53 protein-coding genes, 10 pseudogenes and 1 riboswitch (1 of these 64 only partly in view) are annotated in these 55,989 nt (G+C 58.8%); of the genes and pseudogenes, 34 read left to right on the forward strand and 29 right to left on the reverse strand.

The window, feature by feature from the left end; genetic code table 11:
- Positions 1–620, reverse strand: a pseudogene (locus tag B4968_RS00935) (enoyl-ACP reductase FabI); the annotation flags it as partial.
- 7 nt (positions 621–627) lie between these two features.
- Positions 628–1,858: pseudogene (gene fabB / locus B4968_RS00940) on the reverse strand (beta-ketoacyl-ACP synthase I).
- 50 nt (positions 1,859–1,908) lie between these two features.
- Here fabB and B4968_RS25030 point away from each other — a divergent pair.
- Positions 1,909–2,040, forward strand: a complete 132-nt coding sequence (locus B4968_RS25030) for a hypothetical protein (protein WP_277620901.1) — start codon at positions 1,909–1,911, stop codon at positions 2,038–2,040.
- 9 nt (positions 2,041–2,049) lie between these two features.
- Positions 2,050–2,619, forward strand: coding sequence for a hypothetical protein (locus B4968_RS00945; protein WP_083095864.1), 570 nt, complete (start codon positions 2,050–2,052; stop codon positions 2,617–2,619).
- 78 nt (positions 2,620–2,697) lie between these two features.
- On the opposite strand, the gene fabA is transcribed toward B4968_RS00945, so the two are convergent.
- Complete coding sequence (gene fabA / locus B4968_RS00950; RefSeq protein ID WP_083095866.1) at positions 2,698–3,207, reverse strand: bifunctional 3-hydroxydecanoyl-ACP dehydratase/trans-2-decenoyl-ACP isomerase; 510 nt, start codon at positions 3,205–3,207, stop codon at positions 2,698–2,700.
- A gap of 210 nt (positions 3,208–3,417) precedes the next feature.
- On the opposite strand from fabA, the gene irr reads away from it, so the two are divergent.
- Together irr and B4968_RS00960 are read left to right on the forward strand one after the other, a co-directional pair.
- Positions 3,418–3,834 carry a Fur family transcriptional regulator Irr gene (gene irr, locus B4968_RS00955; protein ID WP_083095918.1) on the forward strand — a complete coding sequence of 139 codons (417 nt, stop codon included), beginning with the start codon at positions 3,418–3,420 and terminating at the stop codon, positions 3,832–3,834.
- A 394-nt stretch (positions 3,835–4,228) separates the two neighbouring features.
- A complete protein-coding gene (locus B4968_RS00960; RefSeq protein WP_083095919.1) occupies positions 4,229–5,026 on the forward strand; it encodes a phytanoyl-CoA dioxygenase family protein in 798 nt (265 codons plus the stop codon).
- Positions 5,027–5,127: 101 nt separating this feature from the next.
- Here the strand turns inward: B4968_RS00960 and B4968_RS00965 are convergent, their stop codons facing one another.
- On the reverse strand, positions 5,128–5,997 hold the full coding sequence (locus B4968_RS00965; RefSeq protein WP_083095922.1) for a glycosyltransferase family protein: 870 nt from the start codon (positions 5,995–5,997) through the stop codon (positions 5,128–5,130).
- A gap of 136 nt (positions 5,998–6,133) precedes the next feature.
- Between B4968_RS00965 and miaB the strand changes: the two genes are divergently transcribed.
- The 19 genes and pseudogenes from miaB (at position 6,134) to trpB (ending at position 24,795) form a co-directional block, all read left to right on the forward strand.
- Positions 6,134–7,456 carry a tRNA (N6-isopentenyl adenosine(37)-C2)-methylthiotransferase MiaB gene (gene miaB, locus B4968_RS00970; RefSeq protein ID WP_083095921.1) on the forward strand — a complete coding sequence of 441 codons (1,323 nt, stop codon included), beginning with the start codon at positions 6,134–6,136 and terminating at the stop codon, positions 7,454–7,456.
- A gap of 381 nt (positions 7,457–7,837) precedes the next feature.
- A complete protein-coding gene (locus tag B4968_RS00975; protein WP_083095867.1) occupies positions 7,838–8,410 on the forward strand; it encodes an OmpA family protein in 573 nt (190 codons plus the stop codon).
- A 14-nt stretch (positions 8,411–8,424) separates the two neighbouring features.
- On the forward strand, positions 8,425–8,730 hold the full coding sequence (locus B4968_RS00980; protein ID WP_083095869.1) for a hypothetical protein: 306 nt from the start codon (positions 8,425–8,427) through the stop codon (positions 8,728–8,730).
- Positions 8,731–8,928: 198 nt separating this feature from the next.
- Positions 8,929–9,935 (forward strand): annotated as a pseudogene (locus tag B4968_RS00985) (PhoH family protein).
- Positions 9,936–9,995: 60 nt separating this feature from the next.
- Positions 9,996–10,508 carry an rRNA maturation RNase YbeY gene (ybeY, locus tag B4968_RS00990; RefSeq protein WP_083095870.1) on the forward strand — a complete coding sequence of 171 codons (513 nt, stop codon included), beginning with the start codon at positions 9,996–9,998 and terminating at the stop codon, positions 10,506–10,508.
- A 21-nt stretch (positions 10,509–10,529) separates the two neighbouring features.
- Entirely contained in the window at positions 10,530–11,429 is a 900-nt protein-coding gene (locus tag B4968_RS00995) for a transporter associated domain-containing protein (RefSeq protein WP_083095872.1), read from the forward strand.
- A 55-nt stretch (positions 11,430–11,484) separates the two neighbouring features.
- Positions 11,485–12,969 carry an apolipoprotein N-acyltransferase gene (lnt, locus tag B4968_RS01000; protein ID WP_338153180.1) on the forward strand — a complete coding sequence of 495 codons (1,485 nt, stop codon included), beginning with the start codon at positions 11,485–11,487 and terminating at the stop codon, positions 12,967–12,969.
- Between the two features lie 61 nt (positions 12,970–13,030).
- A riboswitch (SAM-SAH riboswitch) is annotated at positions 13,031–13,079 on the forward strand.
- A 5-nt stretch (positions 13,080–13,084) separates the two neighbouring features.
- A complete protein-coding gene (gene metK, locus B4968_RS01005; RefSeq protein ID WP_083095873.1) occupies positions 13,085–14,266 on the forward strand; it encodes a methionine adenosyltransferase in 1,182 nt (393 codons plus the stop codon).
- Positions 14,267–14,504: 238 nt separating this feature from the next.
- Positions 14,505–15,173: a COG3904 family protein gene (locus tag B4968_RS01010; protein ID WP_083095875.1), complete on the forward strand. Its 669-nt coding sequence runs from the start codon at positions 14,505–14,507 to the stop codon at positions 15,171–15,173.
- Positions 15,174–15,318: 145 nt separating this feature from the next.
- Complete coding sequence (trmB, locus tag B4968_RS01015) at positions 15,319–16,113, forward strand: tRNA (guanine(46)-N(7))-methyltransferase TrmB (protein WP_083095876.1); 795 nt, start codon at positions 15,319–15,321, stop codon at positions 16,111–16,113.
- A gap of 115 nt (positions 16,114–16,228) precedes the next feature.
- Positions 16,229–17,574, forward strand: a pseudogene (gene aroA, locus B4968_RS01020) (3-phosphoshikimate 1-carboxyvinyltransferase).
- Complete coding sequence (locus B4968_RS01025) at positions 17,574–18,083, forward strand: hypothetical protein (RefSeq protein ID WP_083095877.1); 510 nt, start codon at positions 17,574–17,576, stop codon at positions 18,081–18,083. The pseudogene aroA and the gene B4968_RS01025 overlap by 1 nt, the downstream one beginning before the upstream one ends.
- Positions 18,080–18,694: a (d)CMP kinase gene (gene cmk, locus B4968_RS01030; RefSeq protein ID WP_083095925.1), complete on the forward strand. Its 615-nt coding sequence runs from the start codon at positions 18,080–18,082 to the stop codon at positions 18,692–18,694. Before B4968_RS01025 ends, cmk begins: the two co-directional genes overlap by 4 nt.
- A gap of 245 nt (positions 18,695–18,939) precedes the next feature.
- Positions 18,940–19,572 (forward strand): NAD(P)H-dependent oxidoreductase, encoded by a 633-nt coding sequence (locus tag B4968_RS01035; protein WP_083095927.1) that lies wholly within the window; start codon positions 18,940–18,942, stop codon positions 19,570–19,572.
- Positions 19,573–19,886: 314 nt separating this feature from the next.
- Positions 19,887–21,563: a 30S ribosomal protein S1 gene (rpsA, locus tag B4968_RS01040; RefSeq protein ID WP_083095879.1), complete on the forward strand. Its 1,677-nt coding sequence runs from the start codon at positions 19,887–19,889 to the stop codon at positions 21,561–21,563.
- A 423-nt stretch (positions 21,564–21,986) separates the two neighbouring features.
- Entirely contained in the window at positions 21,987–22,271 is a 285-nt protein-coding gene (ihfB, locus tag B4968_RS01045) for an integration host factor subunit beta (protein ID WP_009811081.1), read from the forward strand.
- Positions 22,272–22,622, forward strand: a complete 351-nt coding sequence (locus B4968_RS01050) for a LapA family protein (RefSeq protein WP_083095880.1) — start codon at positions 22,272–22,274, stop codon at positions 22,620–22,622.
- An 8-nt stretch (positions 22,623–22,630) separates the two neighbouring features.
- Positions 22,631–23,277 (forward strand): annotated as a pseudogene (locus B4968_RS01055) (phosphoribosylanthranilate isomerase).
- Positions 23,278–23,535: 258 nt separating this feature from the next.
- Positions 23,536–24,795 (forward strand): tryptophan synthase subunit beta, encoded by a 1,260-nt coding sequence (trpB, locus tag B4968_RS01060; protein ID WP_083095928.1) that lies wholly within the window; start codon positions 23,536–23,538, stop codon positions 24,793–24,795.
- A gap of 188 nt (positions 24,796–24,983) precedes the next feature.
- On the opposite strand, the gene hmuQ is transcribed toward trpB, so the two are convergent.
- The 5 genes from hmuQ to B4968_RS01085 form a co-directional block, all read right to left on the reverse strand.
- On the reverse strand, positions 24,984–25,304 hold the full coding sequence (hmuQ, locus tag B4968_RS01065) for a heme-degrading protein HmuQ (protein ID WP_083095882.1): 321 nt from the start codon (positions 25,302–25,304) through the stop codon (positions 24,984–24,986).
- A gap of 142 nt (positions 25,305–25,446) precedes the next feature.
- Positions 25,447–25,836: a DUF2237 family protein gene (locus B4968_RS01070; protein WP_083095883.1), complete on the reverse strand. Its 390-nt coding sequence runs from the start codon at positions 25,834–25,836 to the stop codon at positions 25,447–25,449.
- A 183-nt stretch (positions 25,837–26,019) separates the two neighbouring features.
- Positions 26,020–26,835 carry an aminoacyl-tRNA hydrolase gene (pth, locus tag B4968_RS01075; RefSeq protein WP_083095885.1) on the reverse strand — a complete coding sequence of 272 codons (816 nt, stop codon included), beginning with the start codon at positions 26,833–26,835 and terminating at the stop codon, positions 26,020–26,022.
- Positions 26,836–27,086: 251 nt separating this feature from the next.
- The gene (locus B4968_RS01080) at positions 27,087–27,296 is read right to left on the reverse strand and encodes a peptidyl-tRNA hydrolase (protein WP_083095930.1); all 210 of its coding nucleotides are present in this window, start codon (positions 27,294–27,296) and stop codon (positions 27,087–27,089) included.
- Between the two features lie 224 nt (positions 27,297–27,520).
- Positions 27,521–28,153 carry a 50S ribosomal protein L25/general stress protein Ctc gene (locus tag B4968_RS01085; protein ID WP_083095886.1) on the reverse strand — a complete coding sequence of 211 codons (633 nt, stop codon included), beginning with the start codon at positions 28,151–28,153 and terminating at the stop codon, positions 27,521–27,523.
- Between the two features lie 197 nt (positions 28,154–28,350).
- On the opposite strand from B4968_RS01085, the gene B4968_RS01090 reads away from it, so the two are divergent.
- Complete coding sequence (locus B4968_RS01090) at positions 28,351–28,776, forward strand: hypothetical protein (RefSeq protein WP_083095888.1); 426 nt, start codon at positions 28,351–28,353, stop codon at positions 28,774–28,776.
- Positions 28,773–29,486, forward strand: coding sequence for an HTTM domain-containing protein (locus tag B4968_RS01095; protein WP_241525487.1), 714 nt, complete (start codon positions 28,773–28,775; stop codon positions 29,484–29,486). The genes B4968_RS01090 and B4968_RS01095 overlap by 4 nt, the downstream gene beginning before the upstream one ends.
- Positions 29,487–29,576: 90 nt before the next feature.
- On the opposite strand, the gene B4968_RS01100 is transcribed toward B4968_RS01095, so the two are convergent.
- The 3 genes and pseudogenes from B4968_RS01100 to B4968_RS01110 form a co-directional block, all read right to left on the reverse strand.
- Positions 29,577–30,740 (reverse strand): alpha-hydroxy acid oxidase, encoded by a 1,164-nt coding sequence (locus tag B4968_RS01100; RefSeq protein WP_083095889.1) that lies wholly within the window; start codon positions 30,738–30,740, stop codon positions 29,577–29,579.
- A gap of 177 nt (positions 30,741–30,917) precedes the next feature.
- Positions 30,918–31,708, reverse strand: a pseudogene (gene trpA, locus B4968_RS01105) (tryptophan synthase subunit alpha).
- Between the two features lie 138 nt (positions 31,709–31,846).
- Positions 31,847–32,341, reverse strand: a complete 495-nt coding sequence (locus B4968_RS01110; protein WP_083095891.1) for an acyloxyacyl hydrolase — start codon at positions 32,339–32,341, stop codon at positions 31,847–31,849.
- Between the two features lie 267 nt (positions 32,342–32,608).
- Between B4968_RS01110 and ychF the strand changes: the two are divergent.
- Positions 32,609–33,705 (forward strand): annotated as a pseudogene (gene ychF / locus B4968_RS01115) (redox-regulated ATPase YchF).
- 295 nt (positions 33,706–34,000) lie between these two features.
- Positions 34,001–34,920: pseudogene (locus B4968_RS01120) on the forward strand (nucleoside hydrolase).
- A gap of 189 nt (positions 34,921–35,109) precedes the next feature.
- On the opposite strand, the gene B4968_RS01125 reads toward B4968_RS01120, so the two are convergent.
- The 3 genes from B4968_RS01125 to B4968_RS01135 all read right to left on the reverse strand — a co-directional run bounded on the left by B4968_RS01125 (position 35,110) and on the right by B4968_RS01135 (position 36,885).
- Complete coding sequence (locus tag B4968_RS01125; RefSeq protein ID WP_083095892.1) at positions 35,110–35,952, reverse strand: fumarylacetoacetate hydrolase family protein; 843 nt, start codon at positions 35,950–35,952, stop codon at positions 35,110–35,112.
- Between the two features lie 457 nt (positions 35,953–36,409).
- Positions 36,410–36,676, reverse strand: a complete 267-nt coding sequence (locus tag B4968_RS01130; RefSeq protein WP_083095894.1) for a DUF1127 domain-containing protein — start codon at positions 36,674–36,676, stop codon at positions 36,410–36,412.
- The gene (locus tag B4968_RS01135; protein WP_083095895.1) at positions 36,673–36,885 is read right to left on the reverse strand and encodes a YjiS-like domain-containing protein; all 213 of its coding nucleotides are present in this window, start codon (positions 36,883–36,885) and stop codon (positions 36,673–36,675) included. The genes B4968_RS01130 and B4968_RS01135 overlap by 4 nt, the downstream gene beginning before the upstream one ends.
- Before the next feature lie 154 nt (positions 36,886–37,039).
- Between B4968_RS01135 and B4968_RS01140 the strand changes: the two genes are divergently transcribed.
- Entirely contained in the window at positions 37,040–38,086 is a 1,047-nt protein-coding gene (locus tag B4968_RS01140; protein WP_241525488.1) for a LysR family transcriptional regulator, read from the forward strand.
- Here the strand turns inward: B4968_RS01140 and ureG are convergent.
- Genes ureG through B4968_RS26420 form a run of 9 tightly spaced genes read right to left on the reverse strand, consistent with a single transcriptional unit; the run spans position 38,025 to position 43,126 of the window.
- Positions 38,025–38,654 (reverse strand): urease accessory protein UreG, encoded by a 630-nt coding sequence (ureG, locus tag B4968_RS01145; protein WP_083095897.1) that lies wholly within the window; start codon positions 38,652–38,654, stop codon positions 38,025–38,027. The genes B4968_RS01140 and ureG overlap by 62 nt on opposite strands.
- The gene (locus tag B4968_RS01150; protein ID WP_338153181.1) at positions 38,651–39,373 is read right to left on the reverse strand and encodes an urease accessory protein UreF; all 723 of its coding nucleotides are present in this window, start codon (positions 39,371–39,373) and stop codon (positions 38,651–38,653) included. Before B4968_RS01150 ends, ureG begins: the two co-directional genes overlap by 4 nt.
- Positions 39,318–39,791: an urease accessory protein UreE gene (locus B4968_RS01155; RefSeq protein ID WP_083095899.1), complete on the reverse strand. Its 474-nt coding sequence runs from the start codon at positions 39,789–39,791 to the stop codon at positions 39,318–39,320. The genes B4968_RS01150 and B4968_RS01155 overlap by 56 nt, the downstream gene beginning before the upstream one ends.
- Before the next feature lie 9 nt (positions 39,792–39,800).
- The gene (ureC, locus tag B4968_RS01160) at positions 39,801–41,510 is read right to left on the reverse strand and encodes an urease subunit alpha (RefSeq protein WP_083095901.1); all 1,710 of its coding nucleotides are present in this window, start codon (positions 41,508–41,510) and stop codon (positions 39,801–39,803) included.
- 1 nt (position 41,511) lies between these two features.
- Entirely contained in the window at positions 41,512–41,817 is a 306-nt protein-coding gene (locus B4968_RS01165) for an urease subunit beta (protein WP_083095902.1), read from the reverse strand.
- On the reverse strand, positions 41,814–41,990 hold the full coding sequence (locus tag B4968_RS23420; RefSeq protein ID WP_161492542.1) for a hypothetical protein: 177 nt from the start codon (positions 41,988–41,990) through the stop codon (positions 41,814–41,816). Before B4968_RS23420 ends, B4968_RS01165 begins: the two co-directional genes overlap by 4 nt.
- Positions 41,991–42,041: 51 nt before the next feature.
- A complete protein-coding gene (locus tag B4968_RS01170; protein WP_083095904.1) occupies positions 42,042–42,344 on the reverse strand; it encodes an urease subunit gamma in 303 nt (100 codons plus the stop codon).
- Between the two features lie 3 nt (positions 42,345–42,347).
- Complete coding sequence (locus B4968_RS26415; protein WP_338153182.1) at positions 42,348–42,722, reverse strand: urease accessory protein UreD; 375 nt, start codon at positions 42,720–42,722, stop codon at positions 42,348–42,350.
- On the reverse strand, positions 42,698–43,126 hold the full coding sequence (locus B4968_RS26420) for an urease accessory protein UreD (protein ID WP_338153183.1): 429 nt from the start codon (positions 43,124–43,126) through the stop codon (positions 42,698–42,700). The genes B4968_RS26415 and B4968_RS26420 overlap by 25 nt, the downstream gene beginning before the upstream one ends.
- 488 nt (positions 43,127–43,614) lie before the next feature.
- On the opposite strand from B4968_RS26420, the gene urtA reads away from it, so the two are divergent.
- The 5 genes from urtA (at position 43,615) to urtE (ending at position 49,539) form a co-directional block, all read left to right on the forward strand.
- Positions 43,615–44,889 carry an urea ABC transporter substrate-binding protein gene (gene urtA / locus B4968_RS01180; RefSeq protein ID WP_083095905.1) on the forward strand — a complete coding sequence of 425 codons (1,275 nt, stop codon included), beginning with the start codon at positions 43,615–43,617 and terminating at the stop codon, positions 44,887–44,889.
- 66 nt (positions 44,890–44,955) lie between these two features.
- The gene (urtB, locus tag B4968_RS01185) at positions 44,956–46,923 is read left to right on the forward strand and encodes an urea ABC transporter permease subunit UrtB (RefSeq protein WP_083095907.1); all 1,968 of its coding nucleotides are present in this window, start codon (positions 44,956–44,958) and stop codon (positions 46,921–46,923) included.
- Positions 46,924–46,927: 4 nt separating this feature from the next.
- The gene (gene urtC / locus B4968_RS01190) at positions 46,928–48,103 is read left to right on the forward strand and encodes an urea ABC transporter permease subunit UrtC (protein ID WP_083095909.1); all 1,176 of its coding nucleotides are present in this window, start codon (positions 46,928–46,930) and stop codon (positions 48,101–48,103) included.
- Positions 48,100–48,840 carry an urea ABC transporter ATP-binding protein UrtD gene (urtD, locus tag B4968_RS01195; protein ID WP_083095910.1) on the forward strand — a complete coding sequence of 247 codons (741 nt, stop codon included), beginning with the start codon at positions 48,100–48,102 and terminating at the stop codon, positions 48,838–48,840. The genes urtC and urtD overlap by 4 nt, the downstream gene beginning before the upstream one ends.
- A 3-nt stretch (positions 48,841–48,843) precedes the next feature.
- Positions 48,844–49,539, forward strand: coding sequence for an urea ABC transporter ATP-binding subunit UrtE (gene urtE, locus B4968_RS01200; RefSeq protein WP_083095912.1), 696 nt, complete (start codon positions 48,844–48,846; stop codon positions 49,537–49,539).
- Between the two features lie 146 nt (positions 49,540–49,685).
- On the opposite strand, the pseudogene B4968_RS01205 reads toward urtE, so the two are convergent.
- From B4968_RS01205 to dctP, 5 genes and pseudogenes are all read right to left on the reverse strand, one after another.
- Positions 49,686–51,201, reverse strand: a pseudogene (locus B4968_RS01205) (malonate--CoA ligase).
- A gap of 4 nt (positions 51,202–51,205) precedes the next feature.
- Positions 51,206–52,465, reverse strand: coding sequence for a malonyl-CoA decarboxylase (locus B4968_RS01210; protein ID WP_083095913.1), 1,260 nt, complete (start codon positions 52,463–52,465; stop codon positions 51,206–51,208).
- A pseudogene (locus B4968_RS01215) lies at positions 52,462–53,778 on the reverse strand (TRAP transporter large permease). Before B4968_RS01215 ends, B4968_RS01210 begins: the two are co-directional and overlap by 4 nt.
- A gap of 5 nt (positions 53,779–53,783) precedes the next feature.
- A complete protein-coding gene (locus B4968_RS01220) occupies positions 53,784–54,326 on the reverse strand; it encodes a TRAP transporter small permease (RefSeq protein WP_083095931.1) in 543 nt (180 codons plus the stop codon).
- Between the two features lie 77 nt (positions 54,327–54,403).
- Positions 54,404–55,390 carry a TRAP transporter substrate-binding protein DctP gene (dctP, locus tag B4968_RS01225; RefSeq protein WP_083095915.1) on the reverse strand — a complete coding sequence of 329 codons (987 nt, stop codon included), beginning with the start codon at positions 55,388–55,390 and terminating at the stop codon, positions 54,404–54,406.
- A 138-nt stretch (positions 55,391–55,528) separates the two neighbouring features.
- Here dctP and B4968_RS01230 point away from each other — a divergent pair, with 138 nt between their 5' ends.
- Positions 55,529–55,989, forward strand: partial view of a GntR family transcriptional regulator gene (locus B4968_RS01230; RefSeq protein WP_083095916.1) — the 5' portion only. 196 nt of this gene lie beyond the right edge of the window; only the first 461 of its 657 coding nucleotides appear in the window; it begins with the start codon at positions 55,529–55,531; its stop codon lies beyond the right edge, outside the window.

A 55,989-nucleotide genomic window follows, 5' to 3' on the forward strand; every position in this document is an offset into this window, starting at 1 on the left:
TCTTGCGGGCACCGCCAATGGCGGCACCGGCCAGGGTCTTCATTGGTCCCGGTGAGATCGCATTGACCCGAATGCCTTCGGGGCCAAGATCATTGGCCAGATGGCGTGTGGCACTTTCCAGTGCGGCCTTGGCCACGCCCATGACGTTGTAGTTCGGGGTCACCCGGTTAGAGCCGCCATAGGTCAGGGTCAGCAGGGTGCCGCCATTGTCCTTCATGAAGGGATGCGCACGGCGCGCCACCTCAATGAAGGAATAGGCCGAGATATCCATCGAGTTCTTAAAGTTCGCCCGGCTGGTGTTCAGGATCCGGCCTGTCAGCTCGGATTTGTCCGAATAGGCGATGGCATGGACAACAAAATCGATGCTGTCCCAGCGGCTGCCCAATTGTTCAAAGGCGGCATCCAATGATGTGTCATCGGTGACGTCCACATCGACCATAAAATCACTGCCGACGCTCTGCGCCAATGGGGCCAGACGCTTACCAAAGGCCTCACCCTGGTAGGTGAAGGCCAGCTCGGCACCGGCCTCAGCCATGGCCTTTGGCAATGCCCCATGCGATGGAACGCTCATTGGCAACGCCCATGATCAATCCGCGTTTGCCCGTCAACAATCCTGACATTATGAGGTTATCCTTTGTATTTGCTCAAAACCATCGACCCATTGGTGCCGCCAAAGCCAAAGCTGTTGGTCATGACACAGTCGAGGCCTGCGTTTTCCACAAGATCGGTGGCAATCTCGCCGGGCAGAATGCCGTCGGCCAGAGTGTCCACATTGATCGAAGGGGTTGATAAAGTCGTTGTCCAGCATCAAGAGGCAGAAAATCGCCTCCAGGGCACCGGCCGCCCCCTGGGCATGACCTGTCATGGATTTGGTGGAGGAGACCGGTGCCGTCTGGCCTTCGCCAAAGACGCGGCGCACCGCCTCAACCTCACCAACATCGCCCACCGGGGTCGAGGTGCCATGGGCATTGATATAGCTGACCTTGCGGCCCTCGGGGAGGGTGGACAGGGCCAGACGCATGGCGCGCTCGCCGCCCTCACCAGAGGGGGCCACCATGTCGTGCCCATCCGAGGTTGCGGCGTAGCCCACCACTTCGGCGTAGATCTTGGCGCCACGCGCCAGCGCATGGTCGAGATCTTCCAGCACCACGATGCCGCCGCCACCAGAGATGACAAAGCCATCCCGGTTCTGGTCAAAGGCCCGGCTGGCTGCGGTTGGGTCGTCGTTTTTCTTTGAAGACATCGCGCCCATGGCGTCAAACAGGCAGGACAGGGTCCAGTCCAGCTCTTCGCCGCCACCGGCAAACATCACGTCCTGTTTGCCCATCATGATCTGCTCGGCCGCGTTGCCGATACAGTGCAGCGAGGGGGAGCAGGCCGAGGTGATGGAATAGTTGATGCCCTTGATCTTGAACGCCGTCGCGAGGTTGGCCGAGACCGTAGAGGACATGCATTTTGGCACCGCAAAAGGCCCGATGCGTTTGGTGGCGCCAGTCTTGGCAACCACCTGATGCGCCGCCAGCATGGCCGAGGTCGACGGCCCACCAGAGCCCGCCACCAGACCGGTGCGGGTGTTGACGATCTGATCCTCGGTCAGGCCGGCATCGGCAATCGCCTGGCTCATGGCGATATGGGCATAGGCGGCGCCATCGCCCATGAACCGCAGGGTGCGTTTGTCCACCAGTTCCTTGGTGTCCATCTTCAGAGTGCCCGCGACCTGGCTGCGAAAGCCGTGCTCTGTCATTTCGGGGCTCGCCTCGATACCGGATTTCCCGGCTTTCAGCGAGGTCAGAACCTCTTCAACATTGTTTCCGATGGAGGAGACGATCCCCAATCCAGTAACGACAACACGGCGCATCGGTGCACTCCCTTAATTGCTTATGCCTTAGTAGGCATTGCAGGGGAGAGGTGCAAGATAGCATGCTGGCGCGGCGCAGGCTGGATGCCGGTTTTGCGACGGACGGCAGCTGTGCGGACTTTAATGTCTTTCATAAAGATGGCTCGGAAGTCCGCTTTCCGTTTGATAGCTGGATCAGCTAAGATCACCGTATGGCGGATTTCAAATCACAAATCGCGCGTCACTGTAACACCTTGAACGAGTTGCATGAGCGCATCCACGCAACTCTTGAAGTGCGGGACCGTTCAGAAGCCAACAGGCGCGCTTGGAAAGACGCATGCAGCAAGTTTCAGGGCTTTCAGTCGGACGTTAACAAATACTTGGATAAAGTCAGCGCCGAAACAGTTTCGCAAGACAAGCAGATCAGACAATTTGTCTTCGATTTCCTATCCCTTGATCCCATTTTTTATCGATCAGGATACGAAAAAGAGCGCATACTGAGAGTGCTCAAAAAATTCGACTTAACGGATCATGAAAAGACGGTTCTGCGTCAGACAATCCTCCGTCGCATTCGCAACGGCGCCCTGCGGGAGTTTCGTCGGTTTTGTCAATTCATTCCACAGGTTCAGACTGAAAATTTTATAAATGAACTTCAAGCGGCTGCCCGATCTACCGACGAGAACATCAAGCGACGAGCAGTATTTGCGCTGGAGTATGTCGTCGCGCAGTCGTGTTGTCCAGCCGTTGAAACCGGTCGTTCGCTGCCAAGCATGAGCAAGTAGGTTTGGGCTAGGAACGGACCTTCGGTCAATAAAAAAGAGGCCCGAGGGCCTCTTTTACGTCTTGCGGGGTAAAGCTTCTTACGCCTCAGACAGAACGACCTTCATGTCCTTGACGTCATAGATCATCTCGCCATCTGCCTCGACGATGCCGTCCGCAACACCCATGGTCAGGCGGCGGGTCTGGATCGCTTTTTTGAAATCAATCTTGTAGGTCAGCATCTTGCGCTCTGGCCGCACCATACCGGTGAGTTTGACCTCGCCGACGCCCACGGCCATGCCGCGTCCCTGCCAGCCGCGCCAGCCCAGGTTAAACCCGGTCAGCTGCCACAGACCATCCAGACCCAGACAGCCGGGCATGATCGGGTTGCCGGGGAAGTGGCATTCAAAGAACCACAGATCCGGGTTGATATCGAATTCCGCAACAATATGGCCCTTGCCGTGGGCGCCGCCGTCGGCGCTGACTTCGGTGATGCGGTCCATCATCAGCATTGGCGGGGCCGGGAGCTGGGCATTGCCTGGCCCAAAAAGCTCTCCACGGGCACATTTCAGCAAGTCGTCTTTGTCAAAACTGCTAGGGTAATCGGCCATGCTGGCGCGTCTCCTGCCTGAGGTGTTTCATGGGTTTTTCTTCCTGTAGCACCCGGCTTAAGGGTCCTGCAAGGGGAGTGAGCCTTGTGGTGCGGGGAGAATGTGTCGCGGGGATAGGCCCTGATGTTAACGCGATTTGGGGATTCCGTTTGAAAACCGCAACTCATTCGCAGTATAAATGCCAATAGCAACGCGATGCAGGAACCGCTCATGACGCCAAACAGCGAAGATGTGGCCACAAATTGGTTGGTTGAGGCCGGGCTGCGCCCGACGCGGCAACGGCTTGCTCTGGCCGCGCTTTTGGTTGGCGACGGCAAGCATCGCCATGTCACAGCCGAAAGCCTTTTTGACGCCGCCAAGACCAAAGGCGACAGTGTGTCGTTGGCAACTGTCTACAATACGCTGCGGGCTTTTTGCGAGGCTGGCGTGTTGCAGGAGATCACGGTTGATGGATCAAAAAGCTATTTTGACACCAATACCCATGATCATCCGCATTATTTCTGGGAAGATAACAGTCTGGTGACCGATGCCCCGTCTGACCAATTGGTGATCCAGCGCCTGCCGGACGCGCCGGAGGGCATGGAGATTGCCTCGGTTGATGTGGTGATCCGCCTGCGCAAGATCTGAGTACCGCGCCCCAGCCTTTCTGCACCGTTTTTGCATCATGCGCCTGAGTGCCTGTTCTGACTAAAGCGATGACCGGCATCTGACGGGTGATTGAGGCCGCACTGCAAGTCGCTATCCAGTGGAGGCACCTGTGGCGAATCGGTTTTTGAGGTCGTTTGAGGCATCATCTGCCACAGAGACTGTCCGCCAGTGATTCATTCCGGGAAATCTACAGAGAAATCCATCCGTGCAGCGGCGTCAGGCAGAGCACGCCTTTCGGCCTGACCAGATTTTGGCCTGTCCAGATTTTACCCTGTCCAGATTTCGACCTGACCAGAGCATTTATGATTTGAAACCAATGCAGGATATGGGCAGGTTCGGCGCAACCAACCCTATATCGCCGACGGAGGCCATCATGGTGCACGCTCTTATCACTCAGGATCACATCGATCAGTTCCAGCGCGATGGCGTTGTCCTCATCAAAGGCCTGTTCAAATATCAGGTGGACCAGCTGCGGCAGGGGGTGGCCCAAAACATGGCGGATCCCGGCCCCTATGCCTCAAACAATGAAAAGCCAGGCCAGACCGGGCGCTTTTTTGATGACTATTGCAACTGGCCGCGCATCCCCGATTTTGAGCAGGCGATCAAAGCCTCGCCGGTGGCCGAAGTGGCGGCAGACCTGATGCAGTCAGACCGGGTGCAGATGTTTCATGATCATGTGCTGGTGAAAGAACCCGGGACCTCGATGGCCACCCCCTGGCATCAGGACGGGCCGTATTATTTTGTTGAGGGGACGCAGACTGTCAGTTTCTGGTCGCCGCTGGACCCGGTCAAAGACGCCACCCTGCGCTGCGTCGCAGGCTCGCACAAATGGGAAAAAGAAGTGCTGCCAACCCGCTGGGTGTCGCAGGATGGCTTTTTTGCTGATGAGGGCCAGTACATGGCGGTGCCCGACCCCGACGCCGAAGGCATGAGTATTCGTGAATGGGAGATGCAGCCGGGCGATGCGGTGGCCTTTAACTACAAAACTCTGCACGGGGCGCGCGCCAACACCAGCGACAGCCGCCGCCGGGCGTTCTCACTGCGTCTGGTGGGCGAGGATGTCCGCTATGTCGAGCGCCCCGGCCCAACCTCGCCGCCATATCCGGGCCACGAGATGCAGCCTGGCCAGCGCCTGCGCGAGGACTGGTTCCCGGTCTTGTTGCAGCGTTGAAGCTGCCGCCTCGTGTTCCGGCCTTTTGAGCGCTTAGCTTAAAGGGGCCTGGTCACGAGGCAAGCCCTCGCTGGGCAGCTCAAGGTGCAGGCGAAACGCGCTCAGAACCATTGCCCCGGCTCCATCAGGCCAAGATCCAGCAACTGCCGCGAGTGCCAGTCAAAGGGTGTCGAGTTGTGCCAGCGAAAGCTGTCGATGGCAAATTTCGACCCCGGATTGCGTTTCAGTGCCTTGGCGGTGCGGAAGGAGCAGATTGCGGCTGTCAGGTTGTGATGCCAGGGGCAGGCGTAGGTGTTGTATTCCTGATCGTTGAAGGTGTGATCCTCTTGCAGTTTCAGACCGCGTTTGGCCTGAAACAATGAGATCCGGTCAATTTTGCGGCTGGCCGGTGGAATGTGTCCCTCGTGGCGCCAGCGTCCCCCGCCAAAAAAGTCCAGCTGCCGCTCGCGTGGGGCCTTGGCCACCGTGTCATCGCGTGCCTGGGCGTAGTAGCCGGATTTGTCGAGAAAGGCCGTCTCAAGCGAGACCGCATTGGGGTGTTTCTCCAGGTCCCCCGCATAGATGTCGACCACATAGGTCAGGATGGCCGAACGCCGCTCTTCGGCGTGGAAGGTCAGCATTTCTGCCACCGAGCGGGTTTCGCAAAAGGGAAAGAACAGGAATTCGGCGTTGTAGCAATAATAGAGCCAGCAGCCCGGCTGTGCTGCGCCAATTACCCGGTTGATCGCCGCAAAGACCGTCTCGGGGGCGCTGCAGTCAAAAGGCACCCGGTGGATTTTGGCCTTGATATCGCGGGGCAGATCAAAGGCATCCGGCATCAGGGCAACAATGGTCTGAAAGCCTGATTGCAGATGATGGCGCAGGGTGGTGGCCACCTCAATATCGTCCTCGACAAAGATCAGCGCCACCGGCCCTTTGACCAGCAGGGCCTTCTGTTGTTGCAGAAAATCGTCCAGCGAGGAATACATCATGGTCTTGTGTCTCTGCTCATCAGCTGCCTTGCTGGCATTTGCTGCTAAAATCGGGTATCCCGCCTGCATTGCAAGCCGCGAGATTTGCCTTTATGGCAGGCCGTTGTTCCCACCCCTGCTGGAAGGCACCTCAGATATGACCGCCCCGAAGAAGCTGTTTATCAAGACCTATGGTTGTCAGATGAATGTCTATGACAGTGAACGCATGGCCGAAGCGCTGGGCGGGGAGGGCTATGTCGAGACCAAGACGGCGGATGACGCCGATATGATTTTGCTCAATACCTGCCACATTCGCGAAAAAGCGGCCGAGAAGGTCTATTCCGAACTGGGACGTCTGAAGCAGCTGAAGGTGGCAAAGCCGGATCTCAAGATTGGCGTTGCGGGCTGTGTGGCGCAGGCCGAGGGCAAAGAGATCATGCGCCGCCAGCCGGCAGTTGATCTGGTGGTCGGCCCGCAAAGCTATCACCGCCTGCCCGAAATGGAGCAAAAGGCGCGCGGTGGCGCGCAGGTGATCGACACCGATTTCCCTGAAGAAGACAAATTCGAGAAACTAAAGCGCCGCCCCAAGGCAAAACGCGGCCCCACGGCGTTCCTCACGGTGCAGGAAGGCTGCGACAAGTTCTGCGCCTTTTGCGTGGTGCCCTATACCCGGGGTGCCGAGGTGTCGCGCCCGGCGGACCGCATCCTCACCGAGGCCCGCGATCTGGTGGAACGCGGCGTGCGCGAAATCACCCTGCTGGGGCAAAACGTCAATGCCTATCACGGCGCCGGGGCCAATGGGGATCTGACGCTGGCGCAGCTGATCTGGGAGCTGGACAAGGTGGACGGGCTGGAACGCATCCGCTTTACCACCAGCCACCCGAACGACATGATGGATGATCTGATCGAGGCGCATGGCACCTGCAAAAAGCTGATGCCCTATCTGCATCTGCCGGTGCAGGCGGGCTCGGACAAGATCCTGAAGCGGATGAACCGCAGCCATACCGCAGACAGCTATCTGCGCCTGCTGGAGCGGATCCGTGCGGCGCGGCCTGATATTTTGATCTCCGGCGACTTTATCGTGGGCTTTCCCGAAGAGACCGAAGAAGACTTTCAGGCCACTCTGGATCTGGTGGAAGAAGTCAAATACGGCACCGCCTATTCCTTTAAATACTCCACCCGCCCCGGAACCCCGGCAGCGGAACGGCCGCAGGTTGACCCGGCTGCGGCCGATGACCGTTTGCAGCGCCTGCAGGCCCTGTTGACCCGCCAGCAGCGCGAGATCCAGGACAGTATGGTGGGGCGCGAAGTCAGCGTGTTGTTTGAGCGGCCCGGTCGCTTTGAGGGCCAGATGCTGGGCAAATCTGAGTATCTGCACGCGGTCCATGTGGGCAATTGCGGCCGTGCCGCTGGTGATCTGGCGCGGGTCCGTATTGTGGCATCGCGCACCAACTCCCTTGCTGGAGAGCTGATCGACTAGACGCGGGTCCTGACCCTGGCAGGGGATCCGCAGGCCTTGCGTTCTGAGGGGCGCGGGCGGTGTGCCATGCCGGGCTATGCCATGCAGGGTGGTTATTATGTGTGATTCGATACCCGGCGTTTGAAGTTTGATTTCAAGGGGAAAACTCGTAAGCTCTGTCCATGCGGATGCAGAGTGAGTCATTATTGCAGCGTTGCCGGATACAATTGAAGCAAAATTATATGAGTGTCGCGTGAAACCGCATAATCTGGTGTAAAAGGCCTCATATGTGGGGGTATTTTTACGAAAATGCCGTGTAGATTGTTGCTGATAACCTGAGTGTTAGGAATTTTAAGCGGCAAGCTCCCTGGGGGGGACTTAGGTGAAGGAAACCTGGTTGTGATGACTATTAAAGCAAAAAAAATGTTCACTCTGCTTGCCGCTGCCGTGGCTGCGGTTGGCCTGTCGACGGCGTCGGTGCAGGCGCAGAATACGACACGGACCGTCGTTGGTGAACGCTATATTCCAACGATCTGGGTTGACCCGGATGGCTGTGAGCATTGGGTGATGGATGATGGCGCCGAGGGCTATATGACGCCGCATGTGACGCCTGATGGCAAACCTGTCTGCCGTCGTGGTACCCTGTGCGGTGTGATGGAGACGGATCAGTTCTTTGCCACCGACAAACATTACATCAATGCTGCCGGTAAATCGCGTTTGCAGGAGTTTTTCAACTCTAACAAGGGCAATGTCCGGTCGTTTGTGATTGCGGGCCACACAGATAGCCGGGCCTCGGATGAGTACAATATCCGCCTGTCTCAGCGTCGGGCCAATGCGGTCGCAGGTGTCGCCAAATCGGTTGGCGCGCGCATTGCTGATATTCGTGCCTATGGTGAGCGGGACCCACGCGTGCCCAACACCAGCGCGTCAAACATGGCGCAGAACCGTCGCGTCGAAATCTACTGCCTGCGCTAAAGAAGGACATCAAGATGCATTTTTTCAAAGCAACAGCCCTGTCCCTTGCTCTGGCAGCTGTGACGGCCTGCGGACCAACCGCTGATAAAACCCGCGATCAACACATTGGTGACTCGTCCAATGCCGACCTGTCGCGCATGAAAGCCGGTATTTGGGTCGACCCCCAGGGCTGTGAGCACTGGATTATCGATGATGGCCTTGAGGGCTACGCCGATCTTCGCCGCACCCCGGATGGCAAACCGGTCTGTAACAGCCCGCTGCCGCGCAATGTCGCAACCGGCCCCTTCAAGTCAGGGTCGAGTTTCCCAGATTCCCTCTAGGGATCTGCTGCAGTTCTATCTCAAAATGGCCGTCCTTATTTCAGGGCGGCCATTTTTATTTGGGGTTTATTTGGGGCGACCGTTTTTGTTGCAGTGCGCCTTTTTTCGTCATTTGCCGAAATTTGCGCCCGGCGTGCTTGCACCTGCCGTGCGGCGGAGGCAGACTAAACGGAGAAACACCAAAAACAGGAGCCACCATTGGCCACAGGTGCCCGGATCGAGCCGACAAACAGTGACAGCGCGCATGATGTGCTGCTCGAATTCCCTGACAACCGCTTGTTGATCGATCTTTGCGGAGAATATGATCGCAACCTCGCGGAAATAGAGCAGAAAATTGGCGTCCAGATTATTCGCCGGGGCAATCAGCTTTCGGTTCTGGGGGAGGAGGCAAAGCGTGAGCAGGCCTCTGAAGTTCTCATTGCATTATATGACAGGCTGGAGACGGGGCGCAGTGTCGAGCGCAGCGATGTCGACCGCGAGTTGCGCATGGGGCAGGCGCCGGATGCGGGCGCCGATGACCAGCTTGAGATGTTCAAGGGAGGCCATGTCGAAATCAAGACCCGCAAAAAACTGGTCGAGCCGCGCACCGATGCACAAAAGGCCTATGTGCGCTCGCTGTTTGAGCATGAGCTGGCCTTTGGGATTGGACCCGCCGGTACGGGCAAGACCTATCTGGCGGTGGCCGTTGGAGTGAACCTTTTTATGACGGGACAGGTCGACAAGATCATCCTGGCGCGCCCGGCGGTTGAGGCGGGTGAAAAACTCGGCTACTGCCGGGGGATATGAAGGACAAGGTCGACCCCTTTATGCAGCCGCTTTATGACGCCCTGAATGATTTTCTGCCAGGAAAGCAGCTGGCCAAGCTGCTGGAGGAAAAGCAGATCGAAAGCGCGCCGCTGGCCTTTATGCGCGGACGGACGCTGTCGAACGCTTTTGTGGTGCTTGACGAGGCGCAAAATGCCACCTCGATGCAGATGAAGATGTTTTTGACCCGGCTGGGCGCAGGCTCACGCATGGTGGTCACCGGTGACCGCACCCAGGTAGACCTGCCACGTGGGGTGACCTCGGGTCTGGCGGATGCCGAGCGGCTGCTGGCGCCCATCTCGAAAATCAGCTTCAACTACTTTACGGCCCGCGATGTTGTGCGCCACCCACTTGTGGCGGCCATCATCGAAGCCTATGACGCCGACACACCACCCGCCTGACGCAGGCTGGTTTGGAAGGGGCCGCAATGGGGGGCTCTGCATTGAGGGCGAAGGCAGGTCATGGCGCTGGATATCACAGTTGAGGACAATCGCTGGCAGGACGCGGGGCTGGAAGCCCTGGCGCAGCAGGCGGCTGAGGCGACCCTGTCGCATTTCGATCTTGAAAGCGAAGACTGCGAGATTGCATTGCTCGCCTGCGATGATGCGCGCATTGCCGTTCTTAACGCAGAGTTTCGCGGCAAACCTGTTGCCACCAATGTGTTGAGCTGGCCGGCCGAGGATCTGGCTGCCGCGGATCCCGGAGGCCAGCCGCAGCTGCCGGAGGCGGATTTTACCGGCGAGATCCCGCTGGGGGATATCGCGATTGCCTATGACACCTGCGCGCGCGAAGCCACTGACGCAAATAAGCCGCTGTCAGATCATTTGCGTCATCTGGTTGTTCACGGAGTGTTGCATCTTTTGGGTTATGATCACATTCGCGACCTTGACGCCACAGTGATGGAGGCCTTGGAGGTCGAGATACTTGGCAATATGGGTCTAGATAACCCATATACAATCAATGGCAGCCTCTGAGAGGCATTTTGGATAGGACAAATGGGCGATATAGAAGGCAGTTCTAACGCGGCGCATGGCGCGCTGCAGAACACCACCAGCATTGAGGCAGAAGCCCGTGCTGCGGAACAACCAGGGTTCTGGGAACGGATTTTTGGCTCTTTTACGCCAGATGCCCCCAGGCAGGAACCGGTGGTCGTGCAGGAGCAAAAGCCGGAGATCCAGTCTCATGGCATGATCAACCTGCGCCGTATGCGGGTCGAGGATGTCGCCATCCCCTCTGCAGAAATCCTCTCAGTGCCTGTATCCATTGAGCGCGACGATCTGGTGCAGGTGTTTCGCGACAGCGGCTATACCCGAATTCCGGTCTATGAAGGCACCCTGGACACGCCGCTTGGCTTTGCTCACCTAAAGGATTTTGCCCTCACCCACGGGTTCAATGGCGGCGGCAAGCCCTTTGATCTGGCCAAGATGCTGCGGCCTTTGTTGTTTGTGCCGCCCTCGATGCCGATTGGGGTGTTGATGGCAAAGATGCAGGCAGAGCGCCGCCATATGGCGCTGGTGATCGACGAATACGGCGGGGTGGGCGGGCTTGTGACCATCGAAGATCTGATTGAACAGGTGATCGGTGAGATCGAGGACGAACATGATCCCGGCGAAGACCAGACCTGGTATCTGGAAAAGCCCGGCTGCTACATTGCGCTGGCCCGCACCCCTTTGGATGAGTTTGAGGCCGAGATCGGCCGCTCGCTCACCGGCCATGAGGATGTGGATGCCGAAGAAATAGATTCTCTCGGAGGCCTTGTTTTTATGCTCTCGGGCCGGGTTCCGGCGCGGGGCGAGGTTATAGTGCATCCCGATGGACCCGAATTTGAGGTCATGGATGCTGATCCCCGTCGCATCAAACGCCTGCGGGTGATGCTGCCGGACGCTGCCGCGTGACGAGGGCCCTGGGGGCCAGACTCGTCAGGGCGGCGGGGCGTCGGGCGCAAACTGGGTGGCCACGCTGTTGTCCTTTGGGCTTGGCGCCCTGCTGTCGGTGTCTCTTGCGCCGATGCATATCCTGCTGAGCCTGCCTGTGGCCGCTGGCGGCATTGGCATGATTGCCCTTTGGGCCCGCACGGCTTTGCAGGGCGCGGTGATCGGCTGGCTGATTGGCCTTGGCTATTTCAGTTTTGGCCTGTCCTGGATTGTTGAACCCTTTCAGATTGATGCGGAGCGCTATGCCTGGATGGCGCCCTTTGCGCTGGTTTTCCTCGCCGCAGGTCTGGCGCTGTTTTGGGGCCTGGCCTTTGGTCTGGCTGCGCGCTGGAGCCGGGGAGGGCCGCGCCTTCTGCTCCTGATTGCATTTTGGTCGCTGGCTGAATTTGGCCGCGCCTATCTGTTGACCGGCTTTCCCTGGGCGGGGTTTGGCCAGTTTTGGATAGAGACCCCCGCAGCGCAACTGCTGCCTTTGGTTGGGGCACAGGGCCTGTCCTTGCTGACGCTTGTGGTCCTGCTGCCGCTGGCTCTGGTGCGCCGCCGCCCGCTTCTGGCGATCGCGCCGTTGCTTTTGGTGGCGCTTGGGGGCTATGCCCTGTCGCCTCTGCCCGCGCTGGAAATGACCGACACACGGGTGCGACTGGTACAGCCCAATGCACCGCAGGCGGAAAAATGGCTGGCCGAGCGCCGATGGGATTTTGTCCGCCGCGCTATTGAGTTGAGCGAAACGCCCGCGAGCCCAGACCAGTCAAGCCCGGAGCAGCCCGCCCCGGATCTGATCATTTGGCCCGAGACCACAGTGCCGCAATTGCTGAACAACGCTGAGGACACCCTGTCCGCGATCCGCAGCCGCATTGGCCCTGTGCCCTTGCTGCTGGGTATCCAGCGGCGCGAGGAGGAGCGCTACTATAATTCTGCAATCCTGCTGGATGCGGCGGGTGGCGTGAGCCAGACCTATGACAAAACGCATCTGGGGCCGGTTGGAGAATACGTCCCCTTTGGGGATCTGATGGCCCGGTTTGGCATCTATGGCTTTGCGGCGCAGTCGGGGGCTGGGTACTCTGCGGGCTCTGGCCCGGGGCTGATGGATCTTGGCATTGGGCTTGCAATGCCGCTGATCTGCTACGAGGCGGTGTTTGCCCAGGACGTGAACGCGGTGCCGGTACGGCCCGATATGCTGGTCCAGATCACCAATGATGCCTGGTTCGGCACCCGCTCGGGGCCCTATCAGCATCTGGTGCAGGCCCGGCTGCGCGCCGCCGAGCAGGGTTTGCCGATGCTGCGCGCCGCCAATACAGGCATCACCGCAATGATCGACCCCTATGGCCGCATGCGCGAAAGCATCCCCCGCGGCCAGGCCGGGGCCGTGGACGCGGCTTTGCCAAAACCGCTGCCCGCAACGCTCTATAGTCGCACGGGCGACTGGCCTGTTTTTCTGCTCACCTTGATTTTGGCGCTGTTGGGGGCCAAATTGGCACAAAGACCGGTGCTGCGCTCATAGTTGGTTAACGTCTGCTGACTATTGATTGACCTCTAGTGCGACCCCGCGTAAATCAGTTTTATTCCTCTCACAACGGCTTCCTGGCGTGACGAGGTGAACTCAATGGAGCGTTTTCATGTCCCGCAAGAACTATACTTTCACCTCGGAATCCGTGTCCGAAGGCCACCCGGATAAGGTCTGCGACCAGATCTCCGATGCTGTTCTGGACGCCTTTTTGGCGGAAGAACCCGAAGCGCGCGTTGCCGCTGAAACCTTTGCCACCACCAATCGCGTTGTGATTGGCGGCGAGGTTGGCCTCTCCGATCAGGATAAGCTGCACGACTATATGGGGCGGATCGATGCGATCACCCGCGCCTGTATCAAAGACATCGGCTATGAGCAGGAGAAGTTTCACCACGAAACTGTGAAGGTGACAAACCTGTTGCACGAACAGTCCGCACATATCGCCCAGGGCGTTGATGCCTCCGGCGACAAGGACGAAGGTGCCGGTGATCAGGGCATCATGTTTGGCTATGCCACCACCGAGACGCCGCAATTGATGCCGGCGCCGATCCAGTACAGCCACGCCGTGCTGCGCCGCCTCGCCGAGGTGCGCAAAAATGGCACCGAGCCTGCGCTGGGTCCCGATGCCAAATCGCAGCTGTCTGTTGTCTATGAGAACGGCAAGCCGGTGCGTATCAGCTCGCTGGTGCTGTCGACCCAGCATCTGGACGAAAGCCTCACCTCCAGTGATATCCGCGCCATCGTGGCACCCTATTTCCATGAGGTGTTGCCCGAAGGCTGGCTGACAGACGAAACCGTCTGGCATGTGAACCCTACGGGTAAATTTGTCATCGGTGGCCCCGATGGCGATGCGGGTCTCACAGGGCGCAAAATTATCGTTGATACCTATGGCGGCGCAGCGCCCCATGGTGGTGGTGCCTTTTCGGGCAAAGACCCGACCAAGGTCGACCGCTCGGCGGCCTATGCGGCGCGCTATCTGGCTAAGAACGTTGTGGCGGCCGGCATGGCAGAACGCTGCACCATTCAGCTGTCGTATGCGATTGGTGTCTCAAAGCCCCTGTCGATCTATGCCGATACCCATGACACGGGTGAGGTTGACCCGGAGGCGATTGAACGGGCGATTGATCAGGCGATGGATCTGACACCGCGTGGCATTCGCCAGCACCTGGGCCTGAACAAGCCGATCTATCAGCGCACTGCGGCCTACGGTCACTTTGGCCGTGAGCCGGATGCGGATGGTGGCTTCAGCTGGGAGCGCACAGATCTGGTTGAGGCTTTGAAAAAGGCCGTTTGATCACCGGTTTGAATACGGGTGTAAATGTTTTTCACAAAGGCGGGCCAGGTGCCCGCCTTTTTTATGCCCGCCTTTTTTGTGCCCACCTATATTCGGCCCGCCTATATTCTGTCGGCCTCTTCTCGGGAAAGCGGCCAGGATCGCGCGCGGTGAACGGGAGGTTTTCTCTCTTGGTCTGAGGGGGCGTCCTGGTCCATTGTAGCGGATAGCCCCTGCCAAAGGACTGGACCCAGACCATATGACCCGCTTGCTTGCAGCCTGTGCGCTTACCCCTGTTCTCGCTTCAGTTCTAGCCTGTGCGCTCGCTATTACGCCTGCTTTTGCCAAAGAGCCGCTCTCTGATAAATTCGAGGTCGCGGGTGCGGTGTTGATATATGACACGGAAAAGACCGGCGATGAAATCCGGGATGAGGATGTCAGTCAGCTGAAGCGGGTTCTGAGCCGACACAGGCAGATCAGGGAGCTGCAGCTCAACAGCAGCGGCGGCAGTGTTTTTGCAGGCACTGAAATGGCCGGGGTCGTGCTGCACTATGCGCTTGATACCCATGTGGCGGGCGAATGCGTGAGTGCCTGCGTTGATGTGTTTCTCGCCGGAAACCGCCGCCGGATGGCGCGTGGATCCAAGATCGGCTTTCATCACCGCAGTTGGGGTCCGCAGGCGGTTCAAAGCTATTATCGCGACCAGCGCAAAGAGAAGGACTGGGCCACGCCTTTTGAATTCGGCTCCTGGATCTACGGTGACACCCAGAGCGAAATCTACGAACATCTGATCTATATGGTCTCGCGGGGGGTGGAACCGGGGTTTGCCGTGGAGACCCTGCAAGCCGTTGCCAGCGAAGAGTGGTATCCGTCGCGAACGCAACTGATCTCGGCTGGCGTGTTGCGCGAGGGGCGGGGGGCAGAGTGAGGCGCTGAAGGCCGCGGCGTGGGGCGCTGGATCCCGTCTCTCTTGACCTGAGGCCCGGCTTGCGGCAGATGGACGGCCAACCCGGCGCGGGCCTTGTTGCAAGACCCCGCTTTGAGCCCGCGTGAACAGAGGATGAGCCCAGCCGATGGCCGAAGATAAAACGCCCCGTGATGCAGGCCCCGTTGCCGATCCATCAGACACGTCGCGCCCTGAGGGCTCGGTGCAGGCCGAAGGGGCCCATGTGAGCGGCGCGCCCTGGCGCAATTTTTATGGCCGCTTCAGTGGCAAGACCCTGAAGGACAGCCAGCGCCGCTATCTCGCTGAGGACCTCGCGGATCTTAGCCCCGGTGCCGTGGGCTGGGACGAAAACCCCGACCGCACTCCGCTGGATCTTGAGGCGCTGTTTGGCGGCCGCGAGACCTGGCTTGAGGTTGGCTTTGGCGGTGGTGAACATCTGGTGCATCAGGCCAGCTCAAACCCGGATGTCGGCATCATCGGGGCTGAGCCCTTTATCAATGGCGTGGCCATGCTGCTGGGTAAGATCCGTAAGGCGGGCTGCGACAATATCGCGGTGCATCCGGGCGATGCCCGCGATCTGATGGATGTGATCCCGCCTCAGTCGATTGCCAAAGCGTTTTTGCTCTACCCCGACCCCTGGCCAAAGACCCGCCACCACCGCCGTCGCTTTGTGACGCAGGAGCATCTTGAGCCCCTGGCGCGCTGCCTCAAACCGGGTGCGATCTTTCGTGTGGCCACCGATATTCCCGACTATGTGCGCCAAACCCTCGAAGAGGTGCCAAAGGCGGGGTTTGAGTGGCTGGCAAGCGAGGCTGCCGACTGGCGTGAACCCTGGGAGGACTGGATCTCGACCCGCTATGAGCAAAAGGGGCTGCGCGAGGGGCGCACTCCAACCTATCTGACCTTCCGCCGCCTCGGCTAGGCGTAAAGGGCGGGCAGGGGATCGGCGCTGGACCCTTCCTGTGTAATTCGTTACCGATAGCGCAAACAGAACAGACTGCACCCTAGGCAGACACGACAAAGACAAAGGAAGCGCCATGTCCGGACACGGTACCCCCATCCCGATGACGTCACACCGTGCCGCGCCGCTCAACGGTGTCGCCGAGGTGCCCGGGGATAAATCGATCTCGCATCGCTCGCTGATTTTGGGCGCTATGGCGGTGGGTGAGACCAAAATCTCGGGCCTGCTGGAAGGCGATGATGTGTTGGACACGGCCAGGGCGATGCAGGCCTTTGGCGCTGAGGTGGTGAACCACGGCGGCGGCAACTGGTCGGTTTACGGCGTTGGCGTCGGTGGCTTTGCCGAGCCGGATCACGTGATTGACTGCGGCAATTCCGGCACCGGAGTGCGGCTGATCATGGGGACCATGGCGACATCACCTATCACCGTGACCTTTACGGGCGATGCCAGCCTCAATGGCCGTCCCATGGCGCGGGTGACCGATCCGCTGGCGCTGTTTGGTGCCAAAACCGTTGGCCGCAAGGGTGGCCGTTTGCCGATGACCATTGTGGGCGCGGCTGATCCGACACCGGTGCGCTACGTGGTGCCGGTGCCCTCGGGCAGGTGAAATCCGCCGTGCTGCTGGCAGGGCTGAACGCGCCCGGAAAAACCGTGGTGATCGAAAAAGAAGCCACCCGCGATCATTCCGAACGCATGTTGGCGGGCTTTGGCGCTGAGATCACTGTCGAGGACAGCGATGAGGGCCGGGTGATCACCCTCACGGGCCGCCCCGAGCTGAAACCGCAGGTGATTGCGGTGCCGCGCGATCCTTCCTCGGCGGCCTTTCCGGTCTGTGCTGCGCTGATCACGCCGGGCTCTGATGTGCTGGTGCCGGGCATTGGCCTGAACCCCACCCGAGCGGGCCTGTTTTACACGCTGCAGGACATGGGCGCTGATCTGACATTTGAGAACCCGCGCGAAGAAGGCGGTGAGCCGGTTGCCGATCTGCGCGCGCGCTACTCTCCCAACATGACGGGCATCGCGGTGCCGCCGGAACGGGCCGCCTCGATGATCGACGAATATCCTGTGCTGTCGGTGGTGGCCTGCTTTGCCAGCGGCAAGACCATGATGGCTGGGGTAAAAGAGCTGCGGGTGAAGGAAAGCGACCGAATCGACGCGATGGCACGCGGGCTGCGCGCCAATGGCATCACCGTGGACGAGGGCGAGGACTGGTGGTCGGTTGAGGGGCTGGGCCCGGATGCGGTTCCCGGTGGTGGCACCTGCGAGAGCTTCCTGGATCACCGCATTGCCATGTCCTTTATGGTCATGGGCATGGGGGCGCAAAATCCTGTGTCGGTGGATGACGGCACCCCGATCACCACGTCTTTTCCGATTTTTGAACCTCTGATGACTGGCCTTGGTGCCAAGTTGAGCAAAGGCTGATGACATTGCGGGCGGCATACTGGATTTGTTTTGCCGCCGCGCTGGCCGTCTACCTTTGCATGGTTCTTTGGACCTTGCCGACAATCAGTCTGGCTGCCGGGGGACTAGCTCCGTTTGATCTGCGCCCGACAGGCTATTCAGAGGTTGAGGCACGCGCCTTTCTGACTGCGCTGACCGAACAGGGCAGGGCGCTTTATAGCGGGCCGCAGCGTCTTTTGGATCTGGCCTATCCGGTGCTTTTGGCCCTTGTCTTGATCGGTGCGATTCGGGCCTGTTTTACCCGCCCCTGGGTACGAAGTGTGCTGATAGCTGCGGCTGTTTTGGGGATGTTGGCTGACTATTGGGAGAATAACCTGGTTGCGACCCTGCTTGCCGGAGAGGTGAGCGCGGCGCAGATTGCAGCCGCGAGCCAAGCCACCGTTGTGAAATCTATTGCCAGCGGTCTGGTGATGACAGCGGTGGTTCTGGCGCTGTTGCGGGGAGGTTTGAAGAGATGGAAGACGAGATGACAACCAGTTTCACAATTGCAATTGATGGGCCAGCTGCCGCGGGCAAGGGAACGATTTCCAAGGCGATTGCAGCGGAGTTGGGTCTGGCGCATCTGGACACTGGCCTCCTGTATCGGGCCGTGGGCGCCAGAACACTGGAAGGTGTGGCGCCGATTGAGGCGGCGCTGTCGCTCTCGGCTGCTGATCTTGAGCGCCCGGACCTGCGGGGGCCGGAGGTGGCACAGGCGGCGTCAAAGGTGGCGGTGATTGCAGAGGTGCGCGCCGCACTGGTTGATTTTCAGCGTGCCTTTGCCCGTCGCGCCGGGGGCGCCGTGTTGGATGGCCGCGACATCGGTACGGTGATCTGCCCCGAGGCTGAGGTGAAGCTTTTTATCACCGCCAGCGCCGAGGTCCGCGCCAGGCGCCGCTTTCTGGAGCAGGAGGCCAAGGGGCAGGCGATTGCGCTGGAGGAGGTTCTGGCCGATGTGAAGGCCCGGGATGAGCGGGACATGAATCGCGCCGAGGCGCCGCTGCGTGCGGCAGAGGATGCGGTACTGATTGATACCAGTGAGCTGGAAATCGATGAGGCCGTAGCAAGCGCGTTGCGCGTCATAGACGCCCGCCGCCGGTAAAAAAGACCCTCCTTTCTCACAGGTCATGCTCTCATCGGGGCCTGCTTTTATACGGCCTGTTCTCATCGGACCTGTCGCGATGAATCCGTTCTGGCCCCCGGTGTGGCGGGCCTGCCACCGTGCGTGTCCTGGCCGTCAGTCGAGATTTTTTTGGCGGGAGATGGTTTTTTTCGCGTTGCGGTATTGAACTGAACAGTTCAGTTCTAAATAAGGAAGGAGCAAACCTTCCAATGACGGGAAAGATTATGTTTCTAGAGAAACTGAACTGGCGCTACGCAACAAAAAAGATGGACCCCTCCAAAACGGTTCCCGAAGAGGACGTGGCCAAGATTGTTGAGGCGGTCCAGCTGGCTCCGACCTCCAGCGGCTTGCAGCCCTACGAGCTGTTGGTGATCCGCAACGCCGATGTGCGTGCCGCCATTCGCCCGGTTGCCTGGGATCAGGCCCAGATCACGGATGGCTCGCACCTGTTGGTTTTTGCCGCCTGGGACGACTACAGCGAAGCGCGCATTGACGCCGTTGTTGATCAGATGGCCGAAGAGCGCGGCGGCAGAAGCGACATGCTGCAGGGCTACTATGACCGCCTGAAGGCCATGTATCTGCCGCGCACGGATGAGGAAAACTACGCCCATGCGGCGCGCCAGGCCTATATCGGCCTTGGCTTTGCTCTGGCGGCTGCCGCAGAGCTGGGTGTGGACAGCACCCCGATGGAAGGCTTTGACCCGGCACAGGTCGATGAGATTTTGGGCCTGAAAGCAAAGGGTATGCGCTCGGTTCTGTGGCTGCCGCTTGGCTACCGCGACGAGAGCGGTGACTGGCTGGTGAACCTCAAGAAGGTACGTAAGCCATTGGGCACATTTGTGACCAATATCGACTGAGTAAGGCGAGGCCTGCAGAGATTACACAAGGCCACCGGGACTTAGCCGGTGGCCTCTTGTTTGAGCGGTGTGCAGGGACCGTTCAAAGTGCTGCGTGAAAGGGCAATAAAATATGGTTTTTCCTTGCGCGCCGGGGGGCAAAAGGCTATAGCCCGCAGCGTCTACAAGGTGAAAACACCGCAGAATAAAAGAGATTCGAGCAGGGTCGGTGCATCCGGCCCTCTTTCGTTTTGCACAAAACCTGTGACCAACCGCAAGACCGGTGGAGACAACCACCCGGCCAGAAAACCAATGTAAAGGACATCTGAGACCTCATGGCTCAAAACGTATCTATGGAGGATTTCGAAGCCCTCCTGAATGAAAGCTTCGAAATGGACACCCCGAATGAGGGGTCCGTTGTTAAAGGCAAGGTTATCGCGATCGAAGCGGGCCAGGCCCTGATCGACGTCGGCTACAAAATGGAAGGCCGCGTTGACCTGAAAGAATTTGCCAACCCTGGCGAAGCTCCCGAGATCGCAGTTGGTGACGAAGTTGAAGTCTTCCTGCGTTCCGCTGAGAATGCCCGTGGCGAAGCTGTTATCTCCCGTGAGATGGCGCGCCGCGAAGAAGCCTGGGACCGTCTGGAAAAAGCCTATGCCGACGACGAGCGCGTCGAAGGTGCGATCTTTGGTCGTGTCAAAGGTGGCTTTACCGTCGATCTGGGTGGCGCAGTTGCCTTCCTGCCCGGCAGCCAGGTTGACGTCCGCCCCGTGCGCGACGCAGGCCCGCTGATGGGTCTGAAGCAGCCGTTCCAGATCCTGAAAATGGACCGTCGTCGTGGCAACATCGTTGTCTCCCGTCGTGCGATCCTCGAAGAATCCCGCGCCGAGCAGCGCGCCGAAGTTATCGGCAAGCTCACTGAAGGTGATTCGGTTGACGGTGTGGTCAAGAACATCACCGAATACGGTGCCTTTGTTGACTTGGGCGGCGTAGACGGCCTGCTGCACGTCACCGATATGGCATGGCGTCGTGTGAACCACCCCTCCGAGATCCTGGCGATTGGCGAAACCGTCAAGGTTCAGGTCATCAAGATCAACAAAGAGACCCATCGTATCTCCCTCGGCATGAAACAGCTGCAGGAAGACCCATGGGATCTGGTTGGCGCCAAATATCCGCTCTCCTCGGTCCACAAAGGCCGTGTTACCAACATCACCGATTACGGTGCATTTGTTGAGCTGGAGCCCGGTGTTGAAGGTCTGGTCCACGTCTCTGAGATGTCCTGGACCAAGAAAAACGTCCACCCCGGCAAGATCGTTTCGACCAGCCAGGAAGTTGACGTCATGGTTCTGGAAATCGACGGCTCCAAGCGCCGCGTTTCCCTGGGTCTCAAGCAGACACAGCGCAACCCATGGGAAGTCTTCTCGGAAAGCAACCCCGAGGGCACCGAAGTCGAAGGCGAAGTCAAGAACATCACCGAATTCGGTCTGTTCATTGGTCTCGACGGCGACATCGACGGCATGGTCCACCTGTCCGACCTGTCCTGGGACGAGCGCGGCGAAGATGCGATCCAGAACTACCGCAAAGGCGACATGGTTTCGGCCGTTGTCTCCGAAGTGGATGTTGAAAAAGAGCGTATCTCTCTCTCGATCAAAGCCCTGGGCGGCGACAAGTTCGCAGAAGCCGTGGGCGGCGTGAAGCGTGGCTCTATCGTCACTGTGAACGTCACTGCCATCGAAGAAGGCGGCATCGAAGTCGAATACGAAGGCATGAAGAGCTTCATCCGTCGTTCCGACCTCAGCCGTGATCGTGCAGAGCAGCGCCCTGAGCGTTTCTCGGTTGGCGACAAGGTCGACGTGCGCGTCACCAATGTCGACAGCAAGACCCGTCGTCTGGGTCTGTCGATCAAAGCCCGCGAGATTGCAGAAGAAAAAGAAGCTGTTGAGCAGTATGGCTCCTCGGATTCCGGCGCATCGCTGGGCGATATCCTGGGTGCAGCTCTGAACAACGACTGATTTTCGAGCAGCATTTAGGTGCTAAGCTATTTGAGCGGCCCTGCCATTTTGGTGGGGCCGTTTCTTTTTGGGCGGTTTTCCACCGTCGTCTCCGATGCCACAGACGCCGCGGATATTTTCGGATTTGACCTGCGATTTTTCAGAGCCGCCGTTGGGCCCGACCGCGGCACGCTCTGAAATCGTGCTGATATTCAGTTGCGAATCAACTACTTCTATTCCCGCTACGCAGCGCCGCCTGCAGAGTGGAAAAATGACGTGACGGTACTGTGACGCGGTGAAATATCAGAATTTGTGCGCGTTTAACGAGGTTTACGGGGCAAATAGCAACAAGCCCCCGTCTGTTTTAGTTCCTAGAGCGCGCATTTGTACCTATAGTTGTCGTTAGCCGGCAAAGGCTTGCGTAGTTTTGGGAGGGCAGGAAGTATGATCCGTTCTGAATTGATTCAGAAGATTGCAGACGAAAACCCGCACCTGTATCAGCGGGATGTCGAAAGGATCGTGAACACGGTATTCGAGGAAGTGACTGACGCAATGTCCCGGGGTGACCGGGTGGAATTGCGCGGTTTTGGTGCTTTCTCGGTCAAGCAACGGGATTCGCGGGTAGGCCGCAATCCACGCACGGGTGAAACGGTCCAGGTAGAAGAAAAACATGTTCCGTTCTTCAAGACCGGTAAGCTCTTGAGGGACCGCCTGAACGGAAAGGCCTAAATGCGCTATATTCGCTACGCTATCCTGGGATCTCTGGGAATTGTGTTGGTCTCGGTTTGCCTGGCAAACCGTGCCATTGTTGAGCTGAAACTGCTGCCGTCGGTTTTAGAAGAGCTTATGGGGGTGAACCCCACGATCTCGCTGCCGCTGTTTGTGGTGGTGATCGGTGGCCTTGGCGCCGGCTTGGTGATCGGCTTTATCTGGGAATGGCTGCGCGAGCACAAACATCGCCGTGCTGCGGGCACTCAGACCCGCGAGGTCAAAAAGCTGTCTCGTGAAGTGCAGAAGCTGAAGCAGCAAAAACATAAGGGCAAAGATGACGTTCTGGCCCTTCTGGACGAGCACAACTGAGCGCCGCGATGAGTGCAATCCGGGTGAAAATCTGTGGGCTCAAAAGCCCGCAGGACGTACGGGCGGCTGCCGACTCTGGTGCTGCCTATGTCGGCTTTGTCTTTTTCCCAAAGTCCCCGCGCAATATCTCTGTTGAAGAGGCGGCCAGGATTGCGCTGGAGGTGCCTGTGGGCCTGTGCAAGGTGGCGCTGACTGTCAACGCAGATGACGCCATGCTGGATGCGCTGACCTCTGCCGTGCCGCTGGATATGCTGCAGCTGCATGGCAGCGAAAGCCCCGAGCGGGTGGCGGCGGTCAAGGCGCGATATGGGCTGCCGGTAATGAAAGCGATTGGCGTGGCGGATGCCGAGGATCTGGCACAGATCGACCTTTATGCGCAGGTCGCGGATCATCTTTTGATCGACGCCAAGCCACCAAAGGGCGCGGATCTGCCTGGCGGCAATGGGCTTGCCTTTGACTGGCGGCTGCTGGCCGGGCGCAAATACTGGCAATGCCCCTGGATGCTGGCGGGGGGGTTGACCCCCGACAATGTCGCCGAGGCGATTCGCATGACAGGCGCGCGTCAGGTCGATGTGTCTTCGGGTGTCGAAAGCGCTCCGGCCAGAAAGACGCGGATTTGGTTGCCCGCTTCACGGCGGCGGCATTGTCTGCCTGAACTGGTTGTCTGAACTGGCTGTCTGAACTGGCCGCCTTAACCTGGCCGTCCAGACTGGCCACCTAAAACTTGCCGCGTAGCTCTGACACGAAATTGTGAAACAGATAAAAAGACGGGCGCAGATGCAGGTTCTGTTTGAGTGAGGCGGGGCAGGGGGGGTGAAACCTGCAGGGGAGCGCGGAAAATCCTGCTTTGGCTCTCTTTACCCGCCTGCGCCTGCGCGATACTCATATCCAGCGCTGCACAAAGGGAAGAACCATGGCCAACGATCTTTTCAACAGCTTTATGAACGGACCCGACGAAAAGGGTCGCTTTGGTATCTTTGGAGGCCGGTTTGTCTCGGAAACCCTGATGCCTTTGATCCTGAGCCTGGAAGAGGAATACGACCGGGCCAAAGACGACCCGACCTTTTGGGCTGAAATGGATGATCTGTGGAAGCACTATGTGGGTCGCCCCAGCCCGCTCTATCATGCTGAGCGTCTGAGCGCCCATCTGGGCGGTGCCAAGGTCTATATGAAGCGCGACGAGCTGAACCATACCGGCGCCCATAAGATCAACAATGTGCTGGGGCAGATCCTGCTGGCGCGCCGCATGGGCAAGACACGGATCATCGCGGAAACCGGAGCCGGACAGCACGGTGTGGCAACGGCCACCGTCTGTGCCAAATTTGGCCTGAAATGCGTGGTCTACATGGGGGCGCATGATGTGAAGCGTCAGGCGCCCAACGTGTTCCGCATGCGTCTTTTGGGCGCCGAAGTGATCCCTGTCACCTCGGGTCGTGGCACCCTGAAGGATGCGATGAATGACGCGCTGCGGGACTGGGTGACCAACGTCAAAGACACGTTTTACTGCATCGGCACCGCTGCGGGTCCGCACCCCTATCCGGCATTGGTGCGTGATTTTCAGTCGATCCTCGGCAAAGAAGTCCGCTGGCAGCTGGCAGAGCAGGAAGGCGAAGGCCGTCTGCCTGACACTCTGATCGCGGCCATTGGCGGTGGCCCTAACGCGATTGGCCTGTTCCATCCCTTCCTCGACGACAAATCCGTCAATATCATCGGGGTTGAGGCCGGTGGCAAAGGGGTTGACGACCGCATGCAGCACTTTGCTTCGCTGACTGGTGGCCGCCCGGGCGTGCTGCACGGCAACCGGACCTACCTGTTGCAGGACGAGGATGGCCAGATCCAGGAGGGGTTCTCGATCTCTGCCGGGCTCGACTATCCGGGCATTGGCCCTGAGCATTCCTGGCTTCATGACACGGGGCGCGCGCAATATGTGTCGATCACCGACAAAGAAGCCCTGGAGGCGTTCCAGCTGTCCTGTGCGATGGAAGGCATCATCCCGGCGCTGGAGCCCAGCCATGCGCTGGCGCATGTGATGAAGATCGCACCCGAGCTGCCAAGCGACCATATCATTGTGATGAATATGTGCGGCCGTGGCGACAAGGATGTCTTTACCGTGGCCAAGCACCTCGGCTTTGACATGTCTGACACCGAAGAAGGCCGCAGCTTCGAGGATTAATCCTCGCGGCCGGGTTCTGTTGCCCAGCCGTGTCTTCCAGTCGTGGCATCCTTTGCCGTGGCTCCGGTGCCCCGGCAAAGGGCCAAAAATAATTGGCCGATCTGACGCAATTCAGGTCGGCCAATTCAATTTCTAGCCCGCTTTCAAGCCAGGTCAGCTCTCACGCCTGGATTAGGCTTTGTGACAGGTCAGCTTTCGTGGATGACGGTTTCAAAACCTTCAAAGCTGGGATGCCCCATGATCGGGCTTTCGCCTTCGCTTTTGCCGGCATTGCGGTGCGACGCCCGGAACTGCTCGGATTTGGTCCAGGCTTCAAAATCCTCGCGGCTGTCCCAGACAACATGGCTGGAATAGAGGCAGGAGTCTTCGCTCGCGGGGCCTTTCAGCAGGCGGAATTCGCGAAAGCCCTTAAGCTCGTTCAGGTGAGATTCACGGGATTTCCAGATCTGTTCAAAGTCGGCTTCACGTCCGGGGCGAATCTTGAAACGGTTCATAGCGATAAAGCTCATGCCGGTCTCCTTTGTTTGTATACAGAGGCTGGCGTTGGCGGCCGAGGGACCGCAGAAGCTGGCTACTGAGGTGGCATAGCTGCAAAACTGGTCGGGGGTCAATCTCCCAGACCACAGGTGCTGGTATTATCCCGGTAAAACCTTAGTCGCGCCGGCCATTCAGTCTGACGTCATGGCTTTGCAGCAGCGGCATTGGTACGATTTCGAGGGCCCGGAAATGGGTCGCGGCAAGAGAGACCAGCGGGGCACAGCCTTCGTCGGCGGCCTGCAGAAAGCGACTGGCGCAAAGGCACCAGGTGTCGCCTGGCTTCAGCCCGGCAAAGCCGTATTCTGGCCGCGCGGTTGAGAGATCGTTTCCGACATATTTGGAATAGGCCAGGAACTCTGCTGTCATCACCGCACAGACCGTATGACTGCCCTGGTCCTCGGCGCAGGTGTTGCAATGTCCATCGCGGAAAAATCCGGTGAGGGGGACCATCGAGCACGGCTCAAGCGGCCCGCCCAAAACATTTATGCTGGTGTCCTGTTTCATGCGGTCCACTCTACAATACTCGTACATTCTTTTGGAACATTTTGTCCGGGTCCTGTCCAGGCCCGGACCTATGGTGTGCTGTTTGACAAAAATGCCGGGGCGGTGCTTGCAAGCAGCTGATATTAATTCAGATTTTCTGCTCGTCACCGGGGTATTTTTCAGAATGCAGCCGCCAGCGTCTAGCTATTTGAATTTGTTCAGTAGTTTTTCCAGCGCAGAGCGCTCTCCGGTCTCGGGCTTTTGCTCCGGGACGCTGTTTTGGCGCGTGGCGGCCGCAGGCTGTTGCGCGTGCTCAGTTGGCGCGCTTTGGGCCGCAGGCTGCTGTGCGGGTTGCGGTGCTGCCGCCTGTTTTTGCGCCTGCGTTTTTTGCGCCTGTGTTTTTTTAGCCTGAGGTTTTTGAACCTGTGATTTGGTGCCGGTCGAGCTGCGCGGCGGGGCGGTCCTGAGGGAGACTGCATTCATGAACTTGCCACCGTCCCCTGCGGCCAGGGCCGCAGCGCCGTCAGAGATGCCCCGGATCAGGTCGTCCAGCCAGCCTTGATCCGCCTTTGGGAAATCCCGCAAGACGTAGCCTGCAACGGCGTCCTTATGGCCGGGGTGGCCGATCCCCAGACGGACGCGTGCGTAATCGGGGCCAATATGGGCGTGCAGCGAGCGCAGACCGTTGTGGCCGGCATGACCACCGCCCTGTTTGACCCGACATTTTCCCGGCGCCAGATCCAACTCGTCATGCAGTACGATCACATCCGAGCTGCTGAGCTTGTAAAACCGCATCGCTTCGCCAACGGCCTGGCCGGACAGGTTCATGAAGGTCTGAGGTTTCAGCAAGAGCACCTTGACGCCGCCCAATGTCCCCTCACAGATCATCGCCTGATATTTGGCCTTCCACGGCGAAAAGCCGTGCGTGGAGGCGATCTCATCAAGGGCCATGAAGCCGATATTGTGGCGGTTCTGCGCATATTTGGCGCCGGGGTTGCCGAGCCCAACAAAGAGTTTCATAGCCTGTCTCGTCTCAAAAATCTGGCGGCGATCACCTGGACATGTTGCCACCTCTCGCCTGTCTGGGGTGCTTCATGACCTGTTTTGTCGCAAATATCCAGTGTCGCTCCGATGTACGGCCCCACGGCACGCCTCCCCCTGTGACGAAAGAGGGCATAGGGGACGCAGGCGCGCTCCCTATGAGGCCTCCCAAAGGGGAGGGCACTGAAACGAAACAAATAGCGCGCGCAATCGGTGCGTCAGCACATGCTTCAGGACCGCAGAGGCTGCTGCGCGGACATGCGCCGAGAGAGCTCTTTGCGCAGGGCGTTGGCGGAGTCACGTTCCACCAGATGGCGTGGAATGGGCTCCGATATGGTCTCATGGCCAAACCGGGGGGCATCAAAATTGAACCCCCGCAACATTCTGAAAAGAAGCCGCCTGCGCAGCGCTGCCTCTTCCTGCTCTAATTGATTCATCATCTCACATCCACTCCCCACCACGGTAGTAGGTAGAGTTTGCCCGATCAATTGCAAAGGAGAGGTTTGCGCGCGGTAACATTCTCTTTAGATTTTTTGCCGTTTTTTCCCCAGTTTTTGTGCATTGCCGCAGCCGAAGGGCACAAGAAAGCGGCACAAAAAACCGGTACAAAAAAACGGGGCTCCGAAGGACCCCGTTTCATCACTCCCCAAAAAGGAGGGCGATATTATTCTTCAGCTGCGGCTTCTTCACCGGCGGCTTCTTCTTCGTCTTCGTCGGCAGCAGAGATGCCACCAGGTGCGGCAATGTTTGCCACAACGAAGTCACGGTCGATGGTTGGGCGTGCACCGCTGGGCAGCTCGATCGACGAGATGGTGATCACATCGCCAATAGCGCTGTTTGCCAGGTCAACGGTCAGCTTCTCAGGGATCTCACCTGCGATGACAACCAGTTCGACTTCGGGACGAACCACGGCGAGCATGCCGCCTTTTTTGATGCCGGGGCAGGTGTCTTCGTTGATGAATTCAACCGGGATGAACAGGTTGATTTCCGAATTCCGACGCAGGCGCATCAGGTCCAGGTGGGTTGGCAGATCTTTGACAACGTCACGCTGAACGTCGCGGCAGATCACGCGCACATCTTCCTGGCCTTCAACTTTCAGGTTCCACAGAGTGGACTTGAATTTGCCGGCTTTCAGCTTTTTCAACAGAACGTTGAAAGGGATCTGGATCGAAAGTGGATCAGTATCACCACCGTAAACAACACCAGGAACCATACCAGCACGACGTGCTGCGCGAGCGGCGCCCTTGCCCGTCCCCACACGTTCCTCGGCGACGAGATCAGGAATCTCTTTTGCCATTTGAATTCTCCAATATATCTATGCGGGGTGCCTCCAAGGCTGTCACCCCACGTGAAGGCCTGCGCTTACACCAGAATGTTGGCTTTGAAAAGTACCGATCGCTTTCACAGCTCACTGAGGCGAGTATCGCATGGGAACCCTCTGTTAAAGTCGAGGTTTTATGCTGCCGACAACCCGTTTTTAGCCGAGGCTCCCCCGTGCTGCGCCTGATTTCCCTCTTTTTGCCAACAGTGATTCCCTCCTGGCGGTTTTTCCAGACCGTGGCCCCGTCGCCGCGGATTGAATACCGCCTTATTTTGGGCGAGCAGCCAGGCGACTGGCATGAGGATCGCCCCCGGCCAGCGCATCTCAGCTTTGCTCAGATACTGCGGCGGATGCTGTGGAACCCGGACTGGAACGAGCAATTGTATCTGGTCAGCTGCGCTGAACGGCTGATCGAGGCGCCAAGCCAGCACAGTCTGGATGAAATCAACACGCGCGTGGCGCGGCTTTTGCCCAAGGGGCCGCAACTGCTGCAGTTCCGGCTGGTTTTTGTCTCGCGCGAGGGGGCGCGGATTGTGAAGCTGGTGGAATATGAAAGTACCCCGGTGCCGCTCGCCGGCCTGCAGGAGGAAGCGGCATGAACGGGGCAGCGGTTTTAGAGCAGGGGCTTGCGGCGGGGTTTACTGCGGGTTTAACGGAGGGATTTACGGCAGGCCAGGCGATGGGCTGGATGCAGCTTTTGCTAGCCTTTGCCATAGCGCAGCAAAGCCTTGAGCACCTGCTGCGCGGCGACCGCGCGATCTTTGGGGCGAGGCTGCTGCTCTGTCTGGTTATGGCGCTGGGGATTGGCGGAGCCTGGCCGGTTTGGGGGCTGTGGGTCATTAGCCTCGCGATGCTCTGGCGCTATCAGGGGCCGTATAATGGCGGCAGTGACAAGATGACCATGCTGATCCTCTCCTGTCTCAGTCTGGCGCATCTCTCCACGACGCCGTTTTGGCAGGAGATGGCGCTGTCCTATCTGGCGGTGCAGCTGGTGCTGTCCTATTTTGTCTCGGGCTGGATCAAGGTGATCAATCCGGAATGGCAAAGGGGCGAGGCGCTGCGCGATGTCTTCCGCTTTTCCGCCTATCCCGTCAGCGAGGCTCTGCGGAGCTGGGCTGACCATCCGCGCCTGCTGTTTGTGATGGGCTGGACCGTGATGCTGTTCGAGCTGCTGTTTCCGCTGGCGCTATTGCACCCGGTCGCGTTGAAACTGGCGCTGCTCTGTGCCGCCGGATTTCATTTCTCCAACGCCTGCTTTTTTGCCTCAACAGGTTTTTCTGGATCTGGCTCTGTGCCTATCCGGCCCTGATTTGGTTCCAGGGCCGGATTTTTTAACGCAGGGCAATCAGGATCAGTCCTGACCTTTGCCTTAAAGCCCGTTGCCTTAAAGCCAGTTGCCTTAAAGCCAGTTGCCTTCAAAACCCTTGGGGATCAGCAGATTGTGCCGTCCCAGATCTGCAACATTGCGCTCGCCGCACAGCGCCATAGTGGTGTCGAGCTCCTTTTGGATGACCTCCAGCGCGGTGGTCACGCCCTGTTGTCCCATAGCGCCAAGCCCGTAGATATAGGCCCGCCCGATCATGGTGCCGGTGGCCCCCATGGCCAGCGCTTTCAGGACGTCCTGACCAGAGCGAATACCGCTGTCCAGGATGCCTTCGACCTCGCCGCCGCCAGCATCCAGAATCTGTGGCAGCATCCGGATCGAGCTGAGCGCGCCATCCAGCTGACGGCCGCCGTGATTTGACACAATGATCGCATCCGCGCCGACCTTTACCGCCATTTTGGCGTCTTCCGCGTCGAGGATGCCCTTCAGGATCACCTTGCCGTCCCACATCTCTTTCAGCTTGGCGATCTTGCCCCAGTCCAGCGACAGATCAAACTGCTCCGAGGTCCAGGCCCCCAGGGAGGATGCGTCCGAGATGCCCTCAACATGGCCCACGATATTGCCAAATTCGCGCCGTTTGGCGCCCAGCATCTGCAGACCCCAAGTCCATTTTGTCATCAGATTGGCAATGGTTTTTGGCGTCAGCTTTGGCGGCGCGGACAGGCCGTTTTTCAGATCCTTGTGGCGCTGGCCCAGAATCTGCAGATCCAGCGTGATCACCAGAGCCGAGCATTTGGCATCCTTGGCGCGCTGAATCAGACGGCGGACATAGTCCTCGTCATTCATGGTGTAGAGCTGAAACCAAAAGGGTTTGGTGGTGGCCTCGGCGACATCCTCGATCGAGTTGATCGACATGGTCGACAGCGTATAAGGCACGCCAAATTCCTCTGCCGCCCGGGCTGCTTTGATCTCGCCGTCGGCATGCTGCATGCCGGTCAGACCAACTGGCGCCAAAGCCACCGGCATGGCGACCTCTTTGCCAATCATCTGGCCACGGGTGCTGCGCCCTGACATGTCGACCGCGACGCGCTGGCGCAGGCGGATTTGTTCAAAATCAGAGGTGTTCTCGCGAAAGGTCTGCTCGGTCCAGCTGCCGCTTTCGGCATAATCAAAAAACATCCGCGGCACACGGCGCTCATAGATGCGTTTCAGGTCCTGAATATTTGTGATTACCGGCACGGATCAGTCCTCGCTATTACCTGGTAAGGATTCCTTACCAATTCGGGGGCGAGGTTGCAATACTGTTCACAGGACCGCGCCGACGCAAAAACCGCACCTCCAAAGCCGAATTTGGGGCGCGGCTTTGCCGTTCTGCGTCTGCCTTGAGGGACCAGATGAGCCCCGATGAGCCCCGGTTCAGCCCCGGTGGGCGCCGTCTGCCAGCGTTTTGACAAAATCCAGAACGTCGCGGGTTGTCTTGCCGGCGCCACTCAGGCTCACGATGGCACTGCCGACCACGGCACCATCTGAAATTGAGGCGATATTCTCGCTTTTTCGGGTGTATTGATGCCAAAGCCCACAATGACGGGAATATCCGTGGCGGCCTTGATGCGGGCCACTTCGGGGGCGACAGTGTCGGCCTGGGCCTCAGCGGCGCCAGTGATGCCGGTCACCGACACGTAATAGACAAAGCCAGAGGTGTTTTGTAGCACCTTGGGAAGGCGCGCATCATCGGTGGTTGGTGTTGCCAGACGGATGAAGTTCAGGCCGGCCTTCTGGGCTGGAATGCAAAGCTCGTCATCTTCTTCGGGTGGCAGGTCCACCACGATCAAACCATCGATGCCGACCGCTTTTGCATCCACAAGGAACTTGTCGACGCCGCGATTATAGATCGGGTTGTAATAGCCCATCAGAACGATTGGTGTGGTGTTGTCCGTTTGGCGGAAATCGGCTGCCAGCTGCAGGGTTTTTTCCAGGGTCATGCCGACGTCCAGGGCGCGCTGACCTGCCAGCTGAATGGTCGGGCCATCTGCCATCGGGTCGGTAAAGGGCAGGCCCAGCTCGATAATATCAACCCCTGCCGCTGGCAGGCCTTTGACCAGCTCCAGCGAGCTTTCATAATCGGGGTCACCCGCCATGACATAGGACACAAAGGCCTTTTTGCCGGCAGCTTTGAGTTCGGCGAATTTAGCGTCAATACGGGTCATGGTCAGGCCTCTTGCAACATACTGCTCTGGTTTGCCCAAAGTTGTAGGGGAAATCAATCCCGCCCTCAATCCCGCCCACTTAACGGCCCACAGTTCGGTTCACAGTGCTGCTCTGTACCCGAACTGCGCCTTGTCGTGTCAGTTCAGCGGAACATGCCAGCGCAGCATCACCGCATTGACGCCGGGGTTGATCCGGCCTGTCGAGGCGTTGGATTTATGACCCAAAGCAAGCGACAGGGCTTTGCCATTGTTGAACCGCTTGCCAACGGCGATCTGGCTGCGCACCTCAAAGGTTGAGCCAAGATCGTTGAATGTAATGCCTTCAGAATAGGCACCCGGCAATACACTGGCCTCGATGAACCAGTTGTGCTGCAGATCCCAATTGCCGCTGACGCCACCGCCGATAAATGCATCTCCGGTTTCTGCGACCTCAATCACGCCTGCCAGGCGGGCAGAGAAGCGGCCCTTTTCGTAAAAGGGGCTGTGAAGATATTCGAGCGAGAAAATTGCGCCATCCTCGGCGCCATTGAGGGAATAGTCGGTATAGCCTGCGCCAAGAACAATTTCCTGGCTGGTTGCGGCTTGGGCAAAGCCTGCAATCAAGGCTGCACAGAATAGAATATTTCGTTTCATTTCGTCCCCGAAGCATGGTCAAATTTTGTCGGATATTCAAATTTTGTCGGATATAATGTCGCTAGTACCGAGTTAAACCTCTTCCACAGCAAAAACGAGATCTGCTGCGGCCAAATTTGCAGCTTTTCTCGGGATGGTGACTGGATGACGACAGGATGCAGACAGGGTGCAGACCGGATGCAGACAGGGCTCTGGACGACAGAGCTGCCTTGCGCCGGAAGCCAATGCTGCCTAGAAGCCATTCCCAAGTGGCATCAGGAGGCCGATATGGGCTTTAAAATGGGAATTGTGGGCCTGCCGAATGTCGGCAAGTCGACCTTGTTCAACGCGTTGACCAAAACAGCATCGGCGCAGGCGGCGAACTTTCCGTTCTGCACGATCGAGCCCAATGTGGGAGAGGTCGGCGTTCCGGACGCACGTCTGGACCAGCTGGCAGCGATTGCCGGCTCCAAACAGATCATCCCGACCCGGATGACCTTTGTTGACATCGAGGGCTGGTCAAAGGCGCGTCCAAGGGCGAAGGCCTGGGCAACCAGTTTCTGGCGAATATCCGCGAAACCGATGCAATTGCTCATGTTTTGCGCTGCTTTGAAGATGGTGACGTGACCCATGTCGACGGTCGCGTCGACCCGGTGGCGGATGCTGAAACCATCGAGACAGAGCTGATGCTGGCGGATCTTGAGAGCATCGAGAAGCGCCGCGCCGGTCTGGTGCGCAAGATTAAAGGCAACGACAAAGAGGCCGTGCAACAGGAACGTCTGCTGGCTGAGGCGCAGGCGATGCTGGAAGATGGCAAGCCCGCACGCCTCATTGAGGTCGACGAAGACGACGCCAAGGCCTGGCGGATGTTGCAACTGCTGACCACCAAACCGGTGCTCTATGTCTGCAACGTAGGTGAGTCGGAATCGGTCGATGGCAACGAACATTCTGCCAAAGTTGCCGCGATGGCTGCAGCGCAGGGCAATGCGCATGTAATTATTTCGGCCCAGATCGAAGAAGAAATCAGCCAGCTTGAGGCGGATGAGGCACAGATGTTCCTCGAAGAGATGGGCCTGCAGGAAGCGGGCCTCGACCGGCTTATCCGCGCGGGCTATGAGCTGTTGCATCTGGAAACCTATTTCACTGTTGGGCCGAAAGAGGCCCGTGCCTGGACCATTCGTGCGGGCACGTCAGGCCCCCAGGCGGCCGGTGTTATTCATGGCGACTTTGAAAAAGGCTTCATTCGGGCCGAAACCATCGCCTTTGAGGACTTCATTGCCTGCAATGGCGAACAGGGGGCCAAAGAAGCGGGCAAGATGCGCGCCGAGGGCAAATCCTACGTCGTCAAGGATGGCGATGTGATGCACTTCCTGTTCAGCAAATAGGATTTTGTCACTGTGCGGGCATTGTGCAGGCATGGTCGGCACGGAAACTGACACCACTCCAGACTGCCCATACGAGAGAGCCGACAGGCACCACACAGGCACCACACAGGCACCACACAGGCACGACCTACAGGCACCACCTAAAGACACAGCCCGTGCAGATGACCTGCGCGGGCGGTTTTCTGTGGGTCTGCTGAAAAACGATTGCCGCTACGGCCCTGTGGTTGGCTGGCTGGGCTTGCAGCAGCGCCGGGGCAAGTGCTAGGCGGACGCAAGAACCGAGATGGAAACTTTTATGGTCAAACTCATTATCGACACGGATCCCGGCATTGATGATGCCATGGCAATATTTTATGCCGCCGCCGCTCCGGATATCGAACTTTTGGGGCTCTCCACGATTTTTGGCAATGTCACAACCGAGGTCGCCACCCGTAACGCCCTGCGTCTGCTTGAGGCGGTGGAGCTGTCTGTGCCGGTGGCCCATGGCGCCGACAAGCCACTCTCACTGCCGCCATTTCGCCATCGGCGCGGGTGCATGGGGTTGAGGGCTTTGGCGACATCCCCTCTGAGACCCCCAAGGGGCTGCCTGTCGATGAAGAGGCTGCCGATTTCCTGATCCGCATGGCGCGCGAACACAAAGGAGAGCTGGTGCTCTGCCCGATTGGGCCGCTGACCAATATTGCCCTGGCCATGCAACGCGACCCGGAGTTTGTCAAAAACCTCAAACGCATTGTCATTATGGGGGGCTCGCTGGAGGAGGGGGGCAATGTCACGCCGCATGCGGAGGCCAATATCTATCATGACCCGCAGGCGGCAGATGTGGTTTTTGGCGCTGGTAACAAGGTGGTGATGGTGGGGCTGGATGTCACCCACCGTATTCTGTGCACCAAGGAAGATTTTGCCTCCATCGCGACGCAGTCGCCCACCTTGGGGGGCATGGTGCAGCGCATGTCCGAGTTTTACCTGTCCTTTTATGCCTCGGTCGGGAAGTTCGACGGCTGCTCTTTGCATGATCCGGCGGCGGTGATCGCCTGCAGCAATCCAGAGCTTTTTGAAACCCGCAAGACACCTGTCCGGGTGGTCTGCGGCGGCGAAGAGATCGGCGCCACTGTGGTGGCTGACAAGGGCAGCCGCGACGCGGTCTCTGTCTGCATGCAAGTTGACGCCGGGGCCGTAAAATCACTGTTTCTCGAACGCCTGGCGCTTTTGCCCTAGTCTGGCGCTTTTGCCCTAGTCTGGCCCTGTTGCGCCGGTCTGGCGCTGTTGCCTGATGCAGTTTCCTGATCGGGGCGCGGTAAAAGGGCACAGGCAAAAAGGGCACAGGCAAACTGGACGGCTAAATGGGGCTGGGCTGTGCCGTAGCCCCATTTGTTTTGACAGCCGGGTTTGAAGCGGCCTGGGGGATTAACCCTGCACGATCTTTTGCATCTGGACCCCCAGACCCTCGACGCCCAGTTCCATCTGATCCCCGGCTTTCAGGTAGACGGGATTGGGTTTCATCCCCATGCCCACGCCGGGCGGGGTGCCGGTAGAGATCACATCCCCCGGCTGCAGGCTCATAAAGCGCGACAGATAGGCGACAATATGGGCAACGCCGTAAACCATGGTGGCGGTAGAGCCAGTCTGCACCCGGATGCCATTCACGTCCAGATACATGCTGAGGTTCTGCGGATCCGGCACCTCGTCACGGGTCACCAGCCAGGGGCCGATGGGGCCAAAGGTATCGGCGGATTTCCCCTTGGTCCATTGCCCCTCATGTTTGATCTGGAAATCCCGCTCTGAGAGATCATTGATGACGCAATAGCCCGCGACATGCTCCAGAGCCTCGGCCTCAGTGATGTATTTTGCCTCCTTGCCGATCACCACGCCCAGTTCGACCTCCCAGTCGGTGGCGGATGAGCCACGCGGGATCTCGATGTCGTCATTGGCGCCGCAGATGGCCGAGGTGGCCTTGGCAAAGATCACCGGCTCAGCCGGCACAGTCATGCCAGCCTCGGCGGCATGATCAGAGTAGTTGAGGCCGATGCAGATGAATTTTCCGGTCTGCGCAACACAGGGGCCGTAGCGGTCCACCTGAACGGCGGGCAGGGTTTTTGGGTCAAGGGCTGCAATCTTTGCCAGAGCTGCATCGCTCAGGGTGTCGGCGGCAATATCGGCGACATGGGCGGACAGATCCCGCACCGTGCCGCTGCCATCCAACAGTCCGGGTTTCTCATGCCCTTTGGGGCCAAATCGTAGCAGCTTCAAATCAGTATTCTCCGTTCAGGTGATCCCGCGTCCATGCCAAAGCATGGGGCCAGGGGATGACAGCGGCAACGCGCATGGCGGGACTGCCCTGCTGTCGGCTTGGTGATTGGAGAGATCCTGCATAGTGGCCTGCAGGGCGCAACCAGAATGTTGCCAAAACCGCAGCGAGGGCTGCCCCATCAGCCCGCTGAAACCTGTAATCTGGCTGTGACGCAGCTGGCCGGAGGGGCAAGATTCAGCTCTGTTTCGCGAGGGGGAGAGAAGGTCGGGCCAACAGCTTCGGGAGGAGGAGAATCTGTTGGCCCTGGTTTTAACGGGCTCCGGGAGGAAGAACCGTTAAAGTGCGGTTTCAGGATGACTCTGGGAGGAGCGAGACCTGATACCTGTCACTGCCGACCATGCAGAGCGGCCATTGATTTCGTGAAGGGTCAGTGACGTTTCACCGCAAGCGTCGGGGTCACAGACCGTCGTATTCGTATGACAGCAGGAATTGCGCATGGCGCTTGATCCCACTGCGGGTGATTCCGATTTGCGCCAGTTCTTTGTCGGACATCTGGTTCAGAACCGATTCCATCTTGGCGGTCTGCACATTGGACAGAAATGTCGCCAATCCGCTCCGCGCTTTCGACAAAATGTCGAGTGAGGCACCGGATACCAAAGTCGCGACCTGTCCGAGATGCAGCCAAAGCTTTGCACCGGGGAGGGTGTTGCTAGGATACTTCATGTTTTGTCCTTTCGACTGGTCTCAAGAGCGATCCTGCGAATGTGAGCGCGAGGTATGCCAAGATCAGCAAGCTCCCGGTCTGAAAGACCGCGAAGCTCAGACAGGGTGGAGAGATACAGGTCGCGGCGCAGCTTTGCGGCTTTCACGGCAGACAGCATTTGCGCCAGGCGCCAACGCAGGGAACCCAAGATCAATTTTTGGGCGAACATTGGTGTGTATGAATGCCATTGACTTCAGGCCTCCTCATTTTGATTGCTGCGACGCAGTATTTGTGCCGCACTGCAGCAATACCGCTAACGAACAAGATCTCCAATCCTCTAAATATGCATAGGGGATGTTCCAAATTGGAAAGGGTACCGCCGCATGATGGATATTTCCTCGCAGATGCTGGCTTTTGTGAAGGTCGTGGAACTGGGCAGTATCTCAGCGGCCTCGCGGGCGAGTGGACAAACGCCCTCGGCCGTCAGTAAGCAAATTCGAAACCTGGAGGATCATGTCGGGTACAGGTTGCTGCATCGCTCAAAAACCGGGGTTTCCATGACCGATGAAGCCCGGGACTATTATGAAAAATGCCGGGCGGTGGCCGCTGCCATGCTGGAGGCGGAAGCCCATATTTCCAACCAGAAAGGCAAGCCCAACGGCGTGTTGCGGGTTGCCTCCAGCGTTGCCTTTGGCAAATACCAGCTCATCACCGCTTTGCCCGAATTCCTTGATCTTTATCCCGAAATTACAGTCTCACTAGAGCTGAGCGACCGACAGATTGCCCTGGAAGAAGAGAGCTTTGACGTCTCGATCAGCTTTGCTGAGCAGCTGACGAATCCGAATGTCGTGGCGCGCCGGATCCTGAAGAATGAGCGTGTGCTGTGTGCCTCCCCCAGCTTTCTTGCGAAGCACGGCACCCCCAAGAGCTTTGGCGATTTGGCACGGTTCAATTGCCTGCGGACCTCTAACTTTGTCGGCAGAAATGCCTGGGAGGCCGAGCTGGATCAGGTCAAACACCGGGTTGATGCTGCCGGAAATTTTGTCGGCAACAGCGCCGACGCGGTTTATCGCGCCGTTTTGGCCGGCCTGGGTATTGCCCGGCTGTCAAACTATATCGTTGCCGAAAAAATCGCCACCGGCGAGCTGGTCAGGTTGTTTCCGGCCTATACGCAAAAACATGCGGATGTGGCGGTGATCTTTGCGGATAAGAGCAAATGGCCCCCAAGATCCGTGTTTTTGTGGACTTTATGGCAGCGCATTTTAACCGATGACGCTGCCACAGCGCGCGGCCTGGCCACCCCGGGTGGAGGCAATACAGGCCGTGGCGACACAGGCGTGATAACACGGGCCGTGGCACGGGGGCAGGCTAGGCAGGCACCTCATAGCGCAGCCCGCCCATCTCGGCCACAAACCTCAGCACTTCATTGATGCCTTCGTCGTGGCGCAGAGAGCAGAAGGCGAACGGCAGCTTGCCGCGCATCCTTTCACTGTCGCGCTTCATCACGTCCAGGCTGGCGCCAACATGTGGTGCAAGGTCGGTTTTGTTGATCACCAGAAGATCGGATTTAGTGATGGCAGGGCCGCCCTTGCGCGGGATTTCCTCGCCTGCAGCCACATCAATCACATAGATCGTGAGGTCAGCCAGCTCGGGGCTGAAGGTCGCTGACAGATTGTCGCCACCACTCTCGATCAGCACGACCTCCAGATCCGCATGGCGTTTGCGCATCTCGGCGATGGCGGCCAGATTGATCGAGGCATCCTCGCGGATGGCGGTGTGGGGACAGCCGCCTGTTTCGACACCGATGACGCGATCCTGCGGCAGAATTTGCATCCGCATCAGGGCTTCGGCGTCTTCCTGGGTGTAGATGTCATTGGTGATGACACCGATAGAGATATTCGGATGCAAAGCCCGGGCGAGGGAGGCTGTCAGGGTGGTTTTACCGGCGCCAACAGGCCCCCCGATCCCAATGCGCAACGGGCCATTCAGACGTGTCATGAGCGAAATATCCTTGGTTGAAGAGTTTCATGGGTCATTGCCGCAATATCGGACAAAAAGGCGCTGCTCTGCAGGTCGTCCAATGTGCTGTGCTGCGTGTCCCGCGCGATTTTTGTGCAGTCAGGTGTCAGCGCGGCAAGAACGGCCTGCCCGGCGGTCTGGCCCAGTGGCACAAGGCGCACCGCCGCCGAGACAAGGTTGCTGGTAAAGGCCTGCAGATACAGCCCGGCTGTCAGGGTCAGATCGAGCTCCAGCCGCGCCGCGGCTGCCCCAACGGCGACCGGATAGGCAAGGCCTTTCAGCTCTCCTCCCCAAATAGCAGCGGTGGTCTGACAAAAGGCATCCCCCTGCAGCTCGGTCTCCATCCGGCGCTCAGCACTGGCACAAAAGGCGAGAGCTGTTGCGTTCACATGGGCCAAAGCAGCGGAATTGGCGCTGGCATAGGCCGCACGCAGCAGGATGCAGTCATTGCGCCCGCTGCCGTGGTGCAGCAGATCTGACAGCCAGAGCTGCAGATCCTCAGGCGTTGCAACCGTGCCGGACTGGATCGCGGTTTCCAACCCGTGTGAATAGGCAAAGGCCCCCACCGGAAAGGCGGGAGACAGCCACTGCGCCAGGGTCAGCAGGCCAGTCCCAGAACCAGTCCCAGTTCCTGTGGCAGTGCTAGTGTTCATGCGCAGTTGCGACATGTTCATGCGAATGGGTGCGGCCATGCCCATAGGCGCCGCCTTCGGGACTAAAGGCCTGTGTCACGTGATCAAGGCTGGCGCCAAGGTGCTCAAGCATGTGACCGATCACCGGGTCGGCCTGAATCAGCAGATGGTCGGCATTGATCTGGCAGGGCGTATGACGGTTGCCGATGTGCCAGGCCAGACGTACCAGATCGGGGCCGGTCACCTTCAGCAGCTCTTCGGGGGCGGCTTTGATCTCAACAAAGGTGCCGTCGTCCAGCTCCAGGCAGTCGCCGTGGTTCAGCGAGGTGGTTTGCTCAAGGTCGACCAGAAAGGGCCTGCCTGCGGTGGTGACCAGTTTTTTGCGCCGCAAGAACCGCTCGGTGTAATCAAGAGCGCAGCACTCTGACTGCGCGCTGTTGGCGGCGTGGCGATGGACGATCTGGGCCAGGGGAAGTGTGGTCATGGATGCCTCTCAAAACATAAAGTAGCGCTGGGCCATTGGCAGCACCTCTGCCGGCTGGCAGGTCAAAAGCTCGCCATCGGCGCGGACCTCATAGGTCTCTGGATGCACGTCGATTTTGGGGGTCGCAGCGTTCAGGATCATGTCCGCCTTGCCGATGTTGCGGGTGTTGCGCACGGCGATGGTTTGTTTGCTCAGGCCCAGGCTCTCGCGGATATTGGCCGATTGCGCCGCCTCAGACACAAAGCTGACAGAGCTGTGGCGCAGCGAGGTGCCCAGAGCGCCAAACATCTGGCGGCTGTAGACCGGCTGTGGTGTCGGGATAGAGGCATTGGGGTCGCCCATCTGTGCTACGACAATAGTGCCTGCCATCAGCACCATCTCAGGTTTCACCCCAAAGAAGGCCGGGTTCCACAACACAAGATCGGCGCGTTTTCCAACCGTGATATCGCCCAGAACATGGCTGACACCCTGCGCAATCGCCGGGTTGATGGTGTATTTTGCAATATAGCGGCGCACCCGCATGTTGTCATTGTCGCCAACTTCCTCAGAGAGAGGCCCGCGCTGTTTCTTCATCTTGTCAGCGGTTTGCCAGGTGCGGATCAGTACCTCGCCGACCCGGCCCATGGCCTGACTGTCAGAGGCGATGATGGAAAAGGCGCCGATGTCGTGCAGAATGTCCTCGGCCGCAATGGTTTCGCGGCGGATGCGGCTTTCGGCAAAGGCGATGTCCTCGGGGATGGATTTGTCGAGGTGATGGCACACCATCAGCATATCCAGATGTTCTTCCAGCGTGTTGACGGTGAAAGGCCGTGTCGGGTTGGTCGACGACGGCAGCACATGCGCCTCGCCGCAGATCTTGATGATGTCCGGCGCGTGGCCACCGCCTGCACCCTCTGTGTGGAAGGCATGGATCGTGCGCCCCTTCAGGGCGGCCACGGTATGTTCCACAAAACCGCTTTCGTTCAGCGTGTCGGTATGGATCATGACCTGCACGTCCATGTCATCGGCAACCGAAAGGCAGCAGTCAATCGCGGCCGGGGTGGTGCCCCAGTCCTCATGCAGTTTCAGCGCACAGGCGCCGCCTTTGACCATCTCAACCAGAGCCTCGGGCTGGCTGGCATTGCCCTTGCCCGAGAGGCCGATGTTCATGGGAATGCCATCAAAGGACTGCAGCATGCGGCCAATATGCCAGGGGCCGGGGGTGCAGGTGGTGGCCAGGGTGCCATGGGCCGGCCCGGTGCCGCCGCCAAAGCAGGTGGTGACGCCGGAATGCAGCGAATCCTCCATCTGTTGCGGGCAGATAAAGTGAATATGGCTGTCCATGCCGCCCGCCGTCAGGATGCGGCCTTCGCCTGCAATCACCTCGGTGCCGGGGCCGACAATGATATCAACGCCGGATTGCGTATCCGGGTTGCCTGCCTTGCCGATGGCGTGGATCAGCCCGCCCTTGAGGGCGACATCGGCCTTGTAGATGCCAGAATGGTCAACGATCAGCGCATTGGTGATCACCGTATCCACAGCGCCTGCGGCGCGGGTGACCTGCGACTGACCCATGCCATCGCGGATCACTTTGCCACCGCCGAATTTCACTTCTTCGCCATAGGTGGTCAGGTCGCGTTCGACCTCGATGATCAGATCGGTATCGGCCAGGCGCAGCCTGTCGCCAGTGGTAGGGCCATACATCGCCGCATAGTCTGAACGGGGTATTTCGCGGGGCATGTCAGAGATCTCCCATGATGAGCTGATTAAAGCCGTAAATGCGCCGCAGCCCGCCGACCGGGATCAGCTGGACTTCGCGGCGTTGGCCCGGCTCAAAACGGACCGCCGTGCCAGAGGCGATATCCAGACGCATGCCGCGCGCGGCGGCGCGGTCAAAATCAAGCGCCGGGTTGGTTTCGGCAAAATGAAAATGGCTGCCCACCTGCACGGGCCGGTCTCCGGTATTGGCAACCATCAGGGTGATCGCTTCGGCGCCCTGGTTTAGGGTCAGGGTCCCTTCGGCCGGGAAGAGCTCTCCGGGGATCATGTGCGGTTTTTCCACAGAATATAGCCACCTGCCACGATCAGCGCCACAAGTGCTGCCAGACCGATCATATCCTCAGGGTGCGTATGGATCTCGCGGGCACCATGCGCCAGCGCAGGCGAAGAGAGCAGGGCAAGTGACAGAGACAGGGCGAGGCCGGTTTGCAGGGTTTTCATTGAGAGGGCTCCTTTGGCGGATTGGATAGCGTATTGAATAGGGAGGCTGATTTAGCGGATGGGGTTGTGGACGGTGACCAGTTTGGTGCCGTCTGGAAAGGTGGCTTCGACCTGCACCTCGTGGATCATTTCGGCGATGCCTTCCATGCACTGGCCGCGACTGATCACCTGACCCCCGGCCTCCATCATATCGGCAACCGAGCGCCCATCGCGGGCGCCTTCCACAACGACGTCGGTGATCAGGGCAATCGCCTCGGGGTGGTTCAGTTTGACGCCACGGGCCAGGCGCTTGCGGGCGACCTCTGCGGCCATGGCGATCAGCAGTTTGTCTTTTTCACGCGGGGTGAGTTGCATGGGTTACAGCCTCCAGGATTTCGGCAAAGCGTTGTGAGAAAGGAGTTCAAGGACGGGGATGAGGCTGCGCCGCAGCTCAAAACTGTCGCTGGCGAGCTGACGTATGACCAGCACGTCCTCAGCAAGCAGGCTGGCGCCTGCGGTCTCGGGCAACAGGGCGCGCACGGCCCCAAGATGGTTTGAGGCCTTGGCATTCACCATCACCACGCTGGCCATTGCTGCGGCACCATTTGCGGTTGCGGGTCGCGCCAGATGGGCGGTGGCATCGCCGCCCAGATCCATGCTGCCCAGATCCATGCCGTCCAGATATAGCGGAGATCCGGCGCGGGTTATGGTGATGCGGTCACGAAACATCACCTCGCGCAGTGTCTCACCCATTGCGGTGCGCCCAAAGACAACGGGCTCGACCAGCAGCAGATCCGCGCCGGGCTGCAGGCGATGTCCAGCCGCCGGTTGAGGGCGCAGCGATCAAACAGGATCAATTCCTGCGGCAGCCATTTGAGCGCGGCACCTGTCTGCACAGACAGGCGTGATGTGACCTGGCCGACCTCGCCGGGCTGGGCGCGGTAGGCGCGCTCTGCCGCCTGGGTGGTGAGGGTCAGCTGCGCGCCTGTCTGCAGGGAAATGTCGAGATCAAACTGATCGCCGCCGGTAATGCCACCCGCCGTATTGACCAGGATCACCTCGCTGTCCTGACTGTGGCTGTGTGGAAAGACCAGTTTAGTCGATCCGGATTGGCGCAGGTCCTGCAGGCGGGTTTTTCCCGTGCTGTCCGCCCGCACACACAGCCGGCCAGTCCCGACTGCACGGGGTTCACGGCCGTCATGCGAGAGAGGTCTGACAGGGCTATGGGGTGGACTGAGAGATGACAGGCTCCTGCGGCAACGGGTGGATGGTTTTCTATTTCGCCTTTTGTTTGACCAGACTGAGAGCAAGATCGGCAATGTTTGTCGCCAAAAGAGGCGGTGATATGTTGGCGGAGGTCATTTTTTGGGCGGTTGCGTCGCTGGGTGCTCATATTTGCAGCGGTTCTGGCGAGTTGCCGCGTTTTTGCGCCCCGGCAATTGCTCTGGGTGCAGTGCCTCCGCAATGCTGAGCCATCCCCGGATGTGGAATCAAATTACGTTGAGGGGGGGGGTGTGACGACCGGTAGAATTGGACCTCGTGCCAGCCGTCACACGGTTTGCAACACTTACGTTGCAGGGAGTAGTTAAAGCGCCGGAGTTCCAAGAACAAGGCGCAAGCGGCTATCCCTGCTGGGAGACATCACATGAAAACGACAACTGCTCTTGCTACGGCTCTTACACTGGCGACAGCGCTGCCTGCACTGGCCGATGACTGCACCATCAAAGTGGGTGTTTTGCACTCGCTGTCCGGCACCATGGCAATTTCCGAGACAACCCTGAAAGACACCATGCTGACCCTGATCGACCAGCAAAACGCCAAGGGTGGCGTGATTGGCTGCGAACTGGAAGCCGTCGTGGTTGACCCGGCCTCGGATTGGCCGCTGTTTGCTGAAAAGGCGCGCGAATTGCTCACAGTGCATGAGGTCGACGTGATCTTTGGCAACTGGACCAGCGTTAGCCGCAAATCCGTGCTGCCGGTCATCGAAGAGCTGAACGGCTTGCTGTTTTACCCTGTGCAATACGAGGGCGAAGAGAGCTCGAAAAACGTCTTTTACACCGGTGCTGCGCCCAACCAGCAGGCCATTCCTGCAACGGATTACTTCCTCGAAGAGCTGGGCATCGAAAAATTCGCTCTGCTGGGCACGGACTATGTCTACCCCCGGACAACCAACAATATTCTTGAGGCCTATCTGCAGTCAAAAGACATCGCAAAAGACGATATCTTTGTGAACTACACGCCCTTTGGTCATTCTGACTGGTCCAAGATCGTGGCGGATGTTGTTGCTCTGGGTGCTGACGGCAAAAAGGTCGGCGTGATTTCAACCATCAATGGTGACGCAAACATCGGCTTTTACAAAGAGCTGGCCGCTGCGGGTATTTCGGCGGATGACATTCCGGTTGTTGCCTTCTCGGTTGGCGAAGAAGAGCTCTCTGGTCTGGATACCAGCAACCTTGTTGGCCACCTGGCAGCCTGGAACTATTTCCAGTCGGCTGAAACAGATGCAAACGCCGACTGGATTGCAGCCTGGAAGGGCCGCATGGGCGAAGAGCGTGTGACCAATGACCCAATGGAAGCCCATTACATCGGCTTTAACATGTGGGTGAATGCGGTCGCCGCCGCAGGCAAGGTCGACGTCGACGCCGTGCGTGATGCGATGTACGGGCAAGAGTATCCAAACTTGACGGGCGGTACAGCTGTCATGCTGCCAAACCACCACCTGTCCAAACCGGTCCTGATTGGTGAAATCACCGCCGAAGGCCAGTTCGACATCATCAGCCAGACCAGCGAAGTGCCCGGCGATGCCTGGACCGACTTCCTGCCAGAATCCGCCAAACTGGTCTCTGACTGGAAAGACCTCGGCTGCGGTATGTACAACACCGAGACAAAAAGCTGCGTGCAGACTTTGTCTAACTACTAATCATTCGATCTGTGAGGGCGTGCCAGACACGCCCTCACTCTTTAAACACTCCGAAAGTCCCCCCTTATGAAGTCTCTGTTTTTGGCTCTGCTTTCGGCAGTGCTGTTGACCACTGCTGCCCCGGCAATGGCAGGCACAGTACAGGAAGTCCTGCAAGACCAGCGCGCGCTGATCGAGAAAAGCTCTCGGCGCACAGTTGGCCCCGCAATTGACGCATTGGTGATGAGTGACTTGCCGCAGATGCAGGCCGTGCTCGAGGCCTGGCAGGCCAAAGAGATGTGGCAGCGCAAAGAAGATGGCTGGTTTTTTGCCGCCTCCAAAAACGCCGATGGCACCTACGTGCTGCACCGGTTTGAGGACGGCACCAAGGTTGGGGACTATGCCAAGGGCGCGCTGAAGCAGTTGAAACCCAACAGTGGCGTGCGCGCCATGATCGCGACAGCGCTGGTGCAATACCAGCTGTCCGATCCGGATATCAATAAGCGCACCGGCGCGCTCGATTCCATTGCCCGCGACCCCGAAGCCGCCTTGCTGGCGCCGCTGCGCGCGTCTATTCCCGGTGAGACAGATCCGGGCGTTCTGAGCCGCAAGACCCGGCTGGAACGCCTGATGAGCATGGCATATGACACAGATATTGCGGTGCGGGTGACCGCCATAAACGACATGTCCGGCGATCTCGGCGTTGATTTTCGCGCCACACTGAACCCAATTTTGACAACCAAAACCACGATCCTTGCGGTTGGCCAGACCACGGATGCCACCACGGATGCAAATGTTGCGCGTGTGCTGCTGCCCGGAAGCGAGACCCTGTCGACCCAGGCGGCCTATGCGCTGCTGGTTGCCGCAGACCTCGCCCCGGCTGAGCTGACGCAGGACGCACGCGACGCCGCCCTTGAGGCAAATATTGAGGCAGGCCGGGTCGGGGGTTTTCCTGTGGCCCAGCTTGGCACGCAGGCGAAACGAGATGCGGCCTATGATGCCTTGGTCGCGGCCGACCTGGCGGCGCCGCGCATCACGGCAGAAGACATAGCTGCCAGCCTCGCCAGCTATCAGTTCCGTGAAATCTATCAGGAGCCGTCACAGGCGGTGACAGATGTTGCCGCGGCTGCCCTTGCAAAATCTGAGGGCCGTGTGGCGGTCAATCAGGCGGTTGATCTGGGGCTGGATGCCTTGTCACTGGCCTCGATCTATTTTCTCGCCGCCATTGGCCTTGCGATTACCTTTGGGGTGATGGGCGTGATCAACATGGCGCACGGTGAGTTCATCATGATGGGCGCCTACACCGGCTATGTCGTGCAAATGTTCATTGCGAACCACACGCTTTCGATCCTTGTGGCAGTGCCGCTGGCCTTTGCGGTGACATTTGCCGCCGGCGTCGCCCTAGAGCGACTGGTGATCCGCTGGCTGGCGCATCGCCCGCTTGAGACCCTGTTGGCCACCTTTGGCGTATCAATTGCGCTGCAGCAGCTGGCCAAGAATATCTTTGGCACGCAAGCGCGCCCGCTGACCGCACCGGCCTGGCTGGACGGCACCTGGGTGATCAATGATGTGGTGGCGATCAGCTCTATCCGCATTGCGATTTTCATTCTGGCGCTGCTGTTTCTGGGGCTTTTCCTGTTCATCATGAAACGCACGCGCCTGGGGCTTGAGACCCGCGCCGTGACGCAAACCCCCCGTATGGCCGCCAGCATGGGCATCAATCCGGACCGAGTGAATATGCTCACCTTTGGGCTGGGCTCTGGCATTGCCGGCATTGCCGGGGTGGCAATTGGTCTCTTTGCCAAAGTCACCTCTGAGATGGGCGGCGACTACATCGTTCAGAGCTTTATGACGGTGGTTGTTGGCGGAGTTGGCAATATCTGGGGCACCCTTGCGGGCGCGATGATGATTGGCGGCTTCCAAAAGGGCGTAGAGTGGCTCAACCCCTCCAACACCTTGGCGGCACAGACCTATATGATCGTCTTCATCATCATATTCATTCAATTCCGACCCCGGGGGATCATCGCCCTCAAAGGTCGCGCGGCAGGAGATTGATGTGATGAACAGATCCTTTATTGCCCGTAACCCTTCGGTGCTGATCTTCCTGTCTATACTGGCCCTGTTCACGCTGCTTGTGACGCTGCTCTCTGAGGGATTTGGCGCAGGCCTGGTCTCGACCAGCATGGTGAAAACCCTGGGCAAGACCCTGTGTCTCTGTCTGATCGCCGTGGCGATGGACCTGATCTGGGGCTACACTGGTATCCTTTCGCTGGGTCACTTCGCCTTTTTTGGCCTGGGCGGATATATGATCGGCATGTGGCTGATGTTTGAACGCACCCGCCAGATTGTTGTCACCTCACTGTCTGAAGGCGTACTGCCGCCGACACCAGAAGACATCCAGGCGGCCATTGGCAACCAGATCTTTGGCGTGGTGGGCAGCAGTGAGTTCCCCCTGATCTGGATGTTTGCAGACAGCCTTGTGCTGCAGCTGGCCTTTGTTGTGCTGGTCCCCGGCGCTTTGGCCTTTGTCTTTGGCTGGCTGGCGTTTCGCAGCCGGGTGACAGGCGTGTATCTGTCCATTCTGACCCAGGCGATGACCCTGGGGCTGTCCCTGTATCTGTTCCAGAATGCCAGCGGTCTGCGCGGCAACAACGGCTTGTCCGGCCTGCAGAACCTGCCCGGCGTCACAGCGCCGCAATCAGTTGTCTCCCTCTGGTTCTTCTGGGCCTCAGCACTGGCGCTGGCGCTGGGCTATCTGCTGGTCGCCTGGGTGGTGTCGGGTAAATTTGGCTCGGTCATTCGCGGCATTCGCGACAACGAGGCCCGGGTGCGGTTCCTTGGGTATTCGGTTGAGAGCTACAAACTAGCGGTCTTTACCCTGACGGCTTGTATTTCCGGCATCGCAGGCGCGCTCTACTACCCGCAGGCAGGGATCATCAACCCGGCCGAGGTCGCACCGATTGCCTCGATCTATCTGGCGGTCTGGGTGGCGATTGGCGGCCGCGGCAGGCTTTATGGTGCGGTGATCGGCACCGCCCTCGTCAGTCTGGTATCCAGCTGGTTCACCGGCGGCCAGGCCCCTGACGTGAATCTGGGTTTTTACACAATCAAATGGGTCGATTGGTGGCTGGTTCTGCTGGGCCTCAGCTTTGTGCTGGTCACGCTCTATGCACCACGCGGGATTGGCGGGTTGTTTGACCTTGTGGCGCGTAAAAACCCGGGGGAGGGGCCATGAGCACGCTGTTAGAAGTCTCCGGCGTCACCGTCAGCTTTGACGGGTTTCGCGCCATCAACAATCTGTCCTTTCAGATCGGAGCAGCCGAGCTGCGCGCGGTGATTGGGCCCAATGGCGCTGGCAAGACCACGTTCATGGATATCGTCACCGGTAAAACCCGTCCCGATGAGGGGCATATTCTGTGGGGCGAGAAAAGCATTTCACTGATCGGGATGTCCGAGGCCAAGATCGCCCAGGCCGGGATTGGGCGGAAGTTTCAAAAGCCAACGGTTTTTGAAGACCAAACCGTTCAGGAAAACCTGCTGATGGCGCTGCGCAAAGATCGCAGCCCGCTGGCTGTGCTCCTCTTCAGACCGTCGGTGCCGGACCTAGATCGTGTGGCTGAACTGGCGGCAGAAATTGGCCTCACTGAGATGCTGTTGCGGGTGTCCGGTGAGCTGAGCCATGGGCAAAAACAATGGCTGGAAATCGGCATGCTGCTGGCACAAGAGCCGCGTCTTTTGCTGGTGGATGAACCCGCTGCGGGCATGACACTGGCCGAGCGCGAAAAGACCACCGCCATCCTGACCGAAGCCGCCAAGACCCGCGCCGTTGTTGTGGTCGAACACGATATGGAATTCGTGCGCCGTTTGAACTGTAAGGTGACAGTTCTGCACGAAGGCGCGGTTCTGGCAGAAGGCTCGCTGGATCACGTGACAAAGAACAAAGACGTCAGCGTCGTCTATTTGGGGCGCTAGGATATGCTGAACGTTGAAAATCTCTCTTTGCACTACGGCAACTCGCAAATCCTGCACGACGTCTCGATGCGCGCTGAGCTGGGATCGGTCACCTGCGTTATGGGCACCAACGGGGTTGGCAAAACCAGCCTGCTGAGGGCGCTGTCTGGCGCACATCCCTATTCGGCGGGCGCAATCACACTGGACGGCAAAGACCTGAACCATGCGCCCGCGCATCAGCTGGCCCGGCTGGGGATCGGCTATGTGCCGCAGGGGCGCGATATCTTTCCGCTAATGACAGTGCGCGAGAATCTGCAGACCGGTTTTTCCTGTTTGCCAAAATCCGAGCACTTTATCCCTGATGACATTCATGAGCTTTTCCCGGTGCTCAAAGAGATGGAGAACCGTCGCGGCGGCGATTTGTCTGGCGGGCAGCAACAGCAACTGGCCATCGCACGCGCATTGATCACGCGGCCAAAGCTATTGTTGCTGGACGAGCCAACTGAGGGCATTCAGCCCAATATTATCCAGCATATCGGGGACGTTATCCGGCTGCTGCGGGGCAGGGGCACCATGGCGATTATCCTGGTGGAGCAGTTTTTTGATTTTGCCTTTGATCTGGCCGATGATCTGGTTGTTCTGAAGCGCGGCGAGGTGATCAAGACGGCTCCCAAGTCTCAGGTCGAACGGGACGAGCTTTTGTCGCTGGTCTCTGTTTGAAATTTCTCTGTTTAAAGGATCAGACACTGCCCAGTCCGAGTGAGCCCAGACAAGGTTGAGGTTTTCTGAGTGGCTGCTCAGGTGACCGGCTACTCAGGTGACCGGCGTCGAGGGATCGTGCCGGTCACCTGAAAAGGCATATTTGTTCAGGAGGTGAACAAAGCGCCATATGTGTCGCGCAGGACGTTTTTTTGCACTTTGCCCATGGTATTTCGCGGCAGCTCTTCCACGAGGACCAGCTTGCGCGGATGCTTAAAGCGGGCCAGGGCTTGTTGCACCGCAGCCTTCACGGCATCCAGATCCGGAGACTGGTCTTTTTGGGCGACGATCACGCCCACGACCGTTTCGCCAAAATCCGGATGCGGCACGCCGATGACGGCGCTTTCCAACACTCCGGGTTGGTCGTCCAGGATCAGCTCGATCTCTTTCGGGTAGATGTTGTAGCCTCCGGAAATAATGAGATCCTTGTTGCGCCCAACAATGTGTACATAGCGCTCAGCATCCACCCGCCCCAGATCACCGGTGATGAAAAACCCGTTAGCGCGCAGCTCTGCCGCCGTTTTTTCGGGCATTTGCCAGTAGCCCTTAAAGACATTTGGCCCGCGCACCTCAATCTGGCCCACCTCACCGTCAGGCAGGGTCTCGCCGGTTTCCGGATCGGTGATTTTCAGCTCAACCCCGGGCAGTGGAAAGCCTACCGTTCCTGCACGCCGTTCGCCGTCATAGGGGTTTGAGGTGTTCATATTGGTTTCGGTCATGCCGTAGCGCTCAAGAATGCGATGGCCGGTGCGCTCTTCGAACTGTACATGGGTTTCCGCCAAAAGCGGCGCCGAGCCTGACACAAACAGCCGCATATGTGCGCTCAGATTCCTGGTAAACCGCGCGTCCCCCAACAGGCGGGTGGAAAAGGTCGGCACCCCCATCATTGTCGTGGCCTGCGGCATCCAGCGGATGACCTCGTCGAGGTCGAACTTTGGCATAAAGACCATGCTGCTGCCCGCCGCCAGGATGACATTGGTGGCGACAAACAGCCCATGGGTGTGGAAAATCGGCAAGGCGTGCAACAGTACGTCCTTGTCGGTGAAACGCCATTCTTCCACCAGTGTATGCGCGTTTGACAGCAGGTTGTCCTGGGTTAGCATGGCTCCTTTTGAGCGCCCGGTTGTGCCCGAGGTATAGAGGAAAGCCGCCAAATCATCGCCCCTACGTGCGACTGCGGCACACTGCTGTGGCGTGGCGCGCGCCTTGTCCATCAGGGTGCCGCTGCCATCGGCATTCAGGGTTTCACCCCGAGCCCCCAGCTCATTTGCCAGTACCGTCATGGTCTCGGCACTTTTGCCGTCACAGACGATCAGGGACGCGCCGCTGTTTTCAATAAAGTAGCTGAGCTCATCCACAGTATAGGCAGTATTTAAGCGGCAAAAACACCAGCCCCGCCTGCGCGCAGGCCGCATAGAGCGCCAAGGCCTCTGGTGATTTTTCGACCTGCATAGCCACCCGGTCACCGGGTTTCAACCCGATCTGCGTGGTGACATTGGCGATCTGGGCGCCCATCGTCAGGAAATCCTGATGACTGATCACCCCACCGTCCAGCAGATGCAAAAACGGTGTCGATTGTCCCGCGTGAATACCAAACAGGCCATCATAAAGAGGGTTTGCCATGGGTTTACCTTTCCTGTGCCGCAGGGAGGCGGACGGCATCCGCCAGCGCCTTGACCTCGGCCGTCGCGACAACCTCGCGCGTGGTGACGAAATTTTCGTGGTTCTGAGCGACCTTGGTGAGGTCATAGAGATAATTGACCATTGTGCCAGCGGATTGGGCCCGCCCCTTATCTGAGGTGTCGGCACCGGCGTGTACCGCATGCACAATGGCGCCATTGCCCAAATGGAACCGGGCCACGGGGTCCATAGGCTGGCCGCCGCGTGATTTTGCGTTCAGCAGATAATAGGCTGCAAGGGACTGTATGTCTGTGCCGGTGTCTTCACCCAGCGACTGGCCTTCCTGCCTTAGCCATGCGCTCAATCCCGGAAGGGGAGAGAGGGTGACAAAGGTCTTCAGCCCGGCCAGTTCGGCCGCCAGATCTGCGGCAACCTGTTTGATCAGCGAGTTGCCAAAAGAGATGCTGGCCAGGCCCGCCTGACAGTTCGAGATGGAGTAGAACACGGCGGTATCCGCCTGTTCTGCGGCCATGGACGTGCGGTCTTCGGCCAGCAGGGCCTGAACCGAGTTCGGGGTCCCCTTGCTAAGCGCCACTTCGACAAAGATCAGCGGCTCATCCGGCATCGAGGGATGGAAGAAGGCAAAACACCGCCGGTCTGCGGGCTCCAGCCTGCGGCGCAGATCCTCCCAGCTGTCGATGGCGTGCACGGCCTCATAGGCGATGATCTTCTCCAGGATATGTGCCGGGCTTTCCCAGCTGATAGGGCGCAGCACAAGAAAACCGCGATTGAACCAGGAGGCAAAGAGATGGCGGAAATCCAGATCCAGCGCCTGAAGTTCTGGCTCTTTGCGCCCCAGCCGCAACAGGTTAGCCCGCATCTGCACCAGAGCGCCGGTCGCCCCCGGCACCCGGTTCAGACGGCGGACAAACTCTTGCCGCGCCGGTTCGGCCGCCTCGGTAAAGGCGCGGTAGCTCGCCTTTGAAGGGGCTTTTTCATAGTCATCCAGAGTGGTGCGCACCCTTTCCGGGTCGATGTTCATCGTGGTGGCGATATGGCGGAAAAAGGCGAGCTTTGCCGCGTCGTCCAGCTGCGAAAACCGCGACAGGATTTCTTCGGCCAGCGCCAGACCAGAGGTCTCGCCCGCAGAGCCAACCAGCGCGGCGGCCAGCTCTGTCAGTGGACGGCCATCGCTTTGCGCCGCGCGGGCCTCGCGGCGATAGCGTCGCTCAAAAACCGTTGAGAGCAGGTCTGCAAGCAGGGTCATATCGCCGCTCCCATCACGGCATCAGGCAGCCAGGTTGCAAGGCCAGGGAACAGGCAGAGCAGCACAATCGCCAGAACCATGCAGGCCACAAAGGGCAAAGAGCCGGTCAGGATGGTTTTGAGGGAGATATCCGGCGCGATGCCGTTGATCACATAGAGATTCAGCCCGACCGGAGGAGAGATCAGCCCGATCTCCATGTTGATGGTCAGCACCACGGCAAACCAGATGGGATCAAACCCGGCAGTGTCGATGATCGGCAACAGGATCGGTGCGGCCATCAGGATCACAGCGACGGGGGGCAAAAAGAATCCGGCGATCAGCAAGAAGACATTCACAACCCCCATCAAGACCCAGCGATTGACGTTCAGTGTGCCGATCCATTCGGCGATGGACTGGGTGATGAACAGCGAGCTGAGCATGTAGGAAAACACCCAGCAGCGGCGATGATAAACAGGATCATCACGCTTTCCTTGGTGCTGTCACGCAGCACCACCCACAGATCACGGGGATTCCAGAGCTTGTAGATGATCATGGCCGATCAGCAAACAAAGCAGAGCGCCAACTGCAGCCGTCTCCGACGGGGTCGCAATACCGCCATACATCGCATAGAGCACGCCCAGGATGATCGCGAGGAAGGGCAGAACGCGGGGCAGGATTTCAAACCGTTCCGCCCAGCTATAGCTACCTGCGCCGAGACGTGACGCATCGCCCGATTTCCAGGTGGAATAGAGCGACCAGGCCATAAACAGCACAACCAGCAGTAGTCCCGGGATCACACCGGCCAGAAACAGCCGACCAATCGAGGTCTCTGTGGCGATGCCATAGACAATCATCGTAACAGAGGGCGGGATCAGAATACCCAGGGTGCCGCCCGCGGCGATCGAGCCTGCGGCAACCCCGTCCGGATAGCCCCGCTTGCGCATTTCAGGAATACCCATTTTGCCAATGGCAGCGCAGGTGGCAGGGGAAGACCCGGACATCGCCGCAAACAGCGCGCAGGCGCCAAGGTTTGAAATCACCAGACCGCCGGGCACACGGGTCAGCCAGCGCTCCAGCGCTTCATAGAGATCCGCGCCTGCCCGCGTCGAGGCGATTGAGGAGCCCATGATGATGAACATCGGGATCGACAAAAGAGCAAAGTTGTCGAGCTTGCCAAACAGCAGCTCGGGCATCAGTTCCAGCGACCGGGCACCGTCGAATATGAGCAGGAAACCTGCGGAGACAATCAACAGGCCAATGGCCACAGAGACGCCGGAGAAGAGAACCAGAATGGTGGCAATGGCCACAATCGCTCCCAAAAGAAGAGGGTCCATCGAGATTACTCCAGACCAAAGGGTTTATCGATGCCAAGCAGCACAGCCACGAGGTCGGCGATCAGTTGCAAAAGCAGCAGGCCAAAGCCAACCGGAATTGCCAGATAGGGGATCCACAGGCGTACGCCCCAGATCGTGTCGGATTTCCAGCCGCGGTCCCAGGCGAAATGCCAGTACTCAAAGCCGTAAAACACCATCACCGCAACGATCGAGATCGACAGGACCGAGGTGACGATGGCCATGAAAAAGCGGGGCCGTGGCGACAGCGAGAGTGGGATCAGATCCACGTTCACATGGCCACGCAGGCTCTGCACATAGGGCAGGCCGACCAGGGTGGCGGCGATCACCAGATAAATGACGGCCTCGGTTTGCCAGACGGTCGAGCCATTCAGCACGAAACGGACGATGATCATCTGGCACGTGATGGCAACGGCGGCGACAATCATGGCGGCCGAACACCAGCCGGCCAGTGTCGACAGCGCCGAAACTAGGCGAAGGAAAGGATTGTTCCCGGTATGGGACGCAACGGCGGAGCTATGGCCTGCCACGAGCGCCTCCTGTGATTTGAATTTCAGAGAAAGGAGAGGGGAGAGGCAGGGCGCGCTGCAGGCGCCCCGCCAAAAGGTCACTCAACAGCCAGAGCCAGATCCAGCAATGTCTGTCCGTCTTTCACGTCTGTGACGAACTTTGCATAGGAGGTCTCCATGGCAATGGCACGCCAGGCCTCAAAATCCTCAGCCGTCATTTCGGCGATTTCCACACCGGCATCGGCAAAGACTTTTGCAGAGGCAGCATCCTGAAGCTTGGCTTCTTTGAGATAGTAGGCCTCGGCTTTTTCAGAGGCGGCCAGCAGGGCAGCCTGCTGTGCGTCGTTCAGACCCTCAAAGGCGGTTTTGTTCATCAGCAGTGGCTGATACATGAACCACAAAGCAACATCGCCTGCGGGCGTGTAGCAGCTGACCTGCTCATAGATGCGGTAGGACACAAAGGACGAGGACGAGGTATTGGCCGCCTGCAGAACACCGGTCTGCATCGCGTTGTAGATTTCGGATGAGGCCATAGAGGCGATAGAAGCCCCGGACCCTGCCAGCATCTGCTCAAATGATTTACCGGCGGCACGGGTCTGCAAACCCTCTACGTCGCTCGGCTTGGTGATGCATTTGTCCTTGCCGGCAAAGCCGCCCGCAAGATAGCCGTGCACCAGCACCATGACATCATCCTCGGCCATCTTCTCCTCCAGAGCGGCCATAAAGGGTGAGTCAGACAGGCGTGCGGCGTGATCGTGGTTTTTCACCAGACCCGGCATCAGGGTCAGGTTATAGGCAGGCTGCTGGCCCCCGGCATAGCTGAGCGGCAGAACCGTCATATCCAGCTGGCCGCGGCTCAGGGGTTTATACTGCTCCCGTGGCTTGAAAAGTGATTTCGAGCCGAAGATCTTGATGTCGAGATCAACACCGGCAGCAGCCACTTCGTCGGCGACAATCTGGGCCACCTTATGGCGGATGTCTTTGTTTGACCATTGGTGCGACAAGCGCAGCTCAGTGGCATGGGCCAGCGTGCTCACGGATGTGAGCGCCAGGGCCGCAACGGCAGTCTTCAGCATGGATTTCATGTTTTCCTCCCATAAGAATCCGATCCGGTAGATACCGGGTGCTGGCAAGATAGGCCTATGATGTATTTCAAGTCAAACTTCTTGTATACAATAATTGCGTTCTTGAATTTCAGAATGGGGCTAACTAAAAAGACAGCTATGGAACAACGCCGCGCAGATACGATTGCAAAAGAGCTGGAAGAGCTCATCTTTGACGGAACATTTTCGGATGGAGACCGGCTGGATGAGGTGCGCCTGGCGGAGCAGTTTGGCGTCTCGCGGACCCCTTTAAGAGAAGCTTTGCAGCGCCTTTCCCGCTCTGGTCTGGTTGAGCTGATCCCGCGCCGCGGCGCCTTTGTGCGGCAACCCGGCCCGGTTGAGCTGATGGAAATGTTTGAGGTCATGGCCGAGATCGAGGCCGTGTGTGGCCGGCTTGGCGCGATGCGGATATCTGATGCGGCTTTGGCAGAGCTGCGGGATGCAAACGTCAAATGTCAGGCGGCCATCGACGCCCAGGACCCGGATACCTATTACGCCGAGAACGAACGGTTTCACCTGATCATCTATCAACAGTCCGGCAACAGTTTTCTGTCTTCCGAGGCAGCAGCACTGCACCGGCG

The organism is Pseudophaeobacter leonis, from assembly GCF_002087335.1.
Lineage (GTDB): Bacteria > Pseudomonadota > Alphaproteobacteria > Rhodobacterales > Rhodobacteraceae > Pseudophaeobacter > Pseudophaeobacter leonis.

What these genes read in the sequence shown, in the direction of transcription:
- B4968_RS01155 (WP_083095899.1), bottom strand. Translation starts at nt 39,791, where the DNA reads ATGACCACACTTCCCCTGGCCCAGATCGTCCATCGCCACGCCGCCAAC.
- B4968_RS01080 (WP_083095930.1), bottom strand. Translation starts at nt 27,296, where the DNA reads ATGATGAATCAATTAGAGCAGGAAGAGGCAGCGCTGCGCAGGCGGCTT.
- B4968_RS00980 (WP_083095869.1), top strand. Translation starts at nt 8,425, where the DNA reads ATGCATTTTTTCAAAGCAACAGCCCTGTCCCTTGCTCTGGCAGCTGTG.
- ihfB (WP_009811081.1), top strand. Translation starts at nt 21,987, where the DNA reads ATGATCCGTTCTGAATTGATTCAGAAGATTGCAGACGAAAACCCGCAC.
- B4968_RS01165 (WP_083095902.1), bottom strand. Translation starts at nt 41,817, where the DNA reads ATGATCCCCGGAGAGCTCTTCCCGGCCGAAGGGACCCTGACCCTAAAC.
- B4968_RS01035 (WP_083095927.1), top strand. Translation starts at nt 18,940, where the DNA reads ATGTTTCTAGAGAAACTGAACTGGCGCTACGCAACAAAAAAGATGGAC.
- ybeY (WP_083095870.1), top strand. Translation starts at nt 9,996, where the DNA reads ATGGCGCTGGATATCACAGTTGAGGACAATCGCTGGCAGGACGCGGGG.
- urtB (WP_083095907.1), top strand. Translation starts at nt 44,956, where the DNA reads ATGAAGTCTCTGTTTTTGGCTCTGCTTTCGGCAGTGCTGTTGACCACT.
- pth (WP_083095885.1), bottom strand. Translation starts at nt 26,835, where the DNA reads ATGAAACTCTTTGTTGGGCTCGGCAACCCCGGCGCCAAATATGCGCAG.
- irr (WP_083095918.1), top strand. Translation starts at nt 3,418, where the DNA reads ATGACGCCAAACAGCGAAGATGTGGCCACAAATTGGTTGGTTGAGGCC.
- B4968_RS01170 (WP_083095904.1), bottom strand. Translation starts at nt 42,344, where the DNA reads ATGCAACTCACCCCGCGTGAAAAAGACAAACTGCTGATCGCCATGGCC.
- B4968_RS00945 (WP_083095864.1), top strand. Translation starts at nt 2,050, where the DNA reads ATGGCGGATTTCAAATCACAAATCGCGCGTCACTGTAACACCTTGAAC.
- B4968_RS00975 (WP_083095867.1), top strand. Translation starts at nt 7,838, where the DNA reads ATGACTATTAAAGCAAAAAAAATGTTCACTCTGCTTGCCGCTGCCGTG.
- B4968_RS23420 (WP_161492542.1), bottom strand. Translation starts at nt 41,990, where the DNA reads ATGAAAACCCTGCAAACCGGCCTCGCCCTGTCTCTGTCACTTGCCCTG.
- B4968_RS00995 (WP_083095872.1), top strand. Translation starts at nt 10,530, where the DNA reads ATGGGCGATATAGAAGGCAGTTCTAACGCGGCGCATGGCGCGCTGCAG.
- rpsA (WP_083095879.1), top strand. Translation starts at nt 19,887, where the DNA reads ATGGCTCAAAACGTATCTATGGAGGATTTCGAAGCCCTCCTGAATGAA.
- B4968_RS01085 (WP_083095886.1), bottom strand. Translation starts at nt 28,153, where the DNA reads ATGGCAAAAGAGATTCCTGATCTCGTCGCCGAGGAACGTGTGGGGACG.
- ureG (WP_083095897.1), bottom strand. Translation starts at nt 38,654, where the DNA reads ATGACACGTCTGAATGGCCCGTTGCGCATTGGGATCGGGGGGCCTGTT.
- B4968_RS01150 (WP_338153181.1), bottom strand. Translation starts at nt 39,373, where the DNA reads ATGGGCATGGCCGCACCCATTCGCATGAACATGTCGCAACTGCGCATG.
- B4968_RS00965 (WP_083095922.1), bottom strand. Translation starts at nt 5,997, where the DNA reads ATGATGTATTCCTCGCTGGACGATTTTCTGCAACAACAGAAGGCCCTG.
- trmB (WP_083095876.1), top strand. Translation starts at nt 15,319, where the DNA reads ATGGCCGAAGATAAAACGCCCCGTGATGCAGGCCCCGTTGCCGATCCA.
- B4968_RS01135 (WP_083095895.1), bottom strand. Translation starts at nt 36,885, where the DNA reads ATGTTCGCCCAAAAATTGATCTTGGGTTCCCTGCGTTGGCGCCTGGCG.
- urtC (WP_083095909.1), top strand. Translation starts at nt 46,928, where the DNA reads ATGAACAGATCCTTTATTGCCCGTAACCCTTCGGTGCTGATCTTCCTG.
- fabA (WP_083095866.1), bottom strand. Translation starts at nt 3,207, where the DNA reads ATGGCCGATTACCCTAGCAGTTTTGACAAAGACGACTTGCTGAAATGT.
- miaB (WP_083095921.1), top strand. Translation starts at nt 6,134, where the DNA reads ATGACCGCCCCGAAGAAGCTGTTTATCAAGACCTATGGTTGTCAGATG.
- trpB (WP_083095928.1), top strand. Translation starts at nt 23,536, where the DNA reads ATGGCCAACGATCTTTTCAACAGCTTTATGAACGGACCCGACGAAAAG.
- B4968_RS26415 (WP_338153182.1), bottom strand. Translation starts at nt 42,722, where the DNA reads ATGGGTGAGACACTGCGCGAGGTGATGTTTCGTGACCGCATCACCATA.
- B4968_RS01110 (WP_083095891.1), bottom strand. Translation starts at nt 32,341, where the DNA reads ATGAAACGAAATATTCTATTCTGTGCAGCCTTGATTGCAGGCTTTGCC.
- metK (WP_083095873.1), top strand. Translation starts at nt 13,085, where the DNA reads ATGTCCCGCAAGAACTATACTTTCACCTCGGAATCCGTGTCCGAAGGC.
- urtD (WP_083095910.1), top strand. Translation starts at nt 48,100, where the DNA reads ATGAGCACGCTGTTAGAAGTCTCCGGCGTCACCGTCAGCTTTGACGGG.
- B4968_RS01025 (WP_083095877.1), top strand. Translation starts at nt 17,574, where the DNA reads ATGACATTGCGGGCGGCATACTGGATTTGTTTTGCCGCCGCGCTGGCC.
- B4968_RS01095 (WP_241525487.1), top strand. Translation starts at nt 28,773, where the DNA reads ATGAACGGGGCAGCGGTTTTAGAGCAGGGGCTTGCGGCGGGGTTTACT.
- B4968_RS01010 (WP_083095875.1), top strand. Translation starts at nt 14,505, where the DNA reads ATGACCCGCTTGCTTGCAGCCTGTGCGCTTACCCCTGTTCTCGCTTCA.
- B4968_RS01070 (WP_083095883.1), bottom strand. Translation starts at nt 25,836, where the DNA reads ATGAAACAGGACACCAGCATAAATGTTTTGGGCGGGCCGCTTGAGCCG.
- B4968_RS01140 (WP_241525488.1), top strand. Translation starts at nt 37,040, where the DNA reads ATGATGGATATTTCCTCGCAGATGCTGGCTTTTGTGAAGGTCGTGGAA.
- B4968_RS01130 (WP_083095894.1), bottom strand. Translation starts at nt 36,676, where the DNA reads ATGAAGTATCCTAGCAACACCCTCCCCGGTGCAAAGCTTTGGCTGCAT.
- dctP (WP_083095915.1), bottom strand. Translation starts at nt 55,390, where the DNA reads ATGAAATCCATGCTGAAGACTGCCGTTGCGGCCCTGGCGCTCACATCC.
- urtA (WP_083095905.1), top strand. Translation starts at nt 43,615, where the DNA reads ATGAAAACGACAACTGCTCTTGCTACGGCTCTTACACTGGCGACAGCG.
- B4968_RS00960 (WP_083095919.1), top strand. Translation starts at nt 4,229, where the DNA reads ATGGTGCACGCTCTTATCACTCAGGATCACATCGATCAGTTCCAGCGC.
- B4968_RS01210 (WP_083095913.1), bottom strand. Translation starts at nt 52,465, where the DNA reads ATGACCCTGCTTGCAGACCTGCTCTCAACGGTTTTTGAGCGACGCTAT.
- cmk (WP_083095925.1), top strand. Translation starts at nt 18,080, where the DNA reads ATGACAACCAGTTTCACAATTGCAATTGATGGGCCAGCTGCCGCGGGC.
- hmuQ (WP_083095882.1), bottom strand. Translation starts at nt 25,304, where the DNA reads ATGAGCTTTATCGCTATGAACCGTTTCAAGATTCGCCCCGGACGTGAA.
- urtE (WP_083095912.1), top strand. Translation starts at nt 48,844, where the DNA reads ATGCTGAACGTTGAAAATCTCTCTTTGCACTACGGCAACTCGCAAATC.
- B4968_RS01050 (WP_083095880.1), top strand. Translation starts at nt 22,272, where the DNA reads ATGCGCTATATTCGCTACGCTATCCTGGGATCTCTGGGAATTGTGTTG.
- ureC (WP_083095901.1), bottom strand. Translation starts at nt 41,510, where the DNA reads ATGCCCCGCGAAATACCCCGTTCAGACTATGCGGCGATGTATGGCCCT.